The sequence below is a fragment of the Desulforamulus aquiferis genome, assembly GCF_030577015.1.
In the GTDB taxonomy this organism is placed as follows: Bacteria; Bacillota; Desulfotomaculia; order Desulfotomaculales; family Desulfotomaculaceae; genus Desulfotomaculum; species Desulfotomaculum aquiferis.
This window is the reverse complement of sequence record NZ_JARPTC010000001.1, coordinates 172207-213033: the sequence shown is the minus strand read 5'-3', so window position 1 is coordinate 213033 and position 40827 is coordinate 172207. Positions and strand designations below refer to the sequence as shown.

General features: G+C 40.5%; 44 protein-coding genes (1 of these 44 only partly in view). 6 read left to right on the top strand and 38 right to left on the bottom strand.

The window, feature by feature from the left end; translation table 11 throughout:
• Nucleotides 1–272 precede the first annotated feature (272 nt).
• Nucleotides 273–512, bottom strand: coding sequence for a hypothetical protein (locus P6N53_RS01095; protein WP_304540464.1), 240 nt, complete (start codon nucleotides 510–512; stop codon nucleotides 273–275).
• Between the two features lie 288 nt (nucleotides 513–800).
• Here P6N53_RS01095 and P6N53_RS01090 point away from each other — a divergent pair, with 288 nt between their 5' ends.
• Nucleotides 801–1700, top strand: a complete 900-nt coding sequence (locus P6N53_RS01090; RefSeq protein WP_304540463.1) for a hypothetical protein — start codon at nucleotides 801–803, stop codon at nucleotides 1698–1700.
• Nucleotides 1701–2308: 608 nt separating this feature from the next.
• On the opposite strand, the gene P6N53_RS01085 is transcribed toward P6N53_RS01090, so the two are convergent.
• Complete coding sequence (locus P6N53_RS01085) at nucleotides 2309–2536, bottom strand: helix-turn-helix domain-containing protein (RefSeq protein WP_304540462.1); 228 nt, start codon at nucleotides 2534–2536, stop codon at nucleotides 2309–2311.
• A 150-nt stretch (nucleotides 2537–2686) separates the two neighbouring features.
• On the opposite strand from P6N53_RS01085, the gene P6N53_RS01080 reads away from it, so the two are divergent.
• The 4 genes from P6N53_RS01080 (at nucleotide 2687) to P6N53_RS01065 (ending at nucleotide 6286) form a co-directional block, all read left to right on the top strand.
• Nucleotides 2687–3358, top strand: a complete 672-nt coding sequence (locus P6N53_RS01080) for a helix-turn-helix domain-containing protein (protein WP_304540460.1) — start codon at nucleotides 2687–2689, stop codon at nucleotides 3356–3358.
• Between the two features lie 225 nt (nucleotides 3359–3583).
• The gene (locus tag P6N53_RS01075; protein WP_304540459.1) at nucleotides 3584–4429 is read left to right on the top strand and encodes a hypothetical protein; all 846 of its coding nucleotides are present in this window, start codon (nucleotides 3584–3586) and stop codon (nucleotides 4427–4429) included.
• 368 nt (nucleotides 4430–4797) lie between these two features.
• Nucleotides 4798–5193, top strand: a complete 396-nt coding sequence (locus tag P6N53_RS01070) for an ImmA/IrrE family metallo-endopeptidase (protein ID WP_304540457.1) — start codon at nucleotides 4798–4800, stop codon at nucleotides 5191–5193.
• A gap of 409 nt (nucleotides 5194–5602) precedes the next feature.
• Nucleotides 5603–6286, top strand: coding sequence for a hypothetical protein (locus tag P6N53_RS01065; protein WP_304540455.1), 684 nt, complete (start codon nucleotides 5603–5605; stop codon nucleotides 6284–6286).
• A gap of 142 nt (nucleotides 6287–6428) precedes the next feature.
• On the opposite strand, the gene P6N53_RS01060 is transcribed toward P6N53_RS01065, so the two are convergent.
• The 15 genes from P6N53_RS01060 to P6N53_RS00990 all read right to left on the bottom strand — a co-directional run bounded on the left by P6N53_RS01060 (nucleotide 6429) and on the right by P6N53_RS00990 (nucleotide 21499).
• Nucleotides 6429–6686 (bottom strand): hypothetical protein, encoded by a 258-nt coding sequence (locus P6N53_RS01060; RefSeq protein ID WP_304540454.1) that lies wholly within the window; start codon nucleotides 6684–6686, stop codon nucleotides 6429–6431.
• Nucleotides 6687–6950 (bottom strand): hypothetical protein, encoded by a 264-nt coding sequence (locus P6N53_RS01055; RefSeq protein ID WP_304540453.1) that lies wholly within the window; start codon nucleotides 6948–6950, stop codon nucleotides 6687–6689.
• 357 nt (nucleotides 6951–7307) lie between these two features.
• Nucleotides 7308–8294: a hypothetical protein gene (locus P6N53_RS01050; protein WP_304540452.1), complete on the bottom strand. Its 987-nt coding sequence runs from the start codon at nucleotides 8292–8294 to the stop codon at nucleotides 7308–7310.
• Between the two features lie 33 nt (nucleotides 8295–8327).
• Nucleotides 8328–10136 carry a DNA topoisomerase 3 gene (locus P6N53_RS01045; protein ID WP_304540451.1) on the bottom strand — a complete coding sequence of 603 codons (1809 nt, stop codon included), beginning with the start codon at nucleotides 10134–10136 and terminating at the stop codon, nucleotides 8328–8330.
• A 199-nt stretch (nucleotides 10137–10335) separates the two neighbouring features.
• A complete protein-coding gene (locus P6N53_RS01040; RefSeq protein ID WP_304540450.1) occupies nucleotides 10336–12303 on the bottom strand; it encodes an FtsK/SpoIIIE domain-containing protein in 1968 nt (655 codons plus the stop codon).
• Nucleotides 12290–12595 (bottom strand): hypothetical protein, encoded by a 306-nt coding sequence (locus P6N53_RS01035; RefSeq protein ID WP_304540448.1) that lies wholly within the window; start codon nucleotides 12593–12595, stop codon nucleotides 12290–12292. The genes P6N53_RS01040 and P6N53_RS01035 overlap by 14 nt, the downstream gene beginning before the upstream one ends.
• A gap of 133 nt (nucleotides 12596–12728) precedes the next feature.
• Entirely contained in the window at nucleotides 12729–13586 is an 858-nt protein-coding gene (locus tag P6N53_RS01030; RefSeq protein WP_304540446.1) for a hypothetical protein, read from the bottom strand.
• A gap of 12 nt (nucleotides 13587–13598) precedes the next feature.
• Nucleotides 13599–13862, bottom strand: coding sequence for a hypothetical protein (locus P6N53_RS01025; protein ID WP_304540445.1), 264 nt, complete (start codon nucleotides 13860–13862; stop codon nucleotides 13599–13601).
• Between the two features lie 10 nt (nucleotides 13863–13872).
• Nucleotides 13873–14916, bottom strand: coding sequence for a M23 family metallopeptidase (locus P6N53_RS01020; protein ID WP_304540444.1), 1044 nt, complete (start codon nucleotides 14914–14916; stop codon nucleotides 13873–13875).
• Nucleotides 14913–16724 (bottom strand): VirB4 family type IV secretion system protein, encoded by a 1812-nt coding sequence (locus P6N53_RS01015; protein ID WP_304540442.1) that lies wholly within the window; start codon nucleotides 16722–16724, stop codon nucleotides 14913–14915. The genes P6N53_RS01020 and P6N53_RS01015 overlap by 4 nt, the downstream gene beginning before the upstream one ends.
• Before the next feature lie 10 nt (nucleotides 16725–16734).
• Nucleotides 16735–17340 carry an HD-GYP domain-containing protein gene (locus P6N53_RS01010; protein ID WP_304540441.1) on the bottom strand — a complete coding sequence of 202 codons (606 nt, stop codon included), beginning with the start codon at nucleotides 17338–17340 and terminating at the stop codon, nucleotides 16735–16737.
• A gap of 109 nt (nucleotides 17341–17449) precedes the next feature.
• A complete protein-coding gene (locus P6N53_RS01005) occupies nucleotides 17450–17689 on the bottom strand; it encodes a hypothetical protein (protein ID WP_304540439.1) in 240 nt (79 codons plus the stop codon).
• Between the two features lie 92 nt (nucleotides 17690–17781).
• The gene (locus P6N53_RS01000; protein WP_304540437.1) at nucleotides 17782–19434 is read right to left on the bottom strand and encodes a hypothetical protein; all 1653 of its coding nucleotides are present in this window, start codon (nucleotides 19432–19434) and stop codon (nucleotides 17782–17784) included.
• A 3-nt stretch (nucleotides 19435–19437) separates the two neighbouring features.
• The gene (locus P6N53_RS00995; RefSeq protein ID WP_304540436.1) at nucleotides 19438–20202 is read right to left on the bottom strand and encodes a hypothetical protein; all 765 of its coding nucleotides are present in this window, start codon (nucleotides 20200–20202) and stop codon (nucleotides 19438–19440) included.
• Nucleotides 20203–20341: 139 nt separating this feature from the next.
• A complete protein-coding gene (locus P6N53_RS00990; RefSeq protein WP_304540435.1) occupies nucleotides 20342–21499 on the bottom strand; it encodes a hypothetical protein in 1158 nt (385 codons plus the stop codon).
• Between the two features lie 331 nt (nucleotides 21500–21830).
• Between P6N53_RS00990 and P6N53_RS00985 the strand changes: the two genes are divergently transcribed.
• A complete protein-coding gene (locus tag P6N53_RS00985; protein ID WP_304540433.1) occupies nucleotides 21831–22469 on the top strand; it encodes a hypothetical protein in 639 nt (212 codons plus the stop codon).
• A 288-nt stretch (nucleotides 22470–22757) separates the two neighbouring features.
• Here the strand turns inward: P6N53_RS00985 and P6N53_RS00980 are convergent, their stop codons facing one another.
• The 21 genes from P6N53_RS00980 to P6N53_RS00880 all read right to left on the bottom strand — a co-directional run.
• On the bottom strand, nucleotides 22758–23273 hold the full coding sequence (locus P6N53_RS00980) for a hypothetical protein (protein WP_304540432.1): 516 nt from the start codon (nucleotides 23271–23273) through the stop codon (nucleotides 22758–22760).
• A 294-nt stretch (nucleotides 23274–23567) separates the two neighbouring features.
• Complete coding sequence (locus P6N53_RS00975; RefSeq protein ID WP_304540431.1) at nucleotides 23568–23984, bottom strand: pilus assembly protein; 417 nt, start codon at nucleotides 23982–23984, stop codon at nucleotides 23568–23570.
• Between the two features lie 52 nt (nucleotides 23985–24036).
• Nucleotides 24037–24651 (bottom strand): prepilin peptidase, encoded by a 615-nt coding sequence (locus tag P6N53_RS00970; RefSeq protein ID WP_304540430.1) that lies wholly within the window; start codon nucleotides 24649–24651, stop codon nucleotides 24037–24039.
• On the bottom strand, nucleotides 24629–24817 hold the full coding sequence (locus P6N53_RS00965; protein WP_304540429.1) for a hypothetical protein: 189 nt from the start codon (nucleotides 24815–24817) through the stop codon (nucleotides 24629–24631). The genes P6N53_RS00970 and P6N53_RS00965 overlap by 23 nt, the downstream gene beginning before the upstream one ends.
• A 23-nt stretch (nucleotides 24818–24840) precedes the next feature.
• Nucleotides 24841–25011, bottom strand: a complete 171-nt coding sequence (locus P6N53_RS00960) for a hypothetical protein (RefSeq protein ID WP_304540427.1) — start codon at nucleotides 25009–25011, stop codon at nucleotides 24841–24843.
• Between the two features lie 18 nt (nucleotides 25012–25029).
• Nucleotides 25030–25905: a type II secretion system F family protein gene (locus P6N53_RS00955; protein WP_304540425.1), complete on the bottom strand. Its 876-nt coding sequence runs from the start codon at nucleotides 25903–25905 to the stop codon at nucleotides 25030–25032.
• A 15-nt stretch (nucleotides 25906–25920) separates the two neighbouring features.
• On the bottom strand, nucleotides 25921–26823 hold the full coding sequence (locus P6N53_RS00950) for a type II secretion system F family protein (RefSeq protein ID WP_304540423.1): 903 nt from the start codon (nucleotides 26821–26823) through the stop codon (nucleotides 25921–25923).
• Nucleotides 26824–28242: a TadA family conjugal transfer-associated ATPase gene (locus tag P6N53_RS00945; protein WP_304540422.1), complete on the bottom strand. Its 1419-nt coding sequence runs from the start codon at nucleotides 28240–28242 to the stop codon at nucleotides 26824–26826.
• A complete protein-coding gene (locus P6N53_RS00940) occupies nucleotides 28242–29591 on the bottom strand; it encodes a CpaE/TadZ family protein (RefSeq protein WP_304540420.1) in 1350 nt (449 codons plus the stop codon). Before P6N53_RS00940 ends, P6N53_RS00945 begins: the two co-directional genes overlap by 1 nt.
• An 18-nt stretch (nucleotides 29592–29609) precedes the next feature.
• The gene (gene cpaB / locus P6N53_RS00935) at nucleotides 29610–30374 is read right to left on the bottom strand and encodes a Flp pilus assembly protein CpaB (protein ID WP_304540418.1); all 765 of its coding nucleotides are present in this window, start codon (nucleotides 30372–30374) and stop codon (nucleotides 29610–29612) included.
• Between the two features lie 15 nt (nucleotides 30375–30389).
• The gene (locus P6N53_RS00930) at nucleotides 30390–30884 is read right to left on the bottom strand and encodes a Tad domain-containing protein (protein ID WP_304540416.1); all 495 of its coding nucleotides are present in this window, start codon (nucleotides 30882–30884) and stop codon (nucleotides 30390–30392) included.
• On the bottom strand, nucleotides 30881–32122 hold the full coding sequence (locus tag P6N53_RS00925) for a CpaE/TadZ family protein (protein WP_304540415.1): 1242 nt from the start codon (nucleotides 32120–32122) through the stop codon (nucleotides 30881–30883). Before P6N53_RS00925 ends, P6N53_RS00930 begins: the two co-directional genes overlap by 4 nt.
• A 140-nt stretch (nucleotides 32123–32262) precedes the next feature.
• Nucleotides 32263–32511 carry a type II toxin-antitoxin system MqsA family antitoxin gene (locus P6N53_RS00920; protein WP_304540413.1) on the bottom strand — a complete coding sequence of 83 codons (249 nt, stop codon included), beginning with the start codon at nucleotides 32509–32511 and terminating at the stop codon, nucleotides 32263–32265.
• The gene (locus P6N53_RS00915; protein WP_373322960.1) at nucleotides 32504–32827 is read right to left on the bottom strand and encodes a DUF4258 domain-containing protein; all 324 of its coding nucleotides are present in this window, start codon (nucleotides 32825–32827) and stop codon (nucleotides 32504–32506) included. The genes P6N53_RS00920 and P6N53_RS00915 overlap by 8 nt, the downstream gene beginning before the upstream one ends.
• A gap of 90 nt (nucleotides 32828–32917) precedes the next feature.
• On the bottom strand, nucleotides 32918–34744 hold the full coding sequence (locus tag P6N53_RS00910) for an Athe_2463 domain-containing protein (protein ID WP_304540410.1): 1827 nt from the start codon (nucleotides 34742–34744) through the stop codon (nucleotides 32918–32920).
• Nucleotides 34745–34746: 2 nt separating this feature from the next.
• The gene (locus tag P6N53_RS00905) at nucleotides 34747–35655 is read right to left on the bottom strand and encodes a copper amine oxidase N-terminal domain-containing protein (protein WP_304540409.1); all 909 of its coding nucleotides are present in this window, start codon (nucleotides 35653–35655) and stop codon (nucleotides 34747–34749) included.
• A gap of 428 nt (nucleotides 35656–36083) precedes the next feature.
• Nucleotides 36084–37928 carry a CpaE/TadZ family protein gene (locus tag P6N53_RS00900; protein WP_304540407.1) on the bottom strand — a complete coding sequence of 615 codons (1845 nt, stop codon included), beginning with the start codon at nucleotides 37926–37928 and terminating at the stop codon, nucleotides 36084–36086.
• Nucleotides 37929–37950: 22 nt separating this feature from the next.
• Nucleotides 37951–39645 carry a hypothetical protein gene (locus P6N53_RS00895; RefSeq protein WP_304540406.1) on the bottom strand — a complete coding sequence of 565 codons (1695 nt, stop codon included), beginning with the start codon at nucleotides 39643–39645 and terminating at the stop codon, nucleotides 37951–37953.
• Between the two features lie 9 nt (nucleotides 39646–39654).
• Nucleotides 39655–40095, bottom strand: a complete 441-nt coding sequence (locus P6N53_RS00890; protein WP_304540405.1) for a hypothetical protein — start codon at nucleotides 40093–40095, stop codon at nucleotides 39655–39657.
• A gap of 11 nt (nucleotides 40096–40106) precedes the next feature.
• Complete coding sequence (locus tag P6N53_RS00885) at nucleotides 40107–40625, bottom strand: metal-dependent hydrolase (protein WP_304540403.1); 519 nt, start codon at nucleotides 40623–40625, stop codon at nucleotides 40107–40109.
• A 26-nt stretch (nucleotides 40626–40651) separates the two neighbouring features.
• Nucleotides 40652–40827: the 3' portion of a hypothetical protein gene (locus P6N53_RS00880; RefSeq protein ID WP_304540401.1), read on the bottom strand. The gene runs 31 nt beyond the window's last position; 176 of the gene's 207 nt are visible here — the last part of the coding sequence; its start codon lies beyond the right edge, outside the window; the stop codon is at nucleotides 40652–40654.

Sequence of the window (40827 nt, the reverse complement as noted above, 5' to 3'; positions counted from 1 at the left end):
AGATATTAATAGGTTTGCCACAGGCCCATACCGCCCCAAAATGGGTCCCGGGTGGGCACGGTTTAGATCCTGTGGTTGGCGGGGATTCTAGTCCTGGGAGTTTCCGTAATTCTTCATCAAGGTTTTACTAGGGACTTCTTTGAAGAATGCAGCAGAAAGATCAAACATCACCTCCCTGCTTTATTATCTTTCACTACACTGTTTCAAAAATCCCCACAAAACCTCTTCAACCTACAGACTTTCCAGGGACACGGTGGTGTTCCATTTCCCGCTCATTTCCGGCGCGCCCCGGCGGCGCACTTCCGTTCGGATACCGTTCCTGCTTTTTCCCCGGCAGACTCGGGGTGTCGCCGGTTAACCTTCACCGGCAGGGCTGCAAAAAAATCGCCCGCAGTTGCGGGAGGTATAACACCCTCCATTCGCCGCCCTTGTAACCCGGGGCAGGAGCCGTCATCGCTCATGGGGGCCGGGAAGTAAGTTCCCGGATATATGGGGACTGATGGGTCATTCACTACACTGTCGGCTTCCCGCGACCAGTAGGAGGTTTCGCTTAGGGGCCACCCAAGCTCATTCAGGCGGGATATTCTCTCGATAATTCGACAGATTTTTGCAGAATTTTCCTTGCTTTTTTGATAACATTATAAGTTAAAGTGTTCTATTTCCTATTTCCAGTAGTGAAAAAAGGAATAACTGTTTCAACTTAACCTCTGAACAAATCAAATAACTATACTCAATAATCTTGAGTCTAATATTGTTGAATTCTTATGCAATAATGTTTTTATTAAGGGGGAGAATTCTTAATGATTTTTACTCATTTACAAAGTATTTTAAACCAAAGCACTAAAGATTACGGTAACAACTGGACCCACATCCAAGACCAATATGAACAAATTTTAAAAAGGTTGTTAAATGAATTTAATCCAAACGCTAAAAGAATATTATTACTTGGGGCCGGCAATGGAAACGACCTACCCCTTAGCTTTATTGAAGAAACATTTGATTATATTGAAGTTGTAGATATTGATAAAATTGCCTTAAATAGGCTACTTCAAAAACTAAAACATAAAAAGAAGTTTAGTTTAAAAGTATGTGATTTTACAGGCTTGGATAATTGCAATTCAGGTATAGAAAGCCTAATATCTGAAGAATCCATTCCCGAAAAAGTTAAACTAATAGAGGCTCTCCAGCCAAATCCTAGCCTTAAGGCACTATCGTATGATTTTGATATAGTTATGAACTGTAATTTCTCTACTCAACTCTTAACCCCAATAACACCTAATTTAGGAGAATTACCCCAAGAAATAGGTAAAGCTTTTACATACTTGTCAGACAAAATTCATTGCCAGTTATTTGAACAAATAAAAGAACATCTAAAGGCTGACGGTTTACTACTTCATTCATCTGACGTCTTTGAATTATCGGGAAATAGATACGGTGTTAATCCTGCCTTCAAACCACTTTTATCTTTAATCAATTACCAATTTGATAACTTACCAGAAATCGTAAACGTAGATCAAGATGAATTTAATAAGCTTGTTATGCAAGGGTTAAACATTATTGGTAGCCTACTGCCACAAAATTTTCAAACCCATTATGAACATTTAACAACGTTTCGAGGTTTGTGGTATTTTAAGAAAACACCCCAAGAATTTAAAATTTATATTGTTTTTTTACGTGTGTTAAGAGCCGTTTCTCTCTAATTTCACCAATTTTAAAGTTACTCGGGTTTATTTTTAGAACTTGTTCTAGTATTGTTTCTGCCTTCAAAAAATCTTCCTGGCTGTCTTGAACTGTGGAAATGTGGTTATAATCATTGAGTTCTTTATGTTCGTTAGAGCTTTGTAAATTACCACTTCTTGACATCATCTTAACTAGTTCTCCTGTACTCGTAATAAGAGATGGCGATTATTTTAAGCCTGGAGGTGATGGTCACCATCGCATATGTATTGCAAAGCGTTTTAATCTCTCTTCTATTTGGGTTTTGATACGTGAATAATATCTTGTCTATGAGTATGTCTCTCCCGGAACGGATGCCAAAATTTTCTGTACTTGATCTTCGGTGAATAGCCAGGTTGCCGGCCACCCCGAAGGCCGGTACTCCCGGGTAATGTTTCAATCAATATATCATTAACAACGTTCTGGCCATTGTCGCCCAAGAAGAAAATGCCATTGATGTTATCCGGTAGAGATTCCTCACCTAACGCATAATGGATCTGCCACGAACAAAGCGGTAAATGTTTTACGATTCTTATCAATCATTGAATTGCCTCCTATATTAGGCAAATTCTTTAGGGTAGTCCAGAAGCCACTAAACCGCCTGTGGTCGGTCTTCTAACTCGCTTAATAATTCCTGCTCTGAAACTCCTAAAGCTTTAGCTAGTTTTTGAAGGGTACGGGTTCCCGGATCACGTTTACCATTCTCAATAAAGTGAACAGCAGATTGGGCCATGCCAGCGTTTTTTGCTAATTGGTTCTGTGACAACCCCTTAGCCTCTCTAAAATGTTTAAGATTTTTTGCTAGGATTGAGAGACCCATGAAATCACCTCCGACAGTTTTATTTGATAGTATATTATTACAATTAAGATTGACTGTCAATCTTTAATGCAATAAATTCTGGTAATTTTTTATGTTATAATTTTTATAATCTTAATAATCTTAATTAGAATAACTATATAGAGGTCCAAAATGGATATTGGTAAAAGAATAAGAACCCTTAGAGATTACCAAGGGCTGAGCATGAATGAATTAGCCCGGCGTTCTGGCGTTAGCCAGTCAGGTTTAAGCCTTATAGAAAGTGGGCAAAGACAACCAACTTTTGATGTCATAGAACGTATTTGTACAGGCTTAGGAATAACCCTTCAAGACCTATTAAATGAAGATGCTACCACTAATGTTATGGCAAGCGATCTACATAATTTCCTTAACAAAACGAAAGAACTAAAGCCGTCTCAGTTTCTTGCAATTAGGCACATTCTTTCTACTACTGAGAGTATCGTTGATAAATTTTCATTAATCAACCAACAATTAGATCGGTTAACATTAGAGCTAAACATATCAGATAAAACAAAGCCCTCATTCGTTGAAATCATAGATTTGCTGGATAACAATAAAAACGTTACCCTGGGCGGCAAGCCCCTTACCCTGGATGAGCGAATTGAAATCCTGGAGTTCCTTAAAAATTTGCTTCCTGATGAGGAGCAGATCGCCGTCCAGGACCATAACACCAAAGAAGTCATCGCAGCCAGCTACCAGGGTGAAGGCCTAGTTCATATCCCTACCCCCGAGCAGGCCGAGGACATTCGAAAGGCCATAGAGTTTGCCGAACAACAACATAAAAAAGATAGACAGAAAGAATGAAGAAACTACTATACCCGTGTGCGGGCATAGTAGTTTCTGTGCTATTTAGGCAATTCGACAAATTAAGATATTTCTCATTAAAACTACCGCGCTGTGGTGGTTTTTCTGGTTTTTCGTACCCTATCAAATACTGTTATTAATGTTTAATTATGTATTTTTGTGCCCTGACAGATTGACAAAATGCTTTCAAATGTTTTTTTATTTGTGATAATGCTGGAGGTTAACATGGATATATGGCAATCAAAATTATTGGAGTTTACGCTAAATACGATGTCTGCTATTATAGCTGGACTAGTTGTTTATTATCTTAGCAAATCTAAAGAAAATAACGGTAGCCCCTTGAATGTTTTATATCTGATTTATCACTATGAAGTTATTGAAAAATATATTACTCCTGATGAACCTCCTACACAAACACCAAAGAAAGAATCTGCTATTTCGAGCTTGATCTCTAACGCATCCCCTGGCGAATTATTTTTTGTTGGACTTTTATTTTTAATTATCTGTATAGTTCTATATGCCAATTTACGAGACGATATTATTTACTGGGGTTGGCGTATTGGCCTTGGAGGGATTGCATTTACTTTAACCATTCTTCTGCTTCACTGGAAACAGTATAGATCAATTAACCCTCAAACCCTTCTTATGCTATTCAGTTGGGGAATTTTGTTCCTTCTGCTATATGTTCACCAGTATCCCTCTGTTGATAGTAGTTACTACAGCTATATTGAAACTGTAAAACAAGAACGGGCGGCCGGAATCTCATTAGCTGGAGTCCATAGCAAAATTACAGTCAGCCAAATTTTTGGGCTATTTTTCCTAGCTTTATACTTTTACTCTCTTATGCTACAAACACTTTTCTTGTTTATTGGGTTAATAGTTTTACCAAGACCTCGGCTCAGATGGATTTTATATAAACTTCCATACCCATTTAAAAGAGGAGTATATTTAACTCAATTTTTTTCAGTTTTATTTAGTTACTATGCCCTTAGCGGCCAACTCGGTATTCATTTAGACAAGCTTCCGGAACTCATGAATAATAATTTTAATTATTTGTTAAACCACTTATAATTATCATCTAAAATTGTTGTAACTTTTATTTGTAAATATGCAAATAATACAACTCCAAAACCCCAACTTAATTGAATAATTAACACAACATTATTCCAGTCATCCGTAACATAATGAATTATTAATTTAGTTAAGCAAAGCGACATTCCATAATACATTACAGCACAATAAGCAAAAAAAATTATAAACCATATCAGTATGTAAAGTGAAACTTTAATAAATAGCTTAATGTAAATAGTAATGTTTTTTAATACTAAATTATCAAACAATAAAATCACCTTCTTATTTTATTTTGTTACTTTTGCATAATAACTAGATGATTAAATTAAATAAATTCATAGATACCAAACTAGCCTATTTAAAAGCCTTTGCTTCGATTCGTAAAATTCCTATTTACTATTACCCATTCATGGATCCCAAACAGAACGGTTTGTACCGAAAAAAAAGCCGGACAAACCTATATTATACTTAACACTAAGTTACTCTCGGATCCTACGCTTCACCTCTGCACCCTGGCGGAAGAGATCGGCCACCATATTACAAGGGCCAGATCGAATTTGTTAGAGTGCTCTGCTGGTGACATAGAACAAATAGCGGAAGATGAATACAAGGCCAAAAAATGGGCGGTAAATTTTCTGGTACCGAAGAAAGAATTTCAATATCTAACTGAATCTAAAAGGCTTACGGATGAAGACTTGGCAAAGCATTTTAATGTTACATTGGAATTTATAAAGCTTCGTCGGATGGCTCGCTGGGTGAATTAGCTACTACTTGTAAGTATAGTTTTGCACTGTACCTTGGCTCTAAGTGACATTCCCAAATCTCTTCCCAATTTTGGCTTGAATAAAATATTAACAGTGTCGAGGTTAATACAACCTGAATTAAGTCCTGATATTTAAAAACTAAGATACTCGGAATGATTATTGGTAACCAATAAACCATCAGCCGCGATAAAAATTCCCAATATTTGTTAACCTCAACTAATATATTATTTTTCATAGGATATAGCGTTATTAAATTTTTCCGCTTTGATATTATTCTTGCCAGCAATATTGCTATAAGCCCAATAAACACTTGGAGGACTCCATGAAGCATGATACAAAACGTTAATGAATACTGAAAGCTGTTAAGGCCTGTTAAAACATCTTGAATAAAAGAAAGTGGTGATACTTGTTGACCGAAATAAACAATGAAGTAAATACCAATCATGGGCATGCATGCAAAAATCAAAATTCTTATAATGTCCTTACAGATAGGATTGCTACGGGCACTGTTTCTGAAACGCCGGAGAATCCTTTCATACTTAGAATACCGTTTAACAGTATGGCCCTCCATCGATATGGCCCTGGCATTATTTTTGCTGGCTTTATTGCTCTGGTAATCAGTTTTGCGTTTACTATATCCTTGATTAATGTTCTTGCTTTTTTTATCTGGACCACTATAACTACGATAATTACATATAACACCGTTAGTCTGGTGCCTCTTGGCCTTATTGGCTACGGAAGAATGTGTAAGGGTAAAGGTACCTGGAAGATTCTCATGGCTCCCTTGGCTTTTCTTGTTTACAATCGTTTTGAACATAGACGGAAATTTATTAATGAACAGCTTGAGATCTGCTTTTATACCCTTAGAAAAGCTGGAGCTAAAAAAATTATTCTTATCACCTGGCTCTTGAAACCTTATTCGATTCCTCACAACTTTCCATCCCCCCATACTAAGAAATTAGGTTTATTTAGTAATCTTTTTTATGGTATTACAACCCTGCCCTTTCATTACATCTCAAATTTAACAAGCGGCAAAAAATCTAAGCATAACCCCGTAACTAGCAATTGGTACAAATATGAATGGGATTTATGAGATTAAAATAAATAATTGTGTTGCCTCGCAAAAGACAACACAATTATTTCCAATAACAGGTCTAAGTCTTATTCTTGTTCTATAGTTAAGCCAGTCCGAAATAAATCTGATCTATGTTATTTATGCCTGCTTCGAAAAACAATTACCTTTTCCGGGTTCCCTTCCGACTAGGCTTATCTATATATGCCATCTTTTTAACAGTTGGCCCCCAGTTTTTCTCCAGCCATTCTGTGACCACCTTGCCCCAGAATTGGCCCTCGGTAAAATCCTTGTTTTTCTCTTTGGCTGCCTTCATTAACACCATTAGGGCTTCGTACTGTGTCTCTGGTAATTCAATGTCTACATTCACCCTTTGAGTTCTTGGGGCGGGATCACCAAATAGAAAATTAAGTAAGCCCATTTAGAAATCCCTCCCTCTTACAATCACGAATATATCTTTTGGTGGCCACATGGCATAAATGGCAGTCATAATCTCCTGATCAGATAAGGCTGCCGCAATAAGTTTCTCCAGCACTTCGCCATAAGATTTGTCGACATTTAACGCCAATGCCTTAACCTCTGCGGCTACCTCTTTTTCTAGCTTTAGGGGGTATTCCCATTTCTTATCTGAACGAATTTTTCGCTTGACCTCTCCCCGCTTACCCATATCAATACCCCTTTTCATGTGTTATCCCCGATATAAAAATATATTTATATAAATTTTATGATGGCAGGGGGGAGGTATGACTATAATTTACCAGATATGGTTATGCTAACTAATGGGTGATTGTATGAACTATCTGCTTAAAAAAATTATCGAAATGGGTACCTCTGATTCCAGTAACAGCTTTGTTTACAAGGATAGAGACCCCAAATCTATTGATTATGTCGCAAAAAAAATGGTTGAATTTACTTGCGTCAAATCATCTAAAAAGAAAAAATAAAATAAAAATATTGTCTAAAATTTAAACGGTGTTATGCAACTTTATCCTGGACTTAACCAGGATTTATTTATTTTTCATGCCAGATTGACCGGGGAATTTTATAAATACATGCTTCTCATTAGTGCTTTCTTACGTCTCTCATTTCGATTTTCAGCCAAGGAACCTTCCAACGTTAAATTTTTAGCCTGGTCTTCCACAAGTATGGTCTGACAGATAGTTTCTAAAAGACCGAAGTAATTCTTTTTTACTTTGCCCTGCAAATCCATTTCGTTAGCTCTCTTAACCGCTCTTTGCAGCTGCTCTGGGGTAACTCCTGTACGTTTTTGAATATCGCTTATAATTTCTGTGGGAGTCCTCCCTTTATACCTCAGGTTGGTCAAAAGAGGTTTTCCCTTATCCTCAATCCCTCCATCAATTTCTTTTTGAACACTGTATCCCTCTTCCATAGTTAGTTCACAATGATGGATAGATGGATAGATTTCTTGATTACTTGTATTTTCTAAGGCTTGTATATTAATAAGTTCTACTCCGGGAATTCCTGTATTGAAACTTCCCTCCGGAGGAATTCCCGATTCGGAAATACCTATTGCGGGTATTCCTGATTTGGGAATTTCCTCTTTTGATGGTGTTCCCATATCGGAATTCCCCCCTTCTACAGAATTTTCTCCAGTAAGAATTTGTTCAACAGAGACATTTGTCATATCCTCACTGGGTTTCTTGTATTTAAAGCTACCTTCCCTGTAAATTCTTAACTTGCCTTCATAGGGTGGGCAATCGTGAATAACGTAAGAGTTTTGCCAACCTGAAATACTCATTACCTTATCAACATCCAGCAAACCCAGCTGCCAAAGCATTTCAGCCAGCCTATAGAAACGGTTCTTGCCCATTTTGAACCTTCTGCAAAAAGTATCGATGGACCAATTCATTATATCTCCTGGGCTGGCCCCTTCTCTCCTATCAATAAAACGTTTTAGTGCAGTATAGAAGCCGGCGAGATCAATCCCGCCGACTTCTAGTAAACCATCTTGTATATAATTTTCTACAGTGAAATATCCCTTAGTTCTACCTTGTGTTATCACTGACATAAGTGACACCTCCGCCATTTGTAGATCAAAAGTTTACGCACGTAAACTTTTGTCAGTCGATGCCTCAATAATTCTTCTTACCATATTTACTATCTCTTTCATAAAGAGTCCGGGACCACAATTACCTTTTTCAATCACATGTAAATATTTTTCCCACCGGGCAGTAAGTTCCGGACTTTTTAATTCTTCCGGGACCATATCGATAAGATTTTCACCCTTGGGCGTGGGGATTATTCTTCTGCCATCTCTTTGGGCATAGCCTACACTGATTAGGCGTTCGATTGTTGTATCCCGTGTCGCCGCGGTTCCCAAACCACCGGCTTGCTTTAAAGTTTTCTTCATTTCTTTATCAGAAACCAGCCGCCCTATGTCCTCCATCACAGATAAAAGAGAAGCATCGGTATAACGTTGAGGCGGTTTAGATTTTTTCTTTAGCACCTGGGCTTTACCTGTTGTTATTTCCATACCTAAAAAAACTTTGGGTAGCTTAGGTTTGTTTGCTTCCTCATTTGGATCTTGGTCGATTTCTCGATAAACGACTCGCCATCCTGGTTCTTCTTCAGTTATTTCAGAAGTATAAAAAGTGTTTCCTTCAACATTAGTAACGATTGTTTTTTCTTTATCTAATGCCGGAGGATAAAAAATAGCCAGGAACCTCCTGGCCACCAAATCATATATTTTCCTTTCATCGTCAGGCAATCTTAATAAATTAGGGATTGTTTCTGTCGAGATAATCGCATGGTGGTCTGTTACTTTTCTGTCATCAATCACACCCGGTAAAATATTTGTAAAATCAATATCATTTATTAGAACTTGATAATTTATATTATTTGATAAAGCACCCAATCTCTCTGGCAAAGTTCGTTCAATAGCTTGGGTGAGGTGCCTACTTTCTGTCCTTGGATAAGTTAATAGCCTTCTCTTTTCATAAAGTGCTTGAACTATATCCATAGTTTTGGAAGCTATAAAACCAAAACGGATATTTGCATCTATCTGCAAATCTGTAAGGTTATACAAACTTGGTGGGTTATGCGAAAGTTTCTTTTCGTCAATGGATTGTATGACTCCATTTTTCCCAAGGATATCATTCGTTATTTTTTCAGCTTGCCGGTCATCGATAAATTTACTGGTACCCTCTTTAACCCACTTACCTTTATAAACATCACCATTCGGCGTGATAAAATCAGCCAACAACTCATAGTAAGTTTGAGGTATGAATGTACGAATCTCTCTCTCCCGGTTAACCAGTAATGCTAATGTTGGGGTCTGTACTCTGCCGATAGAAAGAATCTGTCCCTGTGTCACTGTAAATGCCCTGGTTGCGTTAATGCCAACTAACCAATCGGCCTGACTCCTGGCCATGGCAGCTGCGGCCAAGTGGTCAAACGTACTGCTATCCTGAAGATTTTTTAATGCGATTTGTAAAGCAGGCTTTGTGTTTTCAGAGACCCACATTCTTTTTACCGGTTTCGAACACTTTGCAAGATAATAAATATATCTAAAAATAAGCTCTCCTTCTCTTCCAGCATCACAACAGTTTATAACAATCCTTACATCTTTTCTGTTCATAAGCCTCTTTACAATTTTAAAATGAGATACCGTTTTTTCATTAGGTTTTATCTTAAAATTTCTCGGAATAATAGGCAGTGTATCTATAGACCATTTTTTAAGCCGTTGATCATAGTCTTCAGGTTCGGCTAATTGTGCCAGGTGACCAAAAGCCCAAGCAATAATATAATTTTCTACTTCCATAAACCCATCTCTTTTAGTTGGTTTACCTATTACAGAAGCAATTTCACGAGCAAAAGAAGGTTTTTCGGCAAGGATCAATATCTTACTCACTGATGAGTCCTCCAGATTTTTATTGTTTACGCACGTAAACTTTTTATCCTTACCAGAGTTTACGTGCGTAAACTTTTATTGTGTTAATGCTACCCGTAATAACTGCTACCCGGCAAAAATTTTTCATTTCCCCCTATTAAGAAAAACAGGGATAGTAGGTCGGGTAGCAGAGACGGGTAGCAATGCTGGGTAGCAGTGTTTAATCCTCTTCATCCCAAAATGCATTCACCATCTCTTCTGTAGCGATAATCTTGTAAGACATCCTCTGTGATTCAGGTGGTTCCAACCACCCTTCTTCCACCAGCTGCTGGACTAAATCCATCAGCTTATTTTGCTTAATACCTATGACCGTTCTCAAAATCCTGGTTGAAGGAGCACGCTTAATTTGGGCTTCTGCTCCCCCCTGTTCAACCCAGGATTCAGCTAAAACCTTTTTAATCTTATACAAATCATCGATTTGACCAGGATTAGTCTTAATTTCATTTTGGTCTGTTATGTCAAATAACGAGGGTAGCTCCACCAAGTCTGGGTTACTATTTTCGGTAACATTGAATATTTCGGAATGTTCTTCCTTATGAAACATAATTTTAGTGTCTGGTATAACCTCCTGGTCATAGCCTTTTTTAGCACTCCAGAAGTTAACGAGACGTTCAATGGCTTCATCCCCTTCTTGCTCATTTCCACCAACACCTGGGCTTTGGAACCGCTGAAGACCGGGGGAACCCTCTAGCAGGGCTAGACCATCTCCACTACCACCTAAGTCAGTTTTTGGGTCAAACCCCAACGCAGTCCTGTAGTCAACCTCACTAACCATACGGAATGCGATTCTTGACGGTAGGTTAGCTTTAATAACACCAGTTATCACATCCACTGAGGGCCTTTGGGTTGCAACAATTAAATGGATTCCTGCAGCCCGGGCCAGTTGGGCTAATCTTTGAATTAACGGTTCAACCTCTTTTTTAGCCTGTACCATAAGATCCGCCAGTTCGTCGATGACCCCAACAATATAAGGCATCAAACTGTCCTTACCAGAGACTTTCATACGATACTGTTGTATGTTTTTGGCTCCAATTTCCTCGAATATCTTGTACCTGCGGTCCATTTCTTGAACAAGCATCTTTAAAGCATCAACTGCATCTTTTACCTCTGTGGCCACTTTTATAGTGTGAGGCATACCATGATAAGGTCTCAATTCAACCTTTTTGGGGTCAACAAGTACAAACTTTAAGTCATCAGGTGATTTTGAAGTTATGAGGGTCACCAGGACTTCATTTAAAAACCATGATTTTCCGGCACCGGTGGCACCAGCTACCAGAAGGTGCCGTACTTTTACCAAGTCTGTTAATACCGGCGAACCTACATCGTCAACACCTACCACCAGAGGCAGTTCAGCCTTTTGAAAAAACTCCTGGAACTCTTCTTTCTCCAAAACGGGCCGTAAATAGACCTTTAACCGGGTCCTATGGGGGATAATTAAGGCTGCAGTACCCGCCTTTCGGCCGGTAGTTACTTGTAAAGAAGACACACCAAAGGCTGCAGAAAGATCCCTTGTCATATTCTGCAGCCTTGTTAGACGTAGGCCATCTGGTAATTCTATTGTTATCCTTGCAGCTACTGGCCCCGATTCCGTACTTATAACGTTTATGGTGTCTTCATTTTGTATAAGACCTACTCGACGGAAAGCTGTATTTATCTGCCTAGCATACCCTATACCAGTCCGGCCCTCTAGAATAGCAGCCTCGCCAGCAGGAGGCAAAGGTAAAATATTAAGACTTGGAAGTCCGCTGGATAAAGGTTCAGCTTTGTTAATGACGGGTATCAGATCCCCATTGCGTTTAGTCCTGGTTTTTAGCCAATTAGTAAATCTTAATATCAAAGACTTAACTAATGACGATTCCGAATTTCTTCTTTGAAGTATGATAATAAAAACAAAAGAAATAAGCGTACCTGAGATTCCTAAACCATAGATAGCTAACTTTTTGGCCAAGGGTACAATACCAGAGAACGTACCCGATACCGGAGAGTATATCAGCCCTAACCCGACAAACCCAGCCCCGGCAGACAGAGCCAAGATGTTAAAAAATAAGTTTTTAATCGATGAAAATAGCCTTTCTTTTAAACCCAAACCTACTTCCGTTCCGGGATTATCTCTTTTAATCCGTGACATCTATTTTCTCCCCTTTATGCAGGTGAACATATTCATCAGCTTTATCCACCAGCCAATCTGGGAAAATTTCTGTTACAGTTCCGGAATTAATTACTCTTTGATTTACATCGGTTGTACTTAATAAATCTCTAGATATCTCTAACTTGATTCCCAAGCTTTGAATAATTAATAGCCTAGCGAAGGCGTTCCTGGATAAAGTTTGTTGCTTGGCACACTGGCGAAGCTTTTCTTCCACCTTTGGAGGTAAAGAGACCTTAATTGTTTTCCAATCATCGCTAATTTTATTTCCCATTTGTATATTCTCCTTCAGGAAATTATTGGTCCATAGAAAGTACCACATAGGGCCTGTTATCTTCCAATAAAGGTACCATAAATGGTCTTTTACAGAACCCGTCCGGGGCCTCTGAGAAAAAGTTATCATAAAGTCAATGTCTTGTTACTAGTGATAGTTTAAGTCCGTTTAAAGCTCCTTCTAAAGAATCCCATACTTCTATGCCTACGATTTCTTTAGCGATCGACTGAAGATTCATATGTGCCGTCAATGCTTGAATTTCAAATCCACTTAAAAAAAGAGCATCAAAGGTCTTATTCTCCCACACCTTGTTAAGCTCGTACTCAATATTTCTGGCCAAGGCCGGAAGAATTTTCTCAGACTCCCTATGCTTCCCCTCAACCTTAAGACGGAGATAGTTTTCTATACCGGTATTAATGGTATCGCTTACAGTCCAGTCAACTACCTGATTTACGGCAATATAGTCGGTAGAGTTATATCCCACATGTACAATTGCAGCAGAGGTATTACTATCTATACTTTCATATATCTTTTTGTTAAACAGACCGGATAAACCCCTAGAAACTACAGCTATATCTTGAATATTAAACTGTAGTTCTCGTTGGGGCTTATCTCGGTAGGTTATAATAAAAGTTCCTTCCCGCATTTTCGTAAACGTGTTTAGTAAATTGTCTCTGAGGTCTTGGTCTCTACATTCATTTAATGGACCCTGAATAATCAATTTTATGGTAGATCCCTCTGGAACTATTGCAGAAAATAGATATCCTGCCAATAATATTTCAGACGGATTTTCCTGGGTCTCAGTTATCCATTCTTCCATTTCTCCTAATGAATCTTTGAACAAAATAGTTTTTATTGATGTATCTTTTTCATACTCATTTTCGCTTGAGTAATAAAATAAATTTCCGTCAATTACTTTGATAACTCCCCTATGTTGAACACTTGTCAGTGCAACTGCAAACCCTGGCCCAATATCGAGTGAAACCAACATAATCCAAATCTCCTAACTATTTTTAATGAGTGTCTGCAATAAGGCCGAAAAATTATGACTGTTTCTCTCTATAGAAGCCTTAACTACCGGCCAGAAATCATCGGCTACAGTGACAACAATATCTCTGACCTCCGGAATATTACGTAGAACCATTACCAGAAGCAAAACAGTAAATGCCCAGCGTAAGGCTAGTGTTACTGTTTTATTGGCCAGCTTGGCAACGGTAAAAGCTAATACCCCTACTCCGATAACTAAGAATACTGAGCCCCAACTCATCATATCCCCCCTATCCACCGGATCCGGCTACTCTTTCAAGGGTGCCAAGAAATTTACTTACCCCTACCCACCAGGATTGATCCGTTGCATACATTCCCCGGGGATTTGACGGACTGTTAATCCATTGGATCGGATGAACTCCAGGCGGTCGGTTCAAACTTAATCTATTTATGGTTTTAGCAGCAATTTCGGCTGATTGTTCTAGACCGGGGGAGTAGGAAACCCAAGAACCGTATACATTAAAGGGATTACCTAGCATTTTATCCGAAGAACCCACAGGTACAAATGATTGTTCCTGCCCAGTAATGGCCAACAACAGTAGTGGATTGACATTGTATTTTTGACCAACCCTTTCGAATATATCTACATAATCAGCCAATCGAGATTTTCTGTTAGCTAACCAAGCCGACACTTCGTTTCTATTAATTGGTTTGAAAGATAACTCATTAGGTAATACTTCCGGAACAAGCTTGTTGAGGACTTCCAGAGGATTCACCCAACGACCGTTTTCTTTTACCTGAAAATGCAAATGCGGTCCAGTGGACCGCCCTGTACTACCAATATATCCTATTGTGGAACCCTGGGTAACTCTCTGTCCAGAGGATACAGCATATCCGCTTAAATGGGCGTAATAGTACAGTCGTCCATCTTCACCTGCCAGGTATATCTCTAGGCCTCCAGCACCACTGGAGGAGATAGTCACCCTCCCCGCTACAACAGCTAAAACGGGAGTTCCCGCCGGTGCAGCCAAATCGATACCCATATGGTAGTGATCTCCTCTGTCTTCACCAAACCCTGATGTTAAAACCCAACTACCGGCAATGGGTGAAACCACCGGACCACCTCCACTAATGTAGTCAGATGAAAAATCATCCCACGCCGCACCGCCGGCCAATAGCATAATAGGTAAAACTATCACCAAACATAACCCTGCTAATGTAAAAATTAGAATTGGTATTCCAACAGTTGCTGCCAAACCACTCCATACCCAGTTTATTGCCTTTTTCTTTACTTGAGTTTTGACTTGATTTCTTACTATACTGCCTACGGTCATTGATTAAGCCCTTCCGTTTTATACAATTCAAGTTCTTCGGAAGATAGTTCAAGTCTTAATGCATCAAAGTTTTTCCCCACCCTGATTATGAAACCATGATTACCCCTAAGGTCATTTAATTTATTTAGTACTTCGTCAGGAATCTTGGCCTTTTTTTGAATCTGACTTATATGGGAATCTTCCATCCCAAAAAGGACTTTGTAGGCACTATTACCCCAGATACTGTTTTCATCATCATTGTTTCCAGAACTACCAGAAGGCCATAAAACTGAAGGATTATTAGCCCCCAGGGCCAATAGCCCGTTATATTTCCTTATGGTCGATGCCAGGGTATTAATAAAATCCCATGCATCGTTATTGGGCAAAACCCTTTGCCCTTCATCTGTAAACACGGCACTGTACTGTTCTCCCCGGATCTTATTTCTAATAACCAATTCCCAAACCGTATCTAGGGTGAGAGACATCTTTACTGCAGCATCTGGATCAAACTTGCTTTTATTTATTCCTCTCGCCACATGAAAAAAAACAGCCCGGGCATCTTCTAGATCTTCTGTGGATTCACTGTTGGTAAACATTTTTTTCTGTGAACCCTCAAAATACATATACAACCGGTTCCTCAGTTCCCGGGCCGCATTGGAATCTTCTTGACAAAGAAATTGGTACCACTGATGCATATTGCATTTTTTATCATCCCATGTAGATTGATCATCAGGGTCTATTTCGGAATCTTTCCACGTTGCCACCAGTGCCCGATCAATAACGTTTCTTTCTTCCGGAGATATACCGCCTGCCAACAGGGAAATTGTTCGCTGCAGCTTGGAGGATACTTCCATCAATCTTCCTGCGTCCTCCTCTGGCTTTCCAAATGGCCTGGGAATTTTTAACGGGTCAAAATATTTTCCGGATCCAGGGTTATGGTCAACCCAAACACCACCGATTTTCTTGCAAAGCTTTTCATATTCGCCATCTACGTCCAGTACATAGACTTTATATCCTTCTAATAAAAGGGTCACTACCAGGGCCTTAAGGAAAGTAGACTTCCCGCCACCCGACTCTCCCAGCACTATAAAATTTTTGTTTAGATCCCCACGTTTCAAAACAATATGAACAAAACTCTGGTCACTAACCCGGTTACCCATATAAAGGCCCCTCTCCTCTGTTAGGGAGCCATCCAGGAATGGATTTAATACTGATAGTGCTTCTTCATCTATTAACCTGCCTGGCCATGCTTTATAGAAATCAGGCTTATAGGTTCCAGCGGACCATGTTTCTAAAAATGCCTGGGTCTGCTCATGGGGAAGCTTTGTCGCTGACATTTTGATATCTGTGAGTGTTTTTTCAACCTCATTAACAGCGGACTCAAGCAGTTCCTCAGAAGTTGCCGAAACAGTTATAAAACACCAAAGATCAAGAACTGACACACGGGCATAGGATGATTGTTCAGCAAGGTATTTAAATGCCCGTAAAGCCTTTACTTCATCTGGCCTAGGAAATTCCGCAGTTTTAACGCTTTTCTCCAGCCTTCGTATTTTCATTTTCCCCATGGTGCCAAGCTTAAAATTTGCCGGTATAATTCTGAGAGTTGTCCTAACTGATATTCCTTTAGGTTTTTTAAACTTAATATGTGATAAAGCCTGAAGTAATCCTGTTGCCCTTTTAATGTTATAAGGCCAAGTTCTAACTAACATAGTAGTTACCCAGGTCTCATTCCCTACAGCTAAGTGTCCGGGCGATTTATCAATTGTTCCTGCAGTGGCAGTTACCCAATCAGCCAGACACTGACCATCAATTATTTCATTGGCTAACATAGGATTGTTCTCAACTCCTTTTTATGCACCTCTCAAGGATACGAATTAGATTAATGGGAATTCTACCTCGGGTCAGTTCCTCCAAAGCTTGCTCAGAAGTAAAAAAAAATGATCTATAGGGTCTGGATTGTGTTAAGGCGGAAAACACCTCCGCAGCAGCTACTACCAAAGAAAGAGTACTTATCCTTGTATCCCTTAAACCCTTAGGGTACCCTGTTTTATCAGGTCGCTCATGGTGCTCAGCTACGATTCTTAACGTTCTGGAGGATACTTCCGGCCACACGGCAGATAAAAGGCGGGCTCCCTGTGTGGGGTGAAAAAAAATAAGTGCCCTTTCTTTTTTGGTTAGGCACTTCCTGTAGACCATACTTCTAGGCCATGTTATTTTCCCAATATCGTGTAGAAAAGCCCCTACTATTAAATCTCTTTTTTCTTCCTGAGTTAATCCCAAGTGTTCACTCATTAGTACAACCAATTTTGCTGTATGGTTAGCGTGATCTAACAGACTCTTATCCCATGCGTTCATCTTGCAAGCCAACCGACTCAATGCCGGTACTCTTAGTAATTCTTGTTCTACCACGAATGGAGACTGTTCTTGTTCCAAGGCAAATTGCACATTGACACCTCCCGTTAAAATTATATTTTTAACTATTTTCTTTTCTGAACGATAATCAATATAACACACTATTTAGTAGCCACTACCAACTTATCTTTCTGTTAAGGTTTCAACCTACTTTCGCCATTTCCTGATAGAGTTCCAGAAGGGGAGCTGCAACGTGAAGCAACTCTTTCTCTGCCCGATCCCTATCACCTGTCATGACAGATGCAAACAGGTGGCCCATATGCTCGCCAGCAATCATAGCCCATTTTTCCATAGATAAGTCATGTTCACCTTTGACCATGCGGTTCATTTCTACCTGCAAGGCCACTTTATCCAGAAAACTTTTCTTAATCTGTTCAGTCATTTTCAACAGTCCTTTCTTAATAAATCTTTCGAAAATTAAACTTACACCCAGCCATGACTATAATGCCGGTATTTCAGTCAAGCCTTAACCTTTTATTGCTTAAGTGACAAATCCACCTCAAATAATACAGACCCCTCTACTCTGATAAATGGATCCAGTGTTAGTTGCTTTTGTCTACTTCCTCTTTCCGCAGTCACTGTAATCCCTACGGTACTACCGTCCTCCAGATCCGGAGGAACCGTGTATAGACCTCTCCATGTGTTTTCATCGCTTGTTATCGGGTTGGTAGGTATGAGAGTTACGTTATGACCAGTAGAGAAAGTGGAATAAACATTCTGGGCAAACCCTCTGGTTGTTACTTCAAATTGCACCTCTGCCCCGGCCCTCACAACAGCGGGAAAAGTAGTTATAGGTAATGGCTGCCCTGCTTTGTTATATGCTATTGCTCTAATTTCTAAATCCAAAAGCTCTAATTTAGAAACCTCCATTTTTATCCTCAATATTTTTGGGGTTTCCTTATTGTCATTAGTATCTAATACTGCCCTGGCCACAAACTGCGTACCTGAAGGTATAGTTGTCCATGTCCCGTTAGCAATTTCTGTCCAAGTTAAACCGGCATCAGAAGAAATGTAGTATTTTATCTCAGTACCATTTGGTAAAACATTTTCGGCCGTAAGTTTTATTTCATCGAATGGTTCAATAGTAGTTATTACCTTTGAATAATATTCTTTCGGGTGCTCATAGCCGGCTGATAATTGAATCCCGGTCTTCTCCATGTCAGATAGTCGCTTCATGCTGTCTGTGGCATCATCATAGACATAATACCTTATTTCACCGGTTTCTGTTATAAAAGCCTGGTCGTAGGCACCAGGCTTTATTGATACAGCTAATCCTCCATGTATGACACCGGCGCTATACGCTAGAACCTGTTGTACTCCACCGGCATCATTATCCGAAAGAAATCGGCCTTCATTGTTATCTAAAACAGTTACCCCGCCTTGATTAGCACTGACCGATGCTACATCTGTGAGCCCGGAAGCATATCTGGCGGGATCTACAACATAATCCTGAGCGGCATCATCAAACATCAGATAATACTTTCCAGTATTAGTCACAATGACTATATCCGGTGTTCCGTCCACTACCGCCAGGGCCTTCGGTTCCCCTATGTCTAATTCTTTGTCTAGTTCCACGGTTAACCCAGCCCCGGCACTATATCTGGTTATTCTTGTTTTCCCGGTCGCCGACTTTTTCAGTACGACTGCCTTATCGGTCCCTTCAATGGCTCCAACGGACAATACATCAGCCATTCCGGAGCTTTTTAAAGCTGGATCATCTGAGTAGATTCCCCCGGAAAATTGGCAATACTGTATAAAATCCTCACCAATGACCCATAGGTTCATGTTATCTTGCCTTATTGATAGTCCCCGGGTATTGGTCAACCAGGGTATCTTTGTATCATGAAGAGCACCGGTGGCATCATCATATTCAGAAATAATGATTCCATCAGAAGACGTTACGGCATAGCCTTCTCCGTACTTTAACATGGCAATAGCGTTTGGCATTGTTCTCCTGGGAAGCCTGACATACGAATTTGCTGTGTCTACGTAAGCACTGGTTTTTATGGTATCGATATAACTGGTGTCATTAAAATCATCATCAAAAATAACTTGGGCCTCGGCCATGGCCGGGAGAGTTGTGAAATATATTAAAATTATAAGCCCAACAATCTTTCTAATTGACACACATTAGTTCCCCCTCTCCTCTGATATATCTCTTTTGAAAATAACAAATCTTATTATCTTCCATTGTCCTGCAACATTAACCATATCGACTATGGCTGTATCAGTAAAATTTTGATTACCTCCTCTGTAAATTACTTTGGCAATGCAATATTGTTCTGCTACTCCAAGGCTCTCAATTTTTATCACCTCAAAGCCTTTACTGGTTATTTCCGGAAGATTCCTTCTATAGAGGCCCTCAGCCGCAGTTCTTAATGCCGGTAATGCCTCACCGGCAAGATATTTAGTCTCTTGATGTTTCTTCTGCTCGTATGGCATCGAAAAATATTCGTTAAGGATCCTCGAAGCACCGACTGGTAAAGGCCCTGGCGAAAGGTAATGCCGATCCATTTCTACAGTTTCTGCTTTATATATTAGCCAAGACCCTGCCTCTTTCAAAAGACTATACCTTATGCAAAACCGATCAGTGTAAACCGGGTCGTCCTGGATCTCGGAAGTAATATCCGCAGTAACTATGGCTATAACAGGTGATAATATTTGAGTATCGGTTACATTGGCGGTTAATAGTTTTCTTCCGACATTCTTTCTGGTCAAATTATTTCTTGCCTCTCCCAAGGCCTCCCCAGATAAGAAGGGTCCTATCATTCTCCAGTCACCGGAAAATTCGGCGTGTATGTATCTTTTAACAACTTCTTGTACTTGTTCTTCTCCAGAAGTACCGTTAATTGTGGATGTTGAGGTTATTTTACTTTCTTTGTTGTCAAAGGCCATTACTAATAGGCTTAATAGGCATAAGCACAAAAACAGACACATATGGATAGAAAATGTTGTTTTTCTGATTTAAACCACCTCCGGAAAAGGAAAAGCCCCGTAAATCTCAAGAATTTATAACGGGGCTTTTATCGTATCTTTATAGTTTTCTAATGTGAATAACTTCCGTTCCGATATTTCCGGAAGGATCCTTTACATCCACTCTTATACTATTTATACCTAACTGGTTAACAGGTAAATTTATATGACCATCACTGGGTAATGCTAACCAACCTCCTCCGTTTACCTGATATGTAAATGGACCAGATTGGTTATCAGTCACAGAAACTACAACCGGAATGGAACTAGCTGATGTTGCCCTGGCACCGCTGATAGTTTGGACTTTCACTGTTGGAGGCATAGTATCGATATTTTGGATATTGGTTACAGCAGTCTGGAGGTTATTAATTTTCGTTTCTAGTCCGGGAATTTGCGTGTTACGAATATATCCCGCAATGCCAGCGACACTTTCTGATGCACCACCATAATTGCCGTTGTACCAAGTTTGGTTAATGGTCGTCTGACTTCTGGCCGCTGCGTTGTCTGCGGAGGTTTTAGCTCCCTGGGCTGATGTATTGGCATTATTCGCTGCATTTGCCGCAGCTTGTCCATAATATGACGCATTGTAGGCATTTATATTAGCTGCATTTGCAGCATCTCTAGCCTCAATAGAAGCACTTACTCCACTTTGAATTAACCAATCAGTAACATAATAATCAGTTTTGGGATTAGCTTCCCAATCATTAATACAGACTGAAACATCATTACTACCATGTTTTAGATTATGAGAAACTACTATATCTAAAGTTTCACCCGGAAATAGAGCAATATTTCCTGCAGATAAAGGCATTCCTATAATACTTCCTATCCTACCACTAGAACTCATAGGATTTGTTATACTGGCTTGACTAATAATCGTACCATTGACACCATTTTTTTTAAAATAAACAGTAGCTGTACCAGAGAGTGTAGTGGTGTTTCCATTACTGGTTCTAAAAGCCACGTCTTTCAAAACAATATTAGAGTAAGCCATATTTAGAGATGTGTTTTTAAAACTTAGTAAAACTTTTTGTGGACCGTTAGTTACTACTCCGTTAGTATAATCATTTATTTTAACACTAAAGAAAGACGCATTTGTAACTATACTCATAGTATCACCTGGGGCAGCAAAGGAACTGGCCGACATAGAGCTAAACAGCATTACAAATACAATTAAACAGAGTATGGTTTTTCGGGGTTTTAAGAAAATATTAATCATTATAATTACCTCCTTGAAATGTATTAATAAATATCTAGTAGTTATTTAATAGCAACCCTCCTTTCCGAAATTAAACAATATTAATTGCTTTCTATTACAAAAAGAAACCTCTTACATTAAATGTGAGAGGTTTCTTTTATGATGAAAAGGTGGTGAATAACAATGACATGAGTATTAACTTAAATATTATATTTTAATAATTTAGGGAGGCTGGCATATGAGAAAATTTGCTATATTACTAACATTCTACGTTAATTAATATAGGGCATCCCTATATTAATTAACAGTACCGCTACTATATAAATTAACAACTATGAAGGAGATATATAAAATGAGAAAAATTGTGTCAATAATTATAATAGTAATGTTTATACTTATACCCTTCGCAAATGTATCTTACGGGCAAGTACCAATAGGTACTACTAATACAATAGAGTTTGCGGGGAGTATTTCTAATGGTGCATATGCGACTATTTATACGTTTCCACAAAATATGGTGCTTAAAAGCATTACACTTAGACATCTCAGTGCAAGTTATTCTGGGTATAGTTATACGTATCGGATTTATTCAGGAGAAACACTTCTTAACACAGCCTATTTAAATACATCATCAGGAGATGCTACATTGTATTTCCCTCCCAGTAATAATATAACAATAAGAGCTCTAAGAGGAGAAAGTGGTTCATACTTTTACACCATTATAACTCGTGCAACATACGAAGAATTAGTATATATTCCGGATGTAAATGATATACAAGGTATAAAATCATCAGCAGATTTAGCAGCAAGCAGAGCCAACGATGCTAGGACAGAATCAGTCAATGCGAAGAATGCTGCAAATGATGCAAAGGCTTATTCGTACTACTTAGGCACCTATGGAGGCCCCTCCGAGTCGGTGGGTGACATTGCGGGATATATTCGTATACTGCAGATTCTGACTCACCTTATTTGCTTATCTTTTTTTCTATAAGTTGTCTTAAACCTTCTGCTAACAAAGTTAGAATAACGGCAGAAATTATAACCATTCCATAGGTAATACTAACAAAGTTTAAAACACAAATGTAAACCAATATAATTACAATATTTAAAATAACAAACAGTGCTAACACCTTATATTTCGTCTGTCTACTTATTTCACTGTTAAAAGATAAGATAACAATAAGTGTTGAAACTACCATTATGAATATAAATAACAATGATAAGAAACCACCTTTCTCAGACAATCTCCTTAGAGTTAAAAATATAACCCAACTCCTTGTTAAAGTTGGGGGTTTGTTGAATCTTTTTTCCGAATAATTATTGTTGCACTTCCAACTCCACCTAATTTATCTTTGACATAAACAGTGAAGGTCTTATTACCTGCGGAACCGGAAGTATTAAGATTGATCATATTACCACTTGCAATCTTAGCAGTCATATTTTCCGGGTTACTGTCATTAATACTATAATAAAAAGGTCCAGGGCTGTTAGCAATTTTTACAATTGCTCTAATACTATCCCTATATGTTACGACGGCACCAGTTGTGGGATATACATGGACGGTAGGACCGTTTTCATTAGTTATATTTGAAGATCCTACATTGAGAAAATCTTTTATGCTTACGTGGTCATATTCTTCTGCATAGGTAACTGGATACCATAAAATCCCAGGATCTGCATATCTTTTTGCTTCATCATAAGCGTAATAAGAAAGTCCTGCAAAAACCGTGTTACTATAAGATAAAGTACCCAGGATAAATACTAAACATAAGATAATTTTCTTTAATAGTTTCATGGTTTTTTTCACTCCCATTTAATGAATATAAATTTATTAATACTACAATGATTAATTGTTTCTATCGTTACAATCCTAACTCTCACCAATACCGTATGCTCTGCCCCAGTAGAAAGGAAAAGGAGGCTACTCCTAAACACATTATAATTGCTTGAAATACTGGTATCTCAATATAGTAATTGCTTTAGATCTTTTTAAGAACGTCCTTATCTTGTGTCCTTTCCCATAGGTTAAGTATCTGTATATAAATCTTTTCATGCATAAGATTTACCACCTTTATATTTGGTTTTATAATTATGGTTTCTCTTTCTTAAAAACAGTAGTAAAGTCAATCAAGAAATTATCCGGCCAGGGATTACCCCCGATCAGCTTAGGCAGTAACGGGACGATCGATGGTTGTTTATACTGTACGTTAACGGTTACATAGTTCGTGTCACTTGTCTCGGTTATCATCTGGATGTTTTCCCCTCTCAGCCCACCTTCTTGTATAGATTGTTCCACTCTCTCCTGAGCAGGGCCGTAATTTAATGCAGCATGTCTACCTCCATCTCTACTGCTATCGGCCACTACAAGGCAGCTATATATGAGCAGCCCAAAGGACATCATAATACCCAAGAGAGCAATCCAGATATTCATAAGTATTGAAGATGTAATCAGATCACTACTTCCTCTCTGATCTTCCCATAGGATTTTAACAATTTGAATTATCAATATTAACCTCCCCCTTTTTAACCTGGTTTACATATACAAAATCTATACCTACTTAAACGAAATCTAAAAGAAAAAGTAACCATACGGCTATGGCTAAGGGCACTCCGTAAGGTATCCACTCAGATTCGGGTAATTCCCAGGTTTCAACCTTGGAGTTATTTCCGGAAGATATTCTGGCTGCGACATACTTTGAGGTATAGGCGACCTGGGTCATAAACTCTTTAAGTTTGCCTTTTCTAAACATCGTAATTATTCCGTAGAACCCCATAAACAAGGAAGCTATCATCACAGAAAGCCCTGCGAAGGTACCACCATGCAAGGCACCCAAAGCAAACACTAATTTGAAATCTCCACCACCTAATGCACAAAACCAATACATAAAAAATGCTAAGCACAAAGTAATTATTAACCCTTTTAAACACCCTAAAAGACCGGAGGTTCCGGCAGTTGCTGCATAGAAGCTTAGTGCAAAGGCAACCGCCGGCATTACTACAATGTTATAAATTAACCCCGTAAAGTAATCTGTTATTGCACAAATAATAACTAGTAACAATGTAAAATATATTAAAGGTAAATGTAAGGAGGCGTACCAAACGCCTCCCACAGTACCAAAGCCCAAGAGAACAAGCCAGATGATAACACCTTTAATAGGTAATAGATATTGCATCGTCAATGCTTTCCCCGGCAGAGTTGCCACCTCCTTTGATCTTAGGAACTAGGTAGTTAGAGATCCCAAAGGCAGCGATACCACCTACTGCAGCGAGGATAGCCATAATCACAAGTGGACTCATACCTCTTTGATCCTTAAATAAGTCAACCAGAATTTTTTTCATAATAAACATCTCCTTCTACAATATTAATTACCCAGAACACTCTGGCCTCTTTCAGTTAAGTTTTTTAGTTTAGGTGCCCAACTGTAAAACATCCCAAATGCAATGGTTCCTCCCACCGCGCACAGTATAGCCAATACAACTAGCTGGCTAATACCTCTTTGGTCTTGAAGTACTTCTTTCAGGGTTTTAATCATACAAAATTCCTCCGTCTTTTAGAAAGTTAGTGCCTGAGAAGCCCTTATTAGCCCTGGGCCAACCATGATAATGGTACTGGCCGGCATAATCATACCGGCCAAAGGAATTGGCATTAACTTATCGGACACCCCCTTCTTTTTGGTTGTGAGTAAGCTTATGTTATGCAAAGCTGCACCTATCAAAGACTCGATAACATTTGAAAGGGCTACACCTTTGCTGTCCGCTTCAATGACTGATTCAATAAACCTGGTAAAGTCATCTAGACCAATTCTATTTGTTGCTTCCATAAGGGCCAGTTCTTTTTGTTCCCCGCGTTCTATTGCCTTTAGAGCATACCTAAGCTCAGAGGCTAATACTCCATTAGAATCTTCTATAGCCGCTCTTCCCAGGGCATCAATATTAGTTCCAGCACTTGTTTTTGATAGGGTTCTCATTAACATTAATAGAGGTAAATATTCCCTACCTGCTTTTTCTCGCCTTTCATTCGCTTTAGACCAAACATACAAAATAGGTAGGGCAAAGGTTAAGCCAGCTGACAACAACGCCATTAAGCCGGCCCGTGAAATATCCTGCCCGGAGTAAAATCCAAAAACCACAACTCCCTGAATAGCAGCAAAAGCATAGCAGGTAGCATAAACTTGTTCTGGAGTATAAGAAAGGTTAGCTCTAATGAGCATCTGTTTCATCCAACTCATTCCTTGTTCATTAGGAAACAGTGGTTGAAAAAGTTTAATTAGCCGATCCCAGATGTATATACTCTGGTTATTATCTTCTGTAGGGATTCCTTGTAAGTAAGCCTTAATTTCACGTGTACGCCTCTGTCTGAATAAGAGCCAACTTCCGAACGCAAGTACAGATCCTGTATAAAACAACCACATCAACTTAATATCCAATAAGATCCCTCATTTCTATAAAATCTTTATTTGTGTAAATTTTTTAATAAGCATCCATGCCCCGGCAATAAGTCCTAGAGCAAGCAAGAATAACCTTAAGCCTTCCTGCGTAGTAAAGAGTACAGACACATATTCAGGTACAAATATCCTCTCAAGTAACAATATTGCTACCGGGAAAAGAGTAATTACAATTCCTTCAGTAACTGCGTTGTGGTTATGAGTTCTTATTTCTTCAATGGCTTTACGACTTTCATCTACCTGAGCAGCAATATCAAAAAGGGTTTGTGCCAAATCTCCCCCAAGCCGGTGATGGGTTCTTACACTAATTTTAAACATTTTATATGGTGTTACAGGTATAAATGCTTCTGTTTCATCGATAATATCTAAAATACTCGTATTACCTTGCATAATCTTTCTAGCCATTTCGCTAATGGGTCCTCGTAATGGAGGGTCCAGCTTTTCCGCAACGGAGATAATTGCTTGCTCTAGAGTGTTGCCGGCAACAATGGAGTTCCCCAGCCTGGTACAAAAGTCACCCATGCTACTGAACATTTCTAACTCATTAGTATCAATCTTTCTTGACAAAAAACTATAAAAAATAAACGGTCCCACTCCAATGAAACTTACGGCTCCTATAAGCGTGCCTGTAACAAAATAACCAATAAAAAAACCTGCTGCTCCACTAAGCAACAGGGCTATAGATAGGTGAATTTCCGTCCAACCAGGATAACCGGCTCTACTAAACCATGCATGTAAACGATTTACATTGATATTTTCCGGTACCTCCACAGAAACACCCACTGAATCATTGAGGTACTGGGAGAGTTCCTTTTTCCTCAATATCTGTCTATAGATATAGGTAATACTTAAGAGTATACCCCCAGTAAAAAATAAAGCCATCAGTAGGAAGTCATTCACTCAGTTCACCTCCAACCACGATGGCGGTGTAACCCCTCGTTTGCGTAGTAATTTGGCCATTAAAGCCGGTCCTGGTCCGGAAGCAATTTTTTCACAGTCATTTTCTTCATCATAGGCAAGCACATCTTCAACTCTAACAGCATTATCCTGAATGCCAAATATTCCTGAAATCCGGCTTACTCGTCGCCCTATATATCTTAGGCCCTCTTTAATTTCTTTGATATGAATATCCGCCTGGAAACCGGAAGCAATAAGATTTCTGGCTACCCTTTCGGTGATATTTGCTCCCGCCATCATAGCAAGTGTTTCCATCCGGGTAATGGTAGCAAAACCTTCACTGCAATTTTCATCTAAAAAATCACCGGTATGCAGTGTCGCAAGTAGCAGGGTATGCCCAGTGGTAGCAGCCTGTAATATATCAAAAAAAGCTTCATCCCTAGCCTCGCCGAGAAAAAAATGATCCGGTGACATACTCATGGCCAGTTTAACCAGCCGGCGAAAATTCACCCCAAATTGTCCCTGTTCATTAGCATCCCTGGTTACTAAAGAGACCCAGTGAGGGTGAGGAAGCTTCAACTCAATTCTATCTTCAATGGTGATATACCTTCTATCTGCCGGGGCAAGGCCACATACTGCATTTAATAGCGTTGTTTTCCCTGATCTAGTAGGACCCGTAACGCTCATATTAAACTCTGCCTCAACCATGGCCCCTATCAATTCGCTGGCATATTGTCCAATAGTATTATTGTCTTTGAGGTCATTAAATGATAAACCATCCTTGTGATTTTTACGGAAAGATACGGAAGGACCCTCCGGGCAAGTGGGGTCCATTACAATAGTTACACGCATACCGTTATACCAGGCATCAACGATTGTGTTTGTCTCGGTAGCTTTTTTGCCAAGGGGAGTTAAAATACGGTCGATCAAGTGATAAACATCTTTAACAGACGCATACTCATAATCCCATTTGTGTTTTTTCCCTTTACGATCCTGATAGAATATAAACCTGCCGCCATTTATCCAGGCTTCTTCAATGTCCTGTTCCAGCAGAGGTTGAATTAATCCAAGGCCGGTTATTGAAAGCATTTCCTCTTCCACAATTTGATCCAATGCATTTTTCAGGGAGGGGGGAAGTTTACTCCCAAGATCGAAAACTTCTTTTTCTACGATTTCACGAATCTTCTCTTTTACTTCGGGCTTATGCTTATCTTTTAGCAGATCATTGGTTAACAGCTTATCAAGCCGGGATTTTAATCCCTTTTTTATCGCCTGTTTGTCTTTATCGCCTAGAATGCCTTTAGATGCAACAGTCTCTCCTTGATCTACAAGCATGTCTTGAAGAAGTAACCCTTCTTTTTCATCTACCATCAGGTAATCTAAAGGATTTTGAAATTGGGCGTTATGATGACCCCCTGCCATTAATTCGCCACCTCCCTATAACGCAGTAGTCTTTTAAATTTGTCCAAAATACCTTTATCATTCCACCTGCTTTGTAGAACAGCTTTACCAAGAATCTGGTTGCATACCTGTATATGGGCCTGGGCATAATTCTTCGCCCTCCTAGACAAACAGGCAACTGCCCCCCTATTTTCTTCGACTCTTACTGCATCATCCTCTGGAATCCTTCCGATGCAGGAAAAGGGGATTTCTCTTAACGCACTTTCTATGTCTAAGGAAGGGCTTTTGGGAACCATATTCAGGACAAGTTTAACCTTACTTTTATCGATACGTAACTGATTAAATATCCCATCCATGGCCAAAACATCTTTCAACGTTGGTCTTTGGGCTGTACCCAGGAGAACGATTGTATCTGCCCATTCAAAGGCTTTAACGTGATGTAATTTTACCGACGGGTTGGTATCAACAATAACAAAGTCATACCGTTTATTCAGTGTATATAGCATTTTATCTACTACCTCTGCAGTAATTGCCCCGCCTTCCAAGGGATTAGGAGGAGCCAGAAGAATATCTAATCCTGATTCATGCTGCACAACCAGGTTGGAAAAATCCTCTCTGAAATCACTCTTAATCCAGTTAATTAGATTTGCCTGGTGCCGGAGATCCAACATGCTGGCAACATTACCAAAGGATGTATCCAGATCCACCAGTACAGGTCGAATTTTTTGTTCTTTCATAAGTGATACCAGGGAGAAAGCAAAATTGACACTAAAGGTACTCTTCCCCACTCCACCTTTAGGTGAGTATATTACTACAATTTGATCCCTTAATGTATCCTTTACTTCATTGTCACGCCTTCGTCTCCTGGGAGATGCTCCTGGTACTGAGATATTGTTTGCTTTCCCTGGTCCAGCTGTTAATTGAGCTGCTTCCGGAATTACTTTAGATACTGGAGAAATACCCCCACGCTTTAGGGGTTCTCGTGATGGCCTAGAACCACGGTTAGGTACATTAGTCATAGTATCGGAACCCTGGAGGTTTTTAGCTAGAACTTTTAAATAATTGGTTATGTCACGGAGAGGATTTCTCCAGTTTACTAGTCCTGAACCACCTATCTCCGGGATAATTTGATATGCCTCAATGGTGGGCTCTCCAACCAGATAAACTGGAATACCGGTGGCAGCTATCTGGGATATAACATCATACCAATTAATTTCTGATTCCTGTGTTATAAAAGCCGCAGAGTAACCTTCGCTCTGGTTGTAATCCTTAAATGATTCTATAACTACAGGCTGAAATCCCATTCTTGATGCCGTTTCAGATAATTCCCGGGCTATATCCTGATTTGTTTCGTAAATTAGAATTTTCAAGATTACTACCTGCCTTTCTTAATTAAAAGTTTGTTGTTCTCCGTTTTCCTGCCCAGGTTCCATGGGAATATGCCTGTTAACAAAACCTTCTGGTGTTGTAGGTATTGTTTCGACCTTTTCTGCATCGTAAGAACATAGCATAAGACCGATCTTACCTCCATTCCCTACTACATAATCGATATCCTGGCCTTCCTGAGGTGAAACAGCCAATTTGATACCGGTCATCTTATTGGAATTTGGATCCCGGATAACGCCTAACACATGTACCATCTGAGCTATGTTCGCACTTACAGGTGTCTGTACGCCGTTTATAGGGAGCTTCATTGAGCCGTTAACGTCCACTCTGTCTCCTATTCTAATATCACCATCCAGTCCCAGGAGATTTTCCACAGGCAATGATTTGCCCCTATAGTAAGGGCCGGACATTTCAGTTAGTTGAGATGTAAGGGTATTCTCTCCTTTTATACCCAGTTGCCCTAAGTAGATCGGTGTCCCTTCCGGAAGCTCACATTTTGTAATTTGACCTAGGACATCTTTTACATCTTTTATTACACCTGGGCGGGCATTTTTCCGGGCAATATAATCTACCATAACCATATCTTCCGTTATCATTGTATAGGGTGGTATTTTTTGTGTTGCCTTAACATAGGGAACCGCATCGAGCATCAGGTAGTTACCCTTTACGATTCCATAAGCAAACAGTCCGAAGAATATCATGGCAAAAAACAGCATCAAAAAGACACCTTTGTTTGAACTCTTATTTTTGTTTTTGTCCGTACTCAAAACAATCACTTCCTCCTATTCGTTAACTTTGGCAACAATTGTTTTATCAAATGGAACACGGTCGGTTAACCCCAGGATAGGCCCAAACAGCGGCGCATCCACCGTTCCCTTGATCCGAATGCTATAACTGTCAAGATTCCCATCTCCATCGCTGTCCAGGGATACACCGATAACCTCGTCTACAGAGATGCCTCTTTGGTTAAATTTCATAACTTCCATGTTTACATCTAAAGTACCCATAGCATAGCTATCTGCAATAATTGGGTTAAGAACAGGTCGTTGACCAATAGGGTTATTAAATTCGTCAAATACTAATTTACCCTCTACTGCGCTGGTACCGGCCAGGGCCGCCGCGTCACCAGCATTAACAACTATGTGTTTTTTTAGCAAGCTGGTTCCACCATCAATTACTACTGCGCACATACCCAAGAAGAAGGCCATTAGTATCGTGCTAAAGATTAGGATAAAGCCTCCTTTTTCATCCTTCCACGCCTTGGTCATATACCTCATGCATACACCTCCAATTCGGCTGAGGATTGGATCTTAACCAGTAAACGATCTGCTAAGTCGTCTAAGGACTGTTTCATCTGGGTGTGAAATAATACCACTGGTATCCCGGACTTGATACTTTCCAAAACCTCCAGGGCAGCATCAGGAATCAATGCATCAGATTTTAAGCCGACAGCCTTTTCCGCATCGGAAACAAAGACTCTTGCACTTTCAACAGCACGGTTAACAACCAAACAACACTTTGAGAAAAGATCATCCGAGAGTTTGTCCATCACAATCTGAAACCTTCTCAAATGGTTGAAATCTGTGTCTGCCACTAAAATTACCTGGCTGGCAATGTTAATAACCTCTGAAGTAACCGGATTTTTAATATCTGAACTTAAATCAACAACTACAACATCACAAATAGAATTTAGTCCCTTTAAGGCATTTAGCATACTTTTCTTGTTATTCGCCGCCTCCGGATCTACTACTGATGCAGTAAATAAAAATAGCCCGGGCATTAACCTCGGGCTGTAACCATATTCTAATGAATTGCCAGGGTCTTTTAATAACCTGTAAATACCATCCTCACCTTCGGGAATTTCTACCCAGTTACCCAAGGATAGTTGTGAAATATCCCCATCAACTAGGGCTACATTATTCCCTAATTGTGATAAGGTAGTGGCGAGATTTAGGGCAAGCATCGTCTTACCGCTGGGAGTAGGGGAGTATACTGCAATAACATTTTGTAGAAGGTTTTTGCTATCCGCCTTCTTCTTTATTTGGGAAATTTGGGGTAGAGAAATCTTTACTTCTGTACCCAGGGTCTTTAGTCGTTCCAGGGTGCCTTCCTTCTCCTGTTCAAGCTCGTTCAATCCATTAAATGTTTGACTGGAGTTTGGGGTAAATTCTTTCGCAGGATTAATCAATGCATCCTTTAGTCTGCCGATGGTAATTGGTTCAAAGAGAATATCATAAACACTCAACTCCACCAGCTTCCTTACTGTAAGGTTTGCCGGGTTTAGCTCGCCGGCCAAAAAGACCACTCGTATATTGAGGTCTATAAGGTCTTCCACAATATCGATTATATCCACTTCCCCGGGTAATCCCGGTGATAAAATTACTACCTCGGACTCTATATACCTAGCCGCTGCAACCACATGTTCCCTGCTCGTTACCGGGGTTATTCTAAACTGTCTTATGGCAGATAATGGTTCAAGATAAATTTCATCTTCCGTGGCCAACAATACATTCAAATCAATGTCCCCCCTATTGCACAAAATCAATGCAAAAACCCCCATGAGAGGGGGTTATAGACTTAAGTATTTTTCAAATTTGATCCCAATTAAAAACATTCCCTTGTGCTTTCTTGTAGATCTGGAGTCTTGTTTGAGAGTTATAACCCTATCCTTTCCTTTGGAAAATTATAAATCGGTACCTGTATTACTTTCTTTACAGTTGGTGGAGCTTCACGTATATGATCGAGTTTCTCACATACTTCAGGTTCAAAGTATTGTTCACCGCAATTTTCGCACACCCATGCAGGAACATTTTCTATCAAAGTTAATTTGTCTCCCCACCAATTTTCAGCCGTAACAAATCTTTTTGCTGTTTTCCCCCCACACAAAAAGCATTTACTAATCATTTTCGCACTCCTTTGCCCGTAGCTTTGGATTCTTCCATTTCGGTGGTTCCGGAAAATAAGCAGTAATTATAATCAATGTCCCGGAGGAGTCAAAGGCACATACTGCATGAAGCGGTTGTCCATCCTTGGTGTGCCCGAGCACAAGACAACTGTGACCCCGTTGATCTTCAGGGTAGTCTTCTATAACTTCCCCATTGGCTATTGCTATAACTAAATCAAAATCCTTAATGCAACGTTGCCCAGCTCTAATTCTAGCATGACGGCTTAAAACCCATTCGCCTGTTAGGATTTTGCTTCTTATATTTTTTATATCCAACCTCATTACCCCTTTGTTTTACTAAACTTCCGGGTATGTTTACCTAATTATAATCTCCCTACTGCTTTTGTGTCCAGCAGCAGCACCCCTCTATTGCACAAGATTTTGCTGATAGCCCGCCGGTGTGATGGGGCCTACCCCTACTGTATCTGAATCAGTACCCTGCTCAGGGCCGTTAGTACGGACGGCCTTTGCTTCGATAATGACGGTATGGCCTTTATTCCAAACTCCAGACCAGGGGAAGGCATAGTTAAAGGTTCTTGTTTTCTTACCATACCCCGGTTCATAGACCTCCTGCCAGGATTCTTTTATGGGTTCTGTTTTTTGTCCTCCACCGGACCAATATTCATAGTTACCGCTCACACGCAAGCCCTGTCCTGTCACCTGCAGTCTTACAACCGGCGGTGGTGGTGGTTCTTTTTCAAGGCTTGCAGGTGGAGGTGGAGGTGGAAAATTTGTTGTAACCGTTACTTTAAAATTAAAGGGTTTCAAGGACGGTACACTACCTGGGGCATTTATTTCAACCTTAATATCACCCTGTTGTTCGATAATCAGTGGCAGCCACTTAACCTGGCAGGAAGCTATATTATCTTCCCAGTTAATTTCATTTGGCGGCTGGTCATGGTCCGGGTTGATTATAACTTGAATGTTTAAATCTCCTTTCTGGGGCATGGTATATGTTAGGGTATCACCCTGCAGGTCCACTAAGTCAAATTTATTATTTTCTTTAACTATCTGGCCGTTGACTTTCCAGATTAGCCGGGTTTTTAACAGGTTCCCTGTTTCGTTATAAACGGTGGCTTTACACACTACCGGGTCACCCGGATAGGCTTCCTTGGTGTAGCTGTCAATTTGTACCCGGAGGTTGTTAGCGGTGAAAAATGCCTCATCACGGTTGTTTGACCAGTCTGCATCCTGACTGCTATCCACCGGGTTAATCCTGGCCAGTATTTTGCGTGACAAATCCTGGACAGTGAAAGTATACCGGTATGTCTTGCTTTCCCCGGGCCGGAAGGTAACATAGCCGCTGACATCCGGGTTGTCTGCCGGGTTCAGCGGCTCTAGGGTAATAGGGTATTCTGTTGCATTAACCACGTGGTGCAGGCGCAGCCAAGCTCTTTCTGGCTTAGGATACTCCTTACTCAGTGTATATGTCACAGTTGAAGTTATCTTATCCCCCGGTTTTACATTTTCAAACTTTTCAACTTCCAGTTTGACGGAAAAATCCAAAGGAACAGATAAACTTAACGGGGTTAACGGGATAGTAAGGTAGCGGATCGAACCTCCCACTTCACGAAAAAGCCGCCCCATGCCAAACTCATGTTTGGTGGGCGGCTGGATAATATGCACATAACGTTGCCATTGGGTATCGTCTCGTTGGAACTGGATATACGGGTTGTATAGCTTTACGTTCTCAAAACCCAGGTTGATGGATTCTAAGTAAGCCTGGTCATTGTTAAAAGGGTTGGTTTCATTTAGACGTGGCTCATTCATAATGTTTGTTACAAAATTTCGTACGGCAGTATTATCCCACGGTTCAAAAATCCAATTAGCATTGTTAACATCCACTGTCTCGGTGGTATCGTTTCTAAAAAAAGTATTAGTGTATTTTTCACCGGTACGGGTGTAGCCGTGGTAACGGTACTGGTTAGTAATAGAGTCATAGTCATTACTCCCGGGCGAAGCTTCCTGTGGTGTGCCGTAGCTGAATAGTCTGCTTTTAGCCCAGTTAGCTTCATTGATAGGCTTGCCCTGTTCATTCTCGGTAAAGAAATAGTCTCTTCCAAAAAATTTAGCCCTTAGCTCGTCGTTCGCCGTAGCCAGGGCTTCCATAATATTAGCCGGTTCTGCGCTAGCAAAACCGGCCATACTTAATACAAATAACATTGTTAGAAACAGGGTAATAACTTTACGCATGGTTACGCCCCCTTACTCCACACTGTAATACCTGTTGTTGTATCCCCCCAACCAGAAGTAATCTGAACAACTTCCCCATTTGGCCCAGTAAAATCCTTTTCAAGCCGTACTTTTTGAGTTGTTTTAGTTCTGGCCACGTCTACCACTTGTTTAGCAAGGTTAGCACCTAATTTGCTAGCCAGGATTTGCTCTGCTTCATCACATTGCTTTGCTACGTCCCGGTTATGCATAAGAACACCGTTAACATAACCGTTAACAATAATGCCTAATTTGATTTCAACATTGTTAATCTTGCTGTTACTAATCAAAATCTCCGTTTCAGGATTCTTCGGAACGGTATACCCGTTCAGGTTGTATGTCTCACCCTGCGGCACCTGCTGCCCCAGGTACTGCTTTACGGCCGATAGATCCGGTTTTTCCATCCCTTTGGGGTAGCAAACCACCAGGCCATCTACAAAATCAACCTGGTAGCCTAGAGCCTCAGCTACAAACCTGGCGGGAAGAAATGTCCTTCCGCTTTGTAATTCCGGAGCTACATCTATACCCAGGGAGAGTCCATTGACTACAATTTGTTTTTGACCAATGGTTAGCTCGGTAGAGTTGTTCCCTAGTACTAACTTAGCCTTATTAGTCGTACTATCCCAGTAGATATGTTCGTTAGCCACGCCCAGGGCATTACCTAGGTAACGAACCGGCACAAAGGTTCTATCTTGAGCAATATACGGTGCCACGTCCATTTTCACTCCTGGGGTTTGGCCATTTACAAAATACTCGCTGCGGCCTTCTATGAATACTACGCTTTTAACCAAGTCTTTATTTTGATCATATACATCCACCTGCTCAGCCAAGGCACCTGTCGTTAACCCCAGAACAAAGCAGCAGATCATCAGAACAGTGATCAATTTTCTCATTTAATCCCCTCCTAACTTGACATAGGTTTTGCGTTTTATGATAATATAAGTGGGAATACTAATAATTAAACAAACGGCTTGTGCGCCTCACTCTACCGAGGTTTTAACTACGGCCCCTTAAACTGTTCCCGCAGTTTAAGGGGTCACGCATTTAACGCCTGCGGTCGGCGATTAACACAACAAGGGTGATTAATAGGATGACAGCTATGACGACTTGGATAGTATCTGAAATTGTTATCATCCCGCCTCACCCCCTTTCTTGGATTTTCCATCCCCGGCAGGTGAGGCCCGTTTATTATAGTTATGTATTCCCTTTCTCCATATTATCATAGCCTATAAATAGTAGTAAACAAAAACTCACCCAACATTTGGATGAGTAAATATCACCGTGATATTATGGATTTCTGAATAAATCAAATTCCACTCCATTAGCTCGCCATGTCTAGGGCTATCTCCCGGAAAGATGAACTTATTTCTTGAGAGTACAGTGACGGCGGAATTTTTGAACTCATTCCTTCTAGTACCTCTGTAGTTCGCTCCGGCACCTGGTAGTCTACTTTTAGTTCTAGTTTAGCCCGGATGTCCTCAATTCGGAGGTGCGGGCTTTCCACTACTTTGTTCGCCACCACATAGACCTTATTCATATCCAGTTCCGCCTCTTTCGTATCCAAGACCATTGCTATATTCTCCAATCTATATGGGTCTTGATCCGCCACCAGCAGGACCCTGTTGGCCACACCAAGGGCAATGTTTGTAGAAATGTCGTCAGAGGAACCCGCATCCACCACGATATACCCTACCTGTCGGGAAAGGTTGCCCAGCATATCTACAATTGTATTCTCACTGCTTAATATCGGTTCATTGCCGGTACCTGAGAGTACTAAGAGCCCTGGTACCTCCTTTGGCGTGAATCCTACCGTCCAGGGGTTTCGTTTGGGGCTTGCAAGCATTTCCTTAAGCCCGCCGGTATTGTAAATCTTAAACCAATTGTGTACAGCTGGCTTTCTCAAATCAAGGTCCACTAATATAACATTATGTCCGCGCCAAGCCAGGGATACGGCGAGGTTTACCGCAGTGAAAGTCTTGCCGGCAGGTACCGGACTCCACACGGTAATTACATTTGGTAACGGGTCATAGGCCCCCGTCGGCTTAGACTTTCTTTTAAACCTCTGAAAAAGAGCTTTAAACATACCAGCCAGGCTGAATTTATTTCTGTTTTGTGGCTTAGGTACGGGCATTATTACATCCAGGTCACTTTCCGGTATCCCAGACTGTAACTGTTTATTTTTTGCATTCCGGTTGAGTAACCTTTTAATAAGCCCTTCATTCTTGACTTTTTCTTGTTCTGGATTAGTGTCATCTTCATCCCAATAAAGACCCGGTATTGTCCAGTCTGTTTCCACCGGTGGCAAAACCCTTCGCCAGGCTACCGGGTTAAATTGCTTCGCTGTTAGATTTCGTATAGCCTCCGAACCCAGTGCCGAGACTGTAATACTAGCCCGGTTCAACTCCATGATCATGCCTCCTGCAGCATCCTGGAGCACCTCTTCCATCATCCTGCGTCTTTCTTCACTGCTACCGGGGCGGCCAGACATTTCCACCATGCCGGGAACCGCCCTTAACCGGATATGGTATTCTGTTTTCTTTGCCTGGGTAAATTCACGGTGGTATCTCAACCTGGACAGTCCGAGCTCCTTTAATCCATCATCTTCCATGCCATTGTATTGGGATTCTCTGCGGTCCCATTCCTCACGACAAAGGTCACGATCTACGTCAGCATAGATATTGACTTCCAGACCGGAGGAAAAAGCCCTCCTAGCGGCTGTAACAAATATTTCTTCTATATAGATCTTTTGCCCGTAAGTCAACTGTTCCCAGGGAGGTGGTTCCGCACGTAGAAAAACGGCTGCTGATCCGTCTTTATAGTGTACGTAAGGGCCGGAAAAGAAGCCTACACCAACCATTTTCTGAATAGAAACTTCCTCACTAGGGGAGCCAGATTTTCTGCGAGACGGTTCTTTTAAATAGCGTTTGTACCTCCGAATTCTTCCTGGGATATCCGCCAGCACCGTAACCAGACCGGCAGCCGGGAAAAAGAAGAGGGATGCCAGCCTAATACCTATTGAAAAAGGCAAAAACAGAAAAAATATAACCCCGATAAATAGGGGCATTACTATATAAACAGCTGCTCGAAATAGTGTAATATTAGCAAACAAGGCTACATCCTCACGTACATCATCCGGAAAGTATACGCTGTCATCATTTTGGCTCATTTAAACATTCCCTCCTTCCGGATCATTTTTTCCACGGCCCCAGGTTAACACCATTTAACGGGGGTGAAGGTGATCTAACCGGAATGTTATTCTGAATAATCATGTATTGATTTCCTACCTCCCAGTAAGGTGTTAGTCTTTCACAATGCTCTTTTACAATTTCTTCTGCCCTGGCAGCATATTCAGAACTTATATATATGCGACTTCCCCTGGTAGACATGGCCCCCTCCGGTATCTCGGGTATAGACGCTTTGATTTGCCCAGCCAGGTTGGGAGCGATACTCTCCGGTATCTGAATAGCCACTCTGCCACCATGTATTTGTGGTTTTTCAATTTCATATATCCCCGGATTTTCAAAAGTCTGTCTATCGATTGTAGTTGCGGGCTTATTCACGTTCCAGTTACGCAAGTCCCGTCCAAAATCACGCATATTATGAGCTTTTTTATGTGCTTGATAGGCAGATTCCCTTACCCCATCCCAACCAAATCGGGAGGCCACATTATGAGCCAATTTAGATGTCCTCATGCCAAAGTCTCCGGCTTTTTCTATAAATTCGCCACCATTTAAAGTCAGGGGGTTCATTACAGCCTTTGCTCCAGGAACGACCCAAATAAATATTGCCACTACATCCATAACGACAATGATGATTAGGTTAACTAACATAGAACTAACCCCAACCACCGCTGCTGGGCTTCCTACTGTTTCATTAGCATCACTAATAGCCACCATAAAAATCCACCCTAGAATAAAAATAAGTTGCAACAATAGTGTTCGGAAATAAAAGTTTACCCAACCAGCTAGAGGAGCCCATGTCCCAGTAAGAGCCGCCCCGGTGAAGTAGCCAGGTGCGGTAATAGCCAATAGGCATAAAACCAAGTATCTGAGACCTATAATAACTGACAGAATTGCTATAAAAAAGCTACCAAAACCACTTAATAGAATTCCTCCGGCTGCCCCTAGAAAATAATTAACACTGTGCCCCTGGGTAACGGCAGAGGCGATTTGTTCCGGAGGAATTAGTGTCGCAAGTAATATTATATTTCCATCAAATACGCTGGATTCGGGGTTACCCAGCAACGAGCATTTAGCCCCCAGCTCCATAAGATATTCCCGCACAACTCCAGCTAACGTAAAATTAAAAAAACTCACAAAAAATTCGACGAGGTATAACGATGAAATAGATGCCAGCAGGGCACCACATAAAACTTTTAAAGGTTTAGCGATATCAGATAATCCTTTGGCAGACATTATTCTGACCCCAGAAATGAGAACAGCCAGAGCAAACAGGCCTAAGCTGAAGAAAAACATTGTACTCCATCCCGATCTAACCCATTCCTGACCGGCAACAGACGGAGTAAAAAGAAATGCCCTCCCAAATACTCCTAGAACAGGTTGTAAAGCATCATCAATAATGCTATAGATCCAGCTCTTTATAGCTTTTAAAAGCAATTTTCCAGGTATTAAATCTTGTACAGTCTGGATGAATGCATCAATTTTTTCAATTAAGCTGGAAATTAACCCGATGCTTAATCCGCCTCCACTGCCGTCCTCATCATCCTCACTGTCACCGCTATCACTTACTTGACTTGATGATGTGTCTTGTTCAGCCATCGAAGCTTTAGGTATTGCCGTACATAAAATAGTAGAGAAAACTATTGCCCATAGAATAATTAAAATGCCAAGCTTAAATATTTTTTGCTTTTTTATCTTCATCACCCTCCCTAGTTATTTACCTGAGAGAGCATTAATCACCGGGACTAAAATCTTATCCCAGATGGCAATCAATACAACATACCATACACCAGTCAGGGCAAGTAATAATATCAAAGCTGCTACACCTATAGCGATAAACCGCCCCTGTTGAGTCTTTAAGTCTTTTTTACCTGAGATCAAATCTTTCAAGTCCCAGACCAACATTAATACAGCGTAGCCCAGAAAAACAACTGAAACAAATCCTATCAAAATATTTAGCGCGGCTATGAATCCCTTACCAGAGTCACTGGATTTGTTCAAATCTGGTTTAAATAGTCCCGGATCAGGAAGGCTAAATCCATCATTTGCTGCCATCACTGGCGTTACTATAGAGACTAGAAATATAGCTAAAAAAGCCAACAAAATAATAAAGAACTTTTTATTTTTACGTATTTGGAAAATATTTTTCTTCATTACTCTCACTCCTACATAAACGATTTAACTTTGTCGCCCAGCAGCAGCCAAACAGTTAGAAACCAGAGCATCGGCTGGAATATACCCTTCTCTATTTTTGAGCCTGTAGTAAAAGAAAACGGCCATGGTAATATCCTGGCCAATGATAGTTTTACATTAAGGGGCCACAGCCATTGAACTCCCTGGGGGTTGATTGTATCAACAAGTGGATGGCTTAAAGCTCCTGCAGTAAAAGCAAACAAAACTTCTTTTGGAAGACCTGGCCAAAAAAGATATAGCCCTGCCGATAATAACGCTATCGCCGCAAGGCTATGTAAAAAACCCCTATGTGAAGTTATAGCCCCAATTATAAAGCCCGATCCGGGAACTGTTCGACTTGCCTTTGAACCTCTTTTATCAAAGTCTGGTACTAGGGATGCTAACATTGAAGTACCTATAATCAGTGGCCATAGTTTTGGTGGGGCAGAAGTTAACTTTACCACCATAGCCCCGGCCAAGGCACCGGCGGCAATATGTGTGGGGTACAGCAAAATAACCACATCCTTAATAATAATTCCTAAGCTATGTAACTAGCTATTTCCCGTAATCGACCTGCCTGGTCCACCTGGTACCTTCTCCATACATTCTTTTCTTCAGGACCTTCTACTGTAAGGGTAACTCCTGGGGCGGCCAGCCCGCTCTTACGAGCAGCGTCTTTATGGGTCTCTGCTCTTATGGTGATAGATTTTCGAG

What these genes read in the sequence shown, in the direction of transcription:
- P6N53_RS01085 (WP_304540462.1), bottom strand. Translation starts at nt 2,536, where the DNA reads ATGGGTCTCTCAATCCTAGCAAAAAATCTTAAACATTTTAGAGAGGCT.
- P6N53_RS00980 (WP_304540432.1), bottom strand. Translation starts at nt 23,273, where the DNA reads ATGAAACTATTAAAGAAAATTATCTTATGTTTAGTATTTATCCTGGGT.
- P6N53_RS00905 (WP_304540409.1), bottom strand. Translation starts at nt 35,655, where the DNA reads ATGAGAAAATTGATCACTGTTCTGATGATCTGCTGCTTTGTTCTGGGG.
- P6N53_RS01055 (WP_304540453.1), bottom strand. Translation starts at nt 6,950, where the DNA reads ATGAAAAGGGGTATTGATATGGGTAAGCGGGGAGAGGTCAAGCGAAAA.
- P6N53_RS01030 (WP_304540446.1), bottom strand. Translation starts at nt 13,586, where the DNA reads ATGTTGGTTTCACTCGATATTGGGCCAGGGTTTGCAGTTGCACTGACA.
- P6N53_RS01060 (WP_304540454.1), bottom strand. Translation starts at nt 6,686, where the DNA reads ATGGGCTTACTTAATTTTCTATTTGGTGATCCCGCCCCAAGAACTCAA.
- P6N53_RS01025 (WP_304540445.1), bottom strand. Translation starts at nt 13,862, where the DNA reads ATGAGTTGGGGCTCAGTATTCTTAGTTATCGGAGTAGGGGTATTAGCT.
- P6N53_RS00900 (WP_304540407.1), bottom strand. Translation starts at nt 37,928, where the DNA reads ATGAGCCAAAATGATGACAGCGTATACTTTCCGGATGATGTACGTGAG.
- P6N53_RS01075 (WP_304540459.1), top strand. Translation starts at nt 3,584, where the DNA reads ATGGATATATGGCAATCAAAATTATTGGAGTTTACGCTAAATACGATG.
- P6N53_RS00970 (WP_304540430.1), bottom strand. Translation starts at nt 24,651, where the DNA reads ATGCAATATCTATTACCTATTAAAGGTGTTATCATCTGGCTTGTTCTC.
- P6N53_RS01080 (WP_304540460.1), top strand. Translation starts at nt 2,687, where the DNA reads ATGGATATTGGTAAAAGAATAAGAACCCTTAGAGATTACCAAGGGCTG.
- P6N53_RS01090 (WP_304540463.1), top strand. Translation starts at nt 801, where the DNA reads ATGATTTTTACTCATTTACAAAGTATTTTAAACCAAAGCACTAAAGAT.
- P6N53_RS00995 (WP_304540436.1), bottom strand. Translation starts at nt 20,202, where the DNA reads ATGGCCTTTGACAACAAAGAAAGTAAAATAACCTCAACATCCACAATT.
- P6N53_RS00965 (WP_304540429.1), bottom strand. Translation starts at nt 24,817, where the DNA reads ATGAAAAAAATTCTGGTTGACTTATTTAAGGATCAAAGAGGTATGAGT.
- P6N53_RS00890 (WP_304540405.1), bottom strand. Translation starts at nt 40,095, where the DNA reads ATGAAGAAAAATATTTTCCAAATACGTAAAAATAAAAAGTTCTTTATT.
- P6N53_RS00990 (WP_304540435.1), bottom strand. Translation starts at nt 21,499, where the DNA reads ATGATTAATATTTTCTTAAAACCCCGAAAAACCATACTCTGTTTAATT.
- P6N53_RS01020 (WP_304540444.1), bottom strand. Translation starts at nt 14,916, where the DNA reads ATGACCGTAGGCAGTATAGTAAGAAATCAAGTCAAAACTCAAGTAAAG.
- P6N53_RS00920 (WP_304540413.1), bottom strand. Translation starts at nt 32,511, where the DNA reads ATGATTAGTAAATGCTTTTTGTGTGGGGGGAAAACAGCAAAAAGATTT.
- P6N53_RS01015 (WP_304540442.1), bottom strand. Translation starts at nt 16,724, where the DNA reads ATGTTAGCCAATGAAATAATTGATGGTCAGTGTCTGGCTGATTGGGTA.
- P6N53_RS00945 (WP_304540422.1), bottom strand. Translation starts at nt 28,242, where the DNA reads ATGGCAGGGGGTCATCATAACGCCCAATTTCAAAATCCTTTAGATTAC.
- P6N53_RS01050 (WP_304540452.1), bottom strand. Translation starts at nt 8,294, where the DNA reads ATGTCAGTGATAACACAAGGTAGAACTAAGGGATATTTCACTGTAGAA.
- P6N53_RS00985 (WP_304540433.1), top strand. Translation starts at nt 21,831, where the DNA reads ATGAGAAAAATTGTGTCAATAATTATAATAGTAATGTTTATACTTATA.
- P6N53_RS00910 (WP_304540410.1), bottom strand. Translation starts at nt 34,744, where the DNA reads ATGCGTAAAGTTATTACCCTGTTTCTAACAATGTTATTTGTATTAAGT.
- P6N53_RS00960 (WP_304540427.1), bottom strand. Translation starts at nt 25,011, where the DNA reads ATGATTAAAACCCTGAAAGAAGTACTTCAAGACCAAAGAGGTATTAGC.
- P6N53_RS00930 (WP_304540416.1), bottom strand. Translation starts at nt 30,884, where the DNA reads ATGAGGTATATGACCAAGGCGTGGAAGGATGAAAAAGGAGGCTTTATC.
- P6N53_RS01035 (WP_304540448.1), bottom strand. Translation starts at nt 12,595, where the DNA reads ATGGGAAATAAAATTAGCGATGATTGGAAAACAATTAAGGTCTCTTTA.
- P6N53_RS01040 (WP_304540450.1), bottom strand. Translation starts at nt 12,303, where the DNA reads ATGTCACGGATTAAAAGAGATAATCCCGGAACGGAAGTAGGTTTGGGT.
- P6N53_RS01005 (WP_304540439.1), bottom strand. Translation starts at nt 17,689, where the DNA reads ATGACTGAACAGATTAAGAAAAGTTTTCTGGATAAAGTGGCCTTGCAG.